The 57,671-nt window shown below is 33.4% G+C and carries 52 protein-coding genes and 1 pseudogene (1 of these 53 running past the window's edge); 10 read left to right on the top strand and 43 right to left on the bottom strand.

Going from position 1 to position 57,671, the window contains the following annotated elements:
- The 12 genes from ACODS7_RS05630 to ACODS7_RS05575 form a co-directional block, all read right to left on the bottom strand.
- A protein-coding gene (locus ACODS7_RS05630) for a non-ribosomal peptide synthetase (RefSeq protein WP_243168153.1) crosses the window boundary here: on the bottom strand, nt 1-207 show its 5' portion. 14,676 nt of this gene lie to the left of the window's left edge; 207 of the gene's 14,883 nt are visible here — the first part of the coding sequence; its start codon is at nt 205-207; its stop codon lies beyond the left edge, outside the window.
- A complete protein-coding gene (locus tag ACODS7_RS05625; RefSeq protein ID WP_243168154.1) occupies nt 204-6,674 on the bottom strand; it encodes a non-ribosomal peptide synthetase in 6,471 nt (2,156 codons plus the stop codon). The genes ACODS7_RS05630 and ACODS7_RS05625 overlap by 4 nt, the downstream gene beginning before the upstream one ends.
- A 2-nt stretch (nt 6,675-6,676) precedes the next feature.
- A complete protein-coding gene (locus ACODS7_RS05620; protein ID WP_088115301.1) occupies nt 6,677-11,233 on the bottom strand; it encodes a non-ribosomal peptide synthetase in 4,557 nt (1,518 codons plus the stop codon).
- A 13-nt stretch (nt 11,234-11,246) separates the two neighbouring features.
- On the bottom strand, nt 11,247-12,500 hold the full coding sequence (locus ACODS7_RS05615) for an MFS transporter (RefSeq protein ID WP_000858613.1): 1,254 nt from the start codon (nt 12,498-12,500) through the stop codon (nt 11,247-11,249).
- A 1,059-nt stretch (nt 12,501-13,559) separates the two neighbouring features.
- The gene (locus tag ACODS7_RS05610) at nt 13,560-14,150 is read right to left on the bottom strand and encodes an SGNH/GDSL hydrolase family protein (protein WP_029442326.1); all 591 of its coding nucleotides are present in this window, start codon (nt 14,148-14,150) and stop codon (nt 13,560-13,562) included.
- A gap of 202 nt (nt 14,151-14,352) precedes the next feature.
- The gene (locus ACODS7_RS05605) at nt 14,353-15,501 is read right to left on the bottom strand and encodes an acyltransferase family protein (protein ID WP_088115302.1); all 1,149 of its coding nucleotides are present in this window, start codon (nt 15,499-15,501) and stop codon (nt 14,353-14,355) included.
- 625 nt (nt 15,502-16,126) lie between these two features.
- The gene (locus ACODS7_RS05600) at nt 16,127-17,440 is read right to left on the bottom strand and encodes a D-alanyl-D-alanine carboxypeptidase family protein (RefSeq protein ID WP_088115303.1); all 1,314 of its coding nucleotides are present in this window, start codon (nt 17,438-17,440) and stop codon (nt 16,127-16,129) included.
- A 472-nt stretch (nt 17,441-17,912) separates the two neighbouring features.
- Complete coding sequence (locus tag ACODS7_RS05595; RefSeq protein ID WP_000876934.1) at nt 17,913-18,572, bottom strand: CatB-related O-acetyltransferase; 660 nt, start codon at nt 18,570-18,572, stop codon at nt 17,913-17,915.
- A gap of 252 nt (nt 18,573-18,824) precedes the next feature.
- The gene (locus ACODS7_RS05590) at nt 18,825-19,583 is read right to left on the bottom strand and encodes a TSUP family transporter (RefSeq protein WP_029442323.1); all 759 of its coding nucleotides are present in this window, start codon (nt 19,581-19,583) and stop codon (nt 18,825-18,827) included.
- A 67-nt stretch (nt 19,584-19,650) separates the two neighbouring features.
- Entirely contained in the window at nt 19,651-20,901 is a 1,251-nt protein-coding gene (locus ACODS7_RS05585) for a hypothetical protein (protein ID WP_029442322.1), read from the bottom strand.
- A gap of 525 nt (nt 20,902-21,426) precedes the next feature.
- Nucleotides 21,427-21,705: an AbrB/MazE/SpoVT family DNA-binding domain-containing protein gene (locus tag ACODS7_RS05580; RefSeq protein WP_243168155.1), complete on the bottom strand. Its 279-nt coding sequence runs from the start codon at nt 21,703-21,705 to the stop codon at nt 21,427-21,429.
- Between the two features lie 175 nt (nt 21,706-21,880).
- Nucleotides 21,881-22,723, bottom strand: coding sequence for a helix-turn-helix domain-containing protein (locus ACODS7_RS05575; RefSeq protein WP_243168156.1), 843 nt, complete (start codon nt 22,721-22,723; stop codon nt 21,881-21,883).
- 379 nt (nt 22,724-23,102) lie between these two features.
- On the opposite strand from ACODS7_RS05575, the gene ACODS7_RS05570 reads away from it, so the two are divergent.
- Nucleotides 23,103-23,354: a response regulator transcription factor gene (locus ACODS7_RS05570; protein ID WP_088115305.1), complete on the top strand. Its 252-nt coding sequence runs from the start codon at nt 23,103-23,105 to the stop codon at nt 23,352-23,354.
- Nucleotides 23,355-23,835: 481 nt separating this feature from the next.
- Here the strand turns inward: ACODS7_RS05570 and ACODS7_RS05565 are convergent, their stop codons facing one another.
- The 4 genes from ACODS7_RS05565 to pepD form a co-directional block, all read right to left on the bottom strand.
- On the bottom strand, nt 23,836-25,017 hold the full coding sequence (locus ACODS7_RS05565) for an agmatine deiminase family protein (RefSeq protein WP_029442319.1): 1,182 nt from the start codon (nt 25,015-25,017) through the stop codon (nt 23,836-23,838).
- Nucleotides 25,018-25,305: 288 nt separating this feature from the next.
- Entirely contained in the window at nt 25,306-25,908 is a 603-nt protein-coding gene (locus ACODS7_RS05560; RefSeq protein WP_029442318.1) for a hypothetical protein, read from the bottom strand.
- Between the two features lie 25 nt (nt 25,909-25,933).
- Nucleotides 25,934-26,743, bottom strand: a complete 810-nt coding sequence (locus ACODS7_RS05555) for a C39 family peptidase (RefSeq protein WP_043938116.1) — start codon at nt 26,741-26,743, stop codon at nt 25,934-25,936.
- 245 nt (nt 26,744-26,988) lie between these two features.
- The gene (gene pepD / locus ACODS7_RS05550) at nt 26,989-28,458 is read right to left on the bottom strand and encodes a beta-Ala-His dipeptidase (RefSeq protein WP_029442316.1); all 1,470 of its coding nucleotides are present in this window, start codon (nt 28,456-28,458) and stop codon (nt 26,989-26,991) included.
- Nucleotides 28,459-28,669: 211 nt separating this feature from the next.
- Here pepD and ACODS7_RS05545 point away from each other — a divergent pair, with 211 nt between their 5' ends.
- Nucleotides 28,670-29,059 carry a YxeA family protein gene (locus ACODS7_RS05545; RefSeq protein WP_016081621.1) on the top strand — a complete coding sequence of 130 codons (390 nt, stop codon included), beginning with the start codon at nt 28,670-28,672 and terminating at the stop codon, nt 29,057-29,059.
- 19 nt (nt 29,060-29,078) lie between these two features.
- Here ACODS7_RS05545 and spoIISB read toward each other — a convergent pair whose 3' ends face one another.
- From spoIISB to ACODS7_RS05520, 5 genes are all read right to left on the bottom strand, one after another.
- Nucleotides 29,079-29,255, bottom strand: a complete 177-nt coding sequence (gene spoIISB / locus ACODS7_RS05540) for a stage II sporulation protein SB (protein ID WP_016081622.1) — start codon at nt 29,253-29,255, stop codon at nt 29,079-29,081.
- 72 nt (nt 29,256-29,327) lie between these two features.
- Nucleotides 29,328-29,456, bottom strand: a complete 129-nt coding sequence (locus ACODS7_RS05535) for a hypothetical protein (protein ID WP_000237818.1) — start codon at nt 29,454-29,456, stop codon at nt 29,328-29,330.
- Between the two features lie 112 nt (nt 29,457-29,568).
- A complete protein-coding gene (locus tag ACODS7_RS05530) occupies nt 29,569-30,306 on the bottom strand; it encodes a type II toxin-antitoxin system SpoIISA family toxin (protein ID WP_029442315.1) in 738 nt (245 codons plus the stop codon).
- A gap of 238 nt (nt 30,307-30,544) precedes the next feature.
- On the bottom strand, nt 30,545-31,282 hold the full coding sequence (gene gpmA / locus ACODS7_RS05525) for a 2,3-diphosphoglycerate-dependent phosphoglycerate mutase (protein WP_016081624.1): 738 nt from the start codon (nt 31,280-31,282) through the stop codon (nt 30,545-30,547).
- Nucleotides 31,283-31,448: 166 nt separating this feature from the next.
- Nucleotides 31,449-31,931 carry a MarR family winged helix-turn-helix transcriptional regulator gene (locus ACODS7_RS05520; RefSeq protein ID WP_029442314.1) on the bottom strand — a complete coding sequence of 161 codons (483 nt, stop codon included), beginning with the start codon at nt 31,929-31,931 and terminating at the stop codon, nt 31,449-31,451.
- A gap of 107 nt (nt 31,932-32,038) precedes the next feature.
- Between ACODS7_RS05520 and ACODS7_RS05515 the strand changes: the two genes are divergently transcribed.
- Nucleotides 32,039-33,724 (top strand): alpha-keto acid decarboxylase family protein, encoded by a 1,686-nt coding sequence (locus ACODS7_RS05515; protein WP_080681770.1) that lies wholly within the window; start codon nt 32,039-32,041, stop codon nt 33,722-33,724.
- A gap of 157 nt (nt 33,725-33,881) precedes the next feature.
- Here the strand turns inward: ACODS7_RS05515 and ACODS7_RS05510 are convergent, their stop codons facing one another.
- The 3 genes from ACODS7_RS05510 to ACODS7_RS05500 form a co-directional block, all read right to left on the bottom strand.
- Nucleotides 33,882-34,664 carry a class I SAM-dependent methyltransferase gene (locus tag ACODS7_RS05510; RefSeq protein WP_029442312.1) on the bottom strand — a complete coding sequence of 261 codons (783 nt, stop codon included), beginning with the start codon at nt 34,662-34,664 and terminating at the stop codon, nt 33,882-33,884.
- Between the two features lie 335 nt (nt 34,665-34,999).
- Nucleotides 35,000-35,407 carry a VOC family protein gene (locus ACODS7_RS05505; RefSeq protein ID WP_000072495.1) on the bottom strand — a complete coding sequence of 136 codons (408 nt, stop codon included), beginning with the start codon at nt 35,405-35,407 and terminating at the stop codon, nt 35,000-35,002.
- Between the two features lie 118 nt (nt 35,408-35,525).
- On the bottom strand, nt 35,526-36,236 hold the full coding sequence (locus ACODS7_RS05500; RefSeq protein ID WP_029442311.1) for a class I SAM-dependent methyltransferase: 711 nt from the start codon (nt 36,234-36,236) through the stop codon (nt 35,526-35,528).
- A gap of 1,936 nt (nt 36,237-38,172) precedes the next feature.
- On the opposite strand from ACODS7_RS05500, the gene ACODS7_RS05495 reads away from it, so the two are divergent.
- Nucleotides 38,173-38,646: a CDI toxin immunity protein gene (locus tag ACODS7_RS05495; RefSeq protein ID WP_029442310.1), complete on the top strand. Its 474-nt coding sequence runs from the start codon at nt 38,173-38,175 to the stop codon at nt 38,644-38,646.
- 18 nt (nt 38,647-38,664) lie between these two features.
- Here the strand turns inward: ACODS7_RS05495 and ACODS7_RS05490 are convergent, their stop codons facing one another.
- The 4 genes from ACODS7_RS05490 to ACODS7_RS05475 all read right to left on the bottom strand — a co-directional run bounded on the left by ACODS7_RS05490 (nt 38,665) and on the right by ACODS7_RS05475 (nt 42,567).
- Nucleotides 38,665-39,909, bottom strand: a complete 1,245-nt coding sequence (locus ACODS7_RS05490; protein WP_142322114.1) for an MFS transporter — start codon at nt 39,907-39,909, stop codon at nt 38,665-38,667.
- Between the two features lie 64 nt (nt 39,910-39,973).
- A complete protein-coding gene (locus ACODS7_RS05485; protein WP_029442308.1) occupies nt 39,974-40,609 on the bottom strand; it encodes a TetR/AcrR family transcriptional regulator in 636 nt (211 codons plus the stop codon).
- A 250-nt stretch (nt 40,610-40,859) separates the two neighbouring features.
- On the bottom strand, nt 40,860-42,224 hold the full coding sequence (locus tag ACODS7_RS05480) for a DEAD/DEAH box helicase (RefSeq protein WP_098139082.1): 1,365 nt from the start codon (nt 42,222-42,224) through the stop codon (nt 40,860-40,862).
- A gap of 73 nt (nt 42,225-42,297) precedes the next feature.
- Complete coding sequence (locus tag ACODS7_RS05475; RefSeq protein ID WP_029442306.1) at nt 42,298-42,567, bottom strand: hypothetical protein; 270 nt, start codon at nt 42,565-42,567, stop codon at nt 42,298-42,300.
- 55 nt (nt 42,568-42,622) lie between these two features.
- On the opposite strand from ACODS7_RS05475, the gene ACODS7_RS05470 reads away from it, so the two are divergent.
- Complete coding sequence (locus ACODS7_RS05470) at nt 42,623-43,384, top strand: hypothetical protein (RefSeq protein WP_080681766.1); 762 nt, start codon at nt 42,623-42,625, stop codon at nt 43,382-43,384.
- Nucleotides 43,385-43,428: 44 nt separating this feature from the next.
- On the opposite strand, the gene ACODS7_RS05465 is transcribed toward ACODS7_RS05470, so the two are convergent.
- Entirely contained in the window at nt 43,429-44,115 is a 687-nt protein-coding gene (locus ACODS7_RS05465; RefSeq protein ID WP_098139080.1) for an MBL fold metallo-hydrolase, read from the bottom strand.
- 247 nt (nt 44,116-44,362) lie between these two features.
- Between ACODS7_RS05465 and ACODS7_RS05460 the strand changes: the two genes are divergently transcribed.
- Nucleotides 44,363-44,656 carry a YkvA family protein gene (locus ACODS7_RS05460; protein ID WP_078993271.1) on the top strand — a complete coding sequence of 98 codons (294 nt, stop codon included), beginning with the start codon at nt 44,363-44,365 and terminating at the stop codon, nt 44,654-44,656.
- Nucleotides 44,657-44,661: 5 nt separating this feature from the next.
- Here ACODS7_RS05460 and ACODS7_RS05455 read toward each other — a convergent pair.
- From ACODS7_RS05455 to ACODS7_RS05430, 6 genes and pseudogenes are all read right to left on the bottom strand, one after another.
- Nucleotides 44,662-46,130 (bottom strand): annotated as a pseudogene (locus ACODS7_RS05455) (recombinase family protein).
- 390 nt (nt 46,131-46,520) lie between these two features.
- Nucleotides 46,521-47,141: a replication-relaxation family protein gene (locus ACODS7_RS05450; protein WP_243168159.1), complete on the bottom strand. Its 621-nt coding sequence runs from the start codon at nt 47,139-47,141 to the stop codon at nt 46,521-46,523.
- Nucleotides 47,083-48,267: an FtsK/SpoIIIE domain-containing protein gene (locus ACODS7_RS05445; protein ID WP_000891522.1), complete on the bottom strand. Its 1,185-nt coding sequence runs from the start codon at nt 48,265-48,267 to the stop codon at nt 47,083-47,085. Before ACODS7_RS05445 ends, ACODS7_RS05450 begins: the two co-directional genes overlap by 59 nt.
- Before the next feature lie 115 nt (nt 48,268-48,382).
- The gene (locus tag ACODS7_RS05440) at nt 48,383-48,565 is read right to left on the bottom strand and encodes a hypothetical protein (RefSeq protein WP_243168160.1); all 183 of its coding nucleotides are present in this window, start codon (nt 48,563-48,565) and stop codon (nt 48,383-48,385) included.
- Nucleotides 48,562-48,864 carry a hypothetical protein gene (locus tag ACODS7_RS05435; protein WP_001267618.1) on the bottom strand — a complete coding sequence of 101 codons (303 nt, stop codon included), beginning with the start codon at nt 48,862-48,864 and terminating at the stop codon, nt 48,562-48,564. Before ACODS7_RS05435 ends, ACODS7_RS05440 begins: the two co-directional genes overlap by 4 nt.
- A complete protein-coding gene (locus ACODS7_RS05430) occupies nt 48,861-49,130 on the bottom strand; it encodes a hypothetical protein (protein ID WP_118043471.1) in 270 nt (89 codons plus the stop codon). Before ACODS7_RS05430 ends, ACODS7_RS05435 begins: the two co-directional genes overlap by 4 nt.
- Before the next feature lie 196 nt (nt 49,131-49,326).
- Here ACODS7_RS05430 and ACODS7_RS05425 point away from each other — a divergent pair, with 196 nt between their 5' ends.
- Nucleotides 49,327-49,527, top strand: coding sequence for a helix-turn-helix transcriptional regulator (locus ACODS7_RS05425; protein WP_000669088.1), 201 nt, complete (start codon nt 49,327-49,329; stop codon nt 49,525-49,527).
- A 642-nt stretch (nt 49,528-50,169) separates the two neighbouring features.
- Here the strand turns inward: ACODS7_RS05425 and ACODS7_RS05420 are convergent.
- Nucleotides 50,170-50,292: a DUF3961 domain-containing protein gene (locus tag ACODS7_RS05420; protein ID WP_243168161.1), complete on the bottom strand. Its 123-nt coding sequence runs from the start codon at nt 50,290-50,292 to the stop codon at nt 50,170-50,172.
- 181 nt (nt 50,293-50,473) lie between these two features.
- Here ACODS7_RS05420 and ACODS7_RS05415 point away from each other — a divergent pair, with 181 nt between their 5' ends.
- The 3 genes from ACODS7_RS05415 (at nt 50,474) to ACODS7_RS05405 (ending at nt 52,307) form a co-directional block, all read left to right on the top strand.
- Nucleotides 50,474-50,713, top strand: a complete 240-nt coding sequence (locus tag ACODS7_RS05415; RefSeq protein WP_228528796.1) for a helix-turn-helix domain-containing protein — start codon at nt 50,474-50,476, stop codon at nt 50,711-50,713.
- Between the two features lie 76 nt (nt 50,714-50,789).
- Nucleotides 50,790-51,128 (top strand): hypothetical protein, encoded by a 339-nt coding sequence (locus ACODS7_RS05410; RefSeq protein ID WP_243168162.1) that lies wholly within the window; start codon nt 50,790-50,792, stop codon nt 51,126-51,128.
- Between the two features lie 45 nt (nt 51,129-51,173).
- A complete protein-coding gene (locus ACODS7_RS05405) occupies nt 51,174-52,307 on the top strand; it encodes a toll/interleukin-1 receptor domain-containing protein (RefSeq protein WP_243168163.1) in 1,134 nt (377 codons plus the stop codon).
- Nucleotides 52,308-52,338: 31 nt separating this feature from the next.
- Here ACODS7_RS05405 and ACODS7_RS05400 read toward each other — a convergent pair whose 3' ends face one another.
- The 7 genes from ACODS7_RS05400 to ACODS7_RS05370 all read right to left on the bottom strand — a co-directional run.
- The gene (locus ACODS7_RS05400; protein WP_243168164.1) at nt 52,339-53,538 is read right to left on the bottom strand and encodes an abortive infection system toxin AbiGii family protein; all 1,200 of its coding nucleotides are present in this window, start codon (nt 53,536-53,538) and stop codon (nt 52,339-52,341) included.
- Nucleotides 53,539-53,544: 6 nt separating this feature from the next.
- A complete protein-coding gene (locus tag ACODS7_RS05395) occupies nt 53,545-54,411 on the bottom strand; it encodes an abortive infection system antitoxin AbiGi family protein (protein WP_243168165.1) in 867 nt (288 codons plus the stop codon).
- A 717-nt stretch (nt 54,412-55,128) separates the two neighbouring features.
- Nucleotides 55,129-56,193 carry an N-acetylmuramoyl-L-alanine amidase gene (locus tag ACODS7_RS05390; RefSeq protein WP_243168166.1) on the bottom strand — a complete coding sequence of 355 codons (1,065 nt, stop codon included), beginning with the start codon at nt 56,191-56,193 and terminating at the stop codon, nt 55,129-55,131.
- Complete coding sequence (locus ACODS7_RS05385; RefSeq protein WP_000461729.1) at nt 56,190-56,429, bottom strand: hypothetical protein; 240 nt, start codon at nt 56,427-56,429, stop codon at nt 56,190-56,192. The genes ACODS7_RS05390 and ACODS7_RS05385 overlap by 4 nt, the downstream gene beginning before the upstream one ends.
- A complete protein-coding gene (locus tag ACODS7_RS05380) occupies nt 56,429-56,665 on the bottom strand; it encodes a hemolysin XhlA family protein (protein ID WP_000398731.1) in 237 nt (78 codons plus the stop codon). Before ACODS7_RS05380 ends, ACODS7_RS05385 begins: the two co-directional genes overlap by 1 nt.
- A gap of 72 nt (nt 56,666-56,737) precedes the next feature.
- The gene (locus tag ACODS7_RS05375; protein ID WP_000390459.1) at nt 56,738-56,962 is read right to left on the bottom strand and encodes a hemolysin XhlA family protein; all 225 of its coding nucleotides are present in this window, start codon (nt 56,960-56,962) and stop codon (nt 56,738-56,740) included.
- Between the two features lie 129 nt (nt 56,963-57,091).
- Nucleotides 57,092-57,671: tail fiber domain-containing protein (locus ACODS7_RS05370; protein ID WP_488826309.1), on the bottom strand; the 580-nt coding region annotated here is incomplete at its 5' end.

The raw sequence follows: 57,671 nt of genomic DNA, 5'->3' as shown, positions 1-57,671 counted from the left end.
AGGTATCCAATTTCCTTTTAGATGCCATACTGTTGGAATATTATATAAAGAACTGTTTGGGTTAAATCTGTCCATAAACCACAAACGTTGTTGCGCATAAGACAACGGGAGTGCTTCTTTATTCTCCTTTTTTTGCATTTGCTTCTGAAGCCATGCTCTCTTCTCAGGAGAAAGTGAACTCAGCTTTGCAAGTAAATCACTTCTCATTTTTTTACCCCTTCCTCAATCAAATTACTCTCGAATATCCCATGTGCTTCTTCCTCTGATAGCTCTTCTAATTGCTTAAGCAGTTCTAGTAATTCTTCATCATTACTGACTGCTGCTTCTTTTTGAATATAGTCTTGAAGACTTACATTCTCCTTAATATCATTCTGCATTTCTTGATTTTTGTTATAGAGCAATTGATCAATCTGTTCTGCCAATTGCTGCACCGTATGAAACATAAATAAATCATGCAATGGTATCTCGATTTCAAAAGCCTCTTTAAGATTGGAAACAGCTTGCGTAGCGAGTAGTGAATGGCCACCAATTTCAAAAAACGAATCTTGAATTCCGATGTTTTCCATACCTAAAACTTCATGCCATATCGAAACGATTGTTTTTTCCGTAGACGTACGAGGAGCAATATAACCACTTGCTATCTCCTGTCTCTCTGGCGCTGGTAAGGCCTTCCTATCAATTTTCCCATTAGGAGTGAGTGGAAATGCATTTAATCCAACAAAATAGGCTGGAATCATATAATTTGGTAGTTGATCCTTGAGATAATCACGCCACTTTTGAGCATCCCCGTCTCCTACAACATAGGCGATCAAACGCGGATCGCCAGGATAATCTTCCCGCACCATCACAATAACTTCGTTAACTAGTGTATGCCTTTGTAATGTCGCTTCAATTTCTCCTAGTTCAATCCGGAACCCACGAATTTTCACTTGATGATCGATTCGTCCAACATACTCCAAATTTCCATCTGGTAAATACCTTACTAGATCTCCAGTCCGGTATACTCGCTCTCCTTCTTTAAACGGATGCGGTATAAAACGATCTTGCGTTAAGTCAGGGCGGTTTAAATATCCACGCGCTAACCCTGATCCACCAATGTATAGCTCACCAACTACACCAATTGGAACCATTTTTTGTTCGGCACTCAGTACATATACTTCTGTATTGAATATTGGTTTACCAATTTGTGGTACCCTATGCATGTCACACTTTTCTAATTCCATATACGTGGAATACGTAGTATCTTCGGACGGTCCATATAGGTTGTACACCTTTTCGATCGTACTTCTCTCGTATAAATCTTGAACAAGCGAATATGGCAATGGTTCTCCAGCCAAATTCATCACCTTTACCGAAGAAGGGATTGTTTTTGCTCGAACCAGTTCCTTCGCTGCCGATGGCACAGTATTAACCAAAGTCACACCTTTGGTAGACAACTTCTCTAGATGTAGAGCATTTTCAGTGACAATCACCTTACCACCCATCGTTAAGGGAACAAACACTTCAAAAACAGATAAATCAAAAGATAGCGAAGTTGAAGCTAACACTCCCGCTAATTCCTTTCGAGAATACGTGTGATGCGCCCAATGAATCATTGTTACTGTATTCCTGTGCTCAATCATTACTCCCTTTGGATTTCCAGTGGAACCTGAAGTATAGATAATATAGGCTAAGTTATCGCCCGTCACTTCACTCGTACATACTGTAGTTACTTCTTGTTCTATTTCTGCTCGATTACGATCAATACAAATCACGTTGACGAATTTAGGTATAACCATTTTTTGTTGTAACTTTTCCTGTGTCACCAGTACCTTTATTTGAGCATCTTCTAAAATGTACTGCAGTCGACTTTCCGGATACGCTGGATCAATTGGGACATATGCTCCTCCCGCCTTCATAATTCCTAAGAGACCGACAATCATCTCAGATGAACGTGTAACGCAAATCCCAACTAATGATTCGCATGTTACACCATTTTTTTGTAAATAATGTGCCAACTGATTCGAGCGTTCGTCCAACTCTCGATATGTTAGTTCTTCATCTTCGCACACTACTGCAATTGCTTCTGGTGTTTTTTTAACCTGTTCTTCAAACATTGTATGAATCGTACTTTCTTCCATATCTATAACACCCGATTTATTCCATTCCTCTAGTAGTTGCTTATATTCTACTTTCGATAACATATTCAGTTCTGATAGTACACATTTTGGATGAGAGACAATTTGATTTAACCAATGTTTAAAATGACTTGCCATACGTTCAATGGTTGTATCATTAAACAAATCAGTATTATATTCAAAGGTTAGTGATAATCCTTCTTCCGTCTCAGAAGCAAATAAACTCAAATCAAATTTGGCAACAGAAGCATGGCTTTCCATGAGTTCCATTTGTCTTTCAGATAGCTGAAGAAATTCTTGTTTCGTATTCTGTAAAGTAAACATAGTTTGGAATATTGGTGAATGACTTGTATTCCTTTCAGGTTTTACGAATTCTACCACTTTCTCAAATGGGATGTCCTGATACTCGTATGCTTTTAGCGCTTTTTTTCTTACCTGCGACAATAGTTCTTGGAACGTCGGATTCCCACTGAAATCAGCTCGATAAACCAACGTGTTTGCAAAGAATCCTATTAATCCCTCAATCTCTTTCACATTTCGATTAGCGATTGGGCTTCCAACTATAATGTCGTCCTGTCCTGTATAACGAGAAAGGAAGCTTTGATACGCTGCCATCAATGTCATAAATAAAGTGCATCCTTCTTGCAAACTTAAATCTTTGAGCTTTTCCTGTAGGGAATTCGCCACTATTAAGGACTGACTTGCACCACGATGGGTTTGAACTGCAGGTCGAGGACGATCCATCGGTAATTGTAAAACCGGTAGTTCCCCAGATAATTCTTCCTTCCAATATTGAAGGTGCTGATTCAAATTCTCCTCTTTTTGCCATTCCTTCTGCCACATGACAAAATCTGCATATTGGATAGATAACTCCTTCAATTCCACTGGTTTTCCGGTTAGTGCTCCTTCATAAAAAGCCATCCATTCTTCAAGTAAGATTCCCATTGACCATCCATCTGAAATAATATGATGCATCGTACAAATGAGAACCCATTCTTCCCTGTCCACTTTCAATATTCGTGTTCGAATCAGAGGATCTTGTCCAAAATGAAATGGTTCCTCCGCCTCGTTTTGAATAAGGCGTTTCCTTTCTCTTTCCCTATCTTCCAAAGAAAGATCTGTTAGATTCGTTTGAGGAATATGTCTGAACACATGAGATTGAACCTGTTGAAAAGGTTCACCCTCTTGTTCTAGAATTGTCGTCCTTAATGATTCATGACGCTCCAACAATTGATTCCATCCGACCTCCAATGCTTCAATTGACCATTTACCTGTTAAGCGACACGCTGCATGAATATTGTACATAGCACTATTTGGCATTAATTGATCAATAAACCATAGACGTTTCTGCGCATAGGAAAGTGGGATAACTTCTTCTCGTTTCATAGGTACAAGAGGAGCAACCTCTCGTTTTTTATCTTCTTTTCGTAACTGATCTACTCGTTTCGCCAATGCTTCCACTGTATCGTGCTTGAAAAGTTCACGTAATGGAATTTTAATTTGGAACAGTTCTTGCAATCTAGAGACGATTTGAGTAGCAAGTAGTGAGTGCCCACCACGTTCAAAGAAGGAATCTTGAATACCAATATTTTCTGTTCCTAACACTTGACTCCAAACCGAGGCAATAAGCTCTTCCGATGGCGTCCGAGGTAGCGCATTTAAATCTTCAATAGCTTGCTCATCAGGTGCTGGCAAGGCCTTTCGGTCAATTTTCCCATTCGGAGTAAGCGGGAAGTGTTCTAACTCTATAAAGTGCGCTGGAATCATATGATTCGGTAATTGGTTTTGTAAATACTCTCTCCACTCTTGGGTATTTCCATCGCTTATTACATATGCAACCAATCGTTGATCACCTGGACGATCTTCTCTAACTAATACAACAGCCTCTTTAATAAACGAACATTTTTCTAAAGTTGCTTCAATTTCTCCTAATTCAATCCTAAAACCACGCATTTTGACTTGATGATCCATTCTACCTATAAATTCTATATTTCCATCAGTTAGATATCTTACTGAATCTCCTGTTCGATATAGTCTTTCCCCCAATCGAAATGGGTGCGAAATGAATTTTTCAGCAGTAAGATTCTGACGATTTAAGTATCCACGCGCTAAACCAGCACCACCAATATATAACTCACCCTCAGTTCCTATTGATTGCAAGCGTTGATTTTGGTCTAATACATATAATTGCGTGTTCTGTATTGGCTGCCCAATAGAAACAAATTCTTGATTAGGCTGAATATCAAATGCATTCACATAAATAGTGGCTTCAGTTGGTCCATAAAAGTTGGTTAATTTCACTTGTTCACTATAATTCCATTTCTGTTGAAATCGTCTAACTAACCCTGAACTTAGTTCTTCTCCACCAGAAAATACATGGCGTACGGACGAACAATTCATGTTCAATTCAATATGATTGAAGTGATCTAAGAAAACAGATAACATCGAAGGTACAAATTGAACTATAGTAACCTGATGTTGTTTAATCACTTCAGCTATAATAGAAGGATCTTTTTCTCCACCTGGAGGTAGGAAAGATACACTTGCACCAACGTGAATGCCCCAAAACAATTCCCAAACAGAGACATCAAATGAGAATGGCGTTTTCTGCAAGACCACATCCTTTTCAGAAAGCGGATATTTATGTTGTATCCATTCTAGATAATTAATTACTGAATGATGCTCAATCATTACTCCCTTTGGATTCCCTGTAGATCCTGAAGTATACATAACATACGCTAAATTTTCTCCTGTTACACCACTTATACATGGGGTTGTTTCTTCTTTTTCAATTGCAGTGTAATCTTTATTCATACAAATCGTTTCTATATTTTCAGATACAAACAAATTTTTAGAATTCTCTTCCGTCACTAGTACTTCGATTCCAGCATCCTCTAATATATATCGAAGTCGACTCTCTGGATAAGTAGGGTCAAGTGGAACATACGCTGCTCCTGATTTTAGAATACCTAATAACGCTATCATCATTTGTAATGAACGTTCCATATATACCCCAACTAGAGACTCTGGGCCTACACCATGCTTTTGTAAATAATGAGCTAACTGATTTGCACGCTTCTCCAACTCTTTATAGGTAATTTGTTCATTTTCGTAACTAGCCGCGATTGCTTCCGGTGTTTTTTTTACTTGCTCCTCAAACATCGTATGAATCATGCCTTCAGCCGAATAATTAACTTGAGTATGATTCCATTCCTCTAGTAACTGTATTTGTTCTTCTTCTGTTAAATGAGTAATTTCAAATAGTTTTGAATCTAGGCTCTTCGTCATCTGAATTAATATTTGCAATAAGTGATTCTGAATCAGATTTATTGTTTCTTCATTAAAATAGCTTCGATCATACATCAACTTTAAAGTAATCTTCTTACCGGGCATTACAATGAGTGTTAAAGGATAATTTGTTTGTTCCGTGCTTTTAACATCTAGTAATCTTAAATCATCATTTCTCTCACCTTGAATTGGATAATTTTCAAACACATACAAGGTATGAAATAAGGAGCAATTTCGCGGAACCTCACTCCAGCCTTGAATATCTATCAACGAATTATACTCATACTGTCTTCGTTCCATTTCTTTCATTTGTATTTTACGAAGCCAATCTACTACTGATGCATTATCCGTTAATCGAATTCTGGTAGGTAATGTGTTAATAAATAGCCCCACCATATTCTCTGCTCCTATTAAATCAGTAGGACGTCCAGCGCTAGTTACGCCAAATACGACGTCACTGTCACCGCTATACCTACTCATCAAATAAGCCCATGCACCTTGTACTAACGTATTCAACGTTAATCGACTATTTCGTACCCACTTTTGTAAACTCTCAGTAAGTTCCTCAGATACTTGATAAGCAAACTCTCCATAACCCTTATCTTGTCCTTGATCCTTTCTTTCCATTGCTAATGGAGTGGGTGCATAGAACCCTTTTAATTCTTCTTTCCAAAATTCCTCTGCTTGACTTTGATCTTGTTTATTTATCCATTGAATATATTTTTTATAAGGAAGAGATTTAGGAAGATTCAACAATTCTCCCTTTATCATCTTGAGATAAACTTCCATCACTTCACTAAAGACCAATGACACACTCCATCCATCTAGCAAAATATGATGATGTGTCCAGATAATTCTCGTTTCCTCTTTTGCTTCTTTAATCGCAGTGACTCTCATCAATGGTGCTTCATCCAATAAAAATCCTTTCCTACGATCTGCAGTCAAAAACTGTTGTAATTTCTTCTCCTTCTCCTCATGCGAATAGGTACTCCAATCCTCTTGATGAATAGTAAAAGGAAGACATTCATAAATTGCTTGTAGAGGTTTTTCTACTTCCTCCCAAACAAATACTGAGCGCAGAACCTCATGTCGTTGAATAACATATTCCCAAGCTTTTTCAAAAGTAGCAATATCCAATTGCCCCCCGAGCAAGAAACCTACTTGTACAATATAGGAAAAAGAATGTTCATCATCTTGATCGTATAAAGTATGAAACAGTATTCCTTTTTGCAAAGGTGATAAACCATATATATCAATAACGTCTCCCATTTTTACACCCTCTTTTTTGTTAATTTAAGTAATACTTTGCTTAAGCTTTCTTCCGTAAGATCCTCTGCATCAGCAAAATCTGATACCGTAAAAGCAGACTCTGTTGTTGGTTTATTTATAAGTTGACGGAGATGCCTTAACATACCATCTGCTATCACTTGAATTTTTAATTTAGAAAACTGTTCCCTACTATACATCCAAATAAAATGTAACTTTTCATCTTTCACCATTCCGATAACATCAATTAGATGAGACGGTTTGGAATCTGGAGCATGATCTAAAAATGTAAATCCTGTCTCTTGCATAAACAAAGAGTCCCTTGAAAACACCTGATCAAATTGGCCCAAATAGTTAAAGCTTATTGAAGGCTTTTGCTGATAAAACGGAAGTAATCCTTTATTCAAGTAACGTAAAATACCATAGTCAACTCCGCGATTTGGAATTCGACGTAATTGTTCTTTGACAGCCTTTAACCCTTCAATAGGTGTCTGAGTTCCTTGAAAATTGAGATGAACGGGATAAATACTCGTGAACCAGCCCACTGTCCTTGATAAATCAATACCTTCAATCATCTCTTCTCTTCCGTGTCCTTCTAGATGAATAGAAACGGTTTGCTGATTTATACAATCAACGATAGCTTGTCCTAATGCCGTTAATAGTACCTCATCAATCCTTGTCTTATGAGTGACTAGAACTTCGTATAACAATGTTTGTGTTTCTTCTATTCCTAGAGTCCTCGTCACTTGATCAATCGATTCTTCTGTTGTTTCTTGTATTGGATAGTCCATTGGAATTTTCATCGTTTCTTTTTCTACTTGTTCATTCCAATAATTTTGTACTTCTTTTGAAATACCCGAATCACTGTATGTCTGGAGTCGTTCAGACCACTCTTTAAAAGATGTACTTTTCGCAGGTAAGCGAACTTCTTGACCTTGTTTCATCTGGTTATATACCACCTGTAAATCTTCCAATAGAATCCTCCATGACACTCCATCTACTACTAAATGATGAATCACCCAGAATATTCGATCATTTCCAGTCAAGTTATCTTCAAAGTACACTACTCTCATTAACGGACCAGTAACTAAATTGAAACTAGCTTGATTAATGTTCATCTCTTCTTGTATTATTTTATTCCACTCTTTTTCATTAACTTGATTACGTTTTACAACATGGAGTACTGACAGCTCATCAGTCCCTTCATTTCTCTGCCTCCACGTTCCGTTTGGTAACTGTTCGTACCGGAAACGTAAAGCATCATGATGTTTCAGTAAATTTAATATCGCTCCCTCTAGTAATTTCACATTCAATCTTTCTTTTACTCTTAAAAGCATTGATTGATTCCAATGCTCTGTATGTGGATGTTCTTGCTCGAAGAACCAGCACTGAATTGGAGTAAGAGGCACATCACCTATCACAATTCCCTGCTCCGCTTGTACTCCCTGCGTTTCTATAGCCACTTGTGCCAGCTCAGCGATAGTTGGGCATTCAAACATTTGCTTTGGAGTAAGTTTTAACCCCACTTGACTTGCTTGAGATATGATTTGAATACTGAGAATCGAGTCGCCACCAATTTCAAAGAAATTATCATAGATTCCCACCTTTTTAACACCTAATACTCGCTTCCAAATGGTAGTCAGTATCTGTTCGTTACTATTCCGAGGGCCAACACATTCACTATTAATCTGCTTTTCCTCTGGCATAGGTAAGGCCTCACGATCAACTTTACCGTTAGCTGTAAGTGGAATAGCTTCCATCGCCACAAATCCCGAAGGAACCATATAACTTGGTAGTTTCGCTTTAAGATACTCTCTCCACGCATCTACATTTCCATCTCCTACAACATATGCTACTAATCTTTTATCGCCCGGCTGATCTTCTCTTACAATTACAACTGCCTCTGTTACAGATGCATATGTATTTAAAGTAGACTCAATTTCCCCAATCTCAATTCTGAAACCACGTATTTTAACCTGATGATCAATTCTTCCACGATAATCTAGATTCCCATCTGGCAAATACCTAGCTAAGTCTCCTGTCCGGTATAATCTTTCTTTCGGATTACTACTAAATGGATGAGATATAAAACGCTCTGCTGTTAATTCAGGTCTATTTAAATATCCACGTGCCAATCCTGCTCCACCAATATAAAGTTCACCATCAACACCTATAGGAACAGGTTGTTGATAAGCGTCTAGTATATACACTTCTAAATCGGGAATCCGCTTTCCAATATTACTTCTTGAAGCATGCTGCACATCATCTAGAGTAATTGGATAATATGTAACATGAACTGTAGTTTCGGTAATTCCATACATATTAATTAACTGTGGTTTTTTCTCCCCATACCTTTGAAACCACGGTAACAAGCCAATAGGTTCTAACGCTTCTCCGCCAAATGTCACGTAACGCAGCTGCAAATTTTTATTCTTATCTTCTTGTTCACACACTCGTATTAATTGGCGGAATGCGGAAGGTGTCTGATTTAGAACTGTGACTTCTTCCTCCACCAATAATTGATAAAAATCCTTAGGTGATCGACTAATCCAGTACGGAACAACAACTAATTTTCCACCATATAATAACGCTCCCCAAATTTCCCATACTGAGAAATCAAATGCATACGAATGAAAAAGCGTCCAAGTATCTTTTTCATTAAACTGATACAAACAATCCGTCGATTTAAATAACCGTATAACATTGCAATGCTCTATCATAACGCCCTTTGGATTTCCCGTTGATCCCGAAGTATAGATTACATATGCCAGATTTTGGGGACCGATATTAGAAACCGGCAAAGTCTTACTTTCTTTCCCAATCTCATCTTGATCACGATCCAGGCAAATCGACTCAACATTTTCTGGTAACCAGTTCAATTCTTTTAAACTTTCTTGCGTTACGAATAACTGAATGCTAGCATCTTCTAAAATATATTGAAGTCGCTGCTCTGGATATGTTGGATCAAGTGGAACATAAGCCCCACCAGCCTTCAAAATTCCTAAAATACCTACAATCATCTCGAGGGAACGTTCAACGCACAGTCCAACTAAAGTATCAGGTCCTACTCCCTTTTTCTGCAGATAATGAGCTAACTGGTTTGCACGTTCATTAAGCTCCTTATAAGTAATTTTTTCTTTTTCATACGTAACTGCAATAGAATTTGGATAAATCATCGCTTGCCGTTCGAACATTTCATGAATAGTTACTTGAGGTGGGACATCCAGTTTAGGATTGTTGAACTCAACTAAACTTTTTCTTTTATCTTCCTCAGAAATGATTTCTATTTCAGCCACCTTCTGCTTTGGGTTTTCAAAAGTATTTTCTAGTATCACTAGCATAACGTTAAAAAATCGTTCTATCTCTTCCTTAGAAAATAGCTCCTCACGATAATCAATATGTACATGTAAAGAGTCTATATCAATTAGATTTTCAATATGCACTGCAAAATCTTGTACTTCTTCACGGTTTGGAATCCATAGTGAGTCACCACTTTCATCACGATCCCTATAATCAATCGTAGTTCCGAAAAGTCTCACATTACTGTTATTCTCTTTATTAATCTGCTTTAATAACAAATCAAATGGATATTTCTGGTGTCTCAATGATTTACTTTGTTTTCTGGACACCCTACTAATAAATGAAAGTACTTCTTCTTCTGGATCAATATCCATCCTTAAAGGAACTGTACTCACCATCATTCCAATCAATTTTCGTTCCATTTTAGTCATACGATTGCCGTAAGCCATTCCTAAACCAATATCAAGCGATGAGGTCCACCGATACATGGACAACGAGAAAGCAGCAACAAAAAGAGTATATAAACTAATTTTGTAATCTTCAGAAAATTTTTCTATCTTTCTCTTCAAATGTTCCGTTAATATAAACGTCTCACGTGATGCTTTTGTACTAACTTGGTACGTATTATAAGGCTTCAATCCAGTCACAGATGGCAGTGTTTTAAATTCCTCTAACCAAAACTTTTGATCTTTTTGAAAGCGACTACTATTCAAGTATGTTTGTTCGTTGGTCAGAAATTGAACATATGAATTTTTAATTTCGCCTTCCTCATTCTCGTTATGCATGTCATAATAATATTTTGCAATCTGCTCAGTAAATATTTGAATTGATAAACCATCCATAATAATATGATGAACATTTCCAAAGACTGCACATTCATTATCGTTTAATTTTATTAAAGCGAAATAGTATAAATTTGAATTAAATAATGTAAACGTTTCTTTTGTTTTCTGCTCAATCCATTCCTCAAGCAAATTTGTATTCTCCACATTACTGAAATCAAAAAACTCAAATTCTTGTTCTTCATGTTTAGTAAAATATTGTTTCGGTTCCTGATGCCCATTTTCTTTTAACCTAATGCACAGACCGTCATTTTCACTGATAACGCGATTCACAACTTGGTTTAATTTTGAATAATTCATTTTTCGATGAAGTTTAAATAAAAATCTTAAATTACATATTCCTTTATCAGAATGAACGACTTCTGTATACCATATTCTTCGCTGCGGATGGCTTAATGGATAGCATTCCTCATTGGTCATAAAAATCTTCCCTTCAAAAATTATTTGCTCTTATAGGTTCGTGTTTATGTTTAGCCCATAAATATTTCTGCAGTGAAACTCCAATTACTCCAATAATAACAAGCCCAATCCCTCCATAAACATAGAGTTGAGTTACTCCAAACAAATGCACTAATGGACCACTCATAGCAGGAGAAATAATTAGAACTGCGTTTGTTAAACTGCTTTGTATACCAAATACTCTTCCTACTTGATCTTGATCGGATTCTATTTGTAAAATGACTTGATTAGATACAAGCATCAGCCCACTTCCGATACCAGCGATAAAACTAATTAAATAAGCTAAAACGAAGACCGTACCGGGCGTTATCAAACCAATCCCCCCAAAACCAATTCCCATTAAAACCATACCTCCACATACTACCCAGCCATATTGAAATTGTTTTAATTTCTGAGTTAGTAATGCACCAAGTATTCCACCAAGACCAATAATAGAAATGATATATCCCATTTTACTTTTATCATGTGGGAATAAGCTCTTAAATAAAGTTGGGAATTGTGAGTCTACTAATTGTAATACTGCCATGGCTATTGTAACGAAAATCATGGTTGATAATATTATCCGATTAGATAACACATAACCCCACCCTTGTACCCAAGCGGTCCAAGTACTTTGTTTTTGCTTTTCAACAAATTCTTTCGATATAGTTTCTTTAAATTTTATTGTGGGTATCAGAACTAAGGTAGCTAATAAACAACTTATAGCTCTTATAATGAGGCAGAACTCTGGTTGAAACCAGCTCAGCAACATGCCCCCTATAAGTGGGCCTACTATCTTTGTACCCTGCTCTACTATTCCGTTGATACTTACTGCTTTAGTAAGCAAGTCCGGGGATACAATCTGTCTTGTTAGTGTTTGCTGTGCAGGATAATAGAAAACAATAAAAATGGAACGAATCATTAATGCCACTAAGAGCCAGTGGATATCTTGTACAAATAAAAGAGCAATTGTTATTAGACCAACCATTAGATTACAGAACATCATAATTGGAATTTTTCTAAAACGATCCGCAATAACACCTGCCCATGAGCCAAAAATAATTCCAGGAAGTGCATATGCAACAGGAATCAATCCAATCATAGTAGGATCTACTTCCCATTCAAACCCAACTATAGTCATAATCGCTAGCATATCAATAAAAACACCAAGCATAAGCAATGAATAGGCAGAGAAAACTTGTAAATAAACCCTATTTCCTAATAGGCCTTTTGAATCAGTAGTTTTCATAAAAGCAAGCTCCTTAGGTTACTAATATAAACGCTTTTGCGTATAAGGTACCTCTTTATTAAACCTAATTAATCATTATTGACATCTCACCTAGAATTTAACTTCGTCAAAACTCAAATCGGTCTTATTTTTCTTATATTTAAAATAGTCAGACAAACGAAAGCGTACCTATTCCTTCATTTTTATATCAACTGTTACAAAATATATCTTTACCTTACACTAATAACAGCTAAACGTTGCCTTAATATAACCCTTTACAGTCGTTTACACATTCAATTCACATCCTTTTTAAAGTTGGCTTTTTTCTATCTCAAATACTATCACACAAATATTTCACCTACTATATTCATAAAGTTGAAATATTTGAATCAGAAAATTCGGATAAAAAACCAAATCCACAAATCATAACAAACTATTATTTAGTTATATTTTCATTTTATAGATAGCTTTAACCATAAGGGTATTAAGAATTAAGTTTTTTAATTTTATTAACATAATAGTTTAAAGAGACCGTAAATCCAACTAAACAAAAAAAATATACAATAAAGTATATTTTTTCTAATCCTACATATTTTCTATGCAAATTAATTCCAATAACTAAAGTTGATAATAAAAATATAATATTACCAATCACTAATGTACTCATAACAAGAATTGAATAATATAGTATTAATACTTCTGCACCTACTACCTATTTTATTTATTGGATATTTATACTTCAAAAAAAATTACACATCATTCACAATTAAGATACATACCCAAAATATGATTTGAACGTTTTATTATATTTTAAGATAATATAAAATCAGTTTTTCTATAAGAGAACTTAATTTTTATGTAGTACGAAACTGTTAGTAATACAGTATATACTAATTTAGTTATAAAAACATTTAAAGACCACCTATTTCCATAAGTGATCTTTCTTTGTGATTCTGTATTTGTGCACTACTGTAGAAATATATCGTAGAAACGCTTTGTTTGCTAAATGTTTAGTTCTTTCTATTTACTAAAAAACATAGCTTCATACAATTAATATCATATTCGTTAAATTGCAAACTATTATTTTGTCTTCTGTACAGGCAAACTACTAAAAATTAATTCAGCAACTTTTACATATCCTTTTGAGTTTGGATGAATTAAATCCTTAGACCAAAGCGTATTGTCATTAACTAAATGATGATTCCAAAAATCAACATGATGAAGCTTATACTCTCTGCTCAGTGAATATATAACTTCATTTGCCTCTAATAATTGTTCTTTTATTACTTGTTTTTTTTCAGAAGCAAAAGGAAGCCTAACTGTAAAATCTGGAAGGTTTGCTATAATAATATCAGCCCCTGCTTTACTTAATGTATTTATCATAAATTCCATATCGTTCTTATATGCATCATGATTCCAACGTCCTTTTAAAACATCGTTTGCCCCTGCAATGAGACTAACCAAATCTGGATTAAAAGTTAACGCCTTTTCCAATTGCTGCGAGCGAATTTCTTTAGTTACTAACCCACGCTTTGCAAAATTGGCATATTCTATATCGTTTTCACACAGTTGAACAAAATGATCTACCCAGCTTTTTAATGCAATTCCCTCAACTTCATCCCCTATCCCCTCTGTAAAACTATCGCCAATTGCTACAAATCGCTTCCACATATGTATTCCCCCTTTATTTTTAACCATATCTATACTATACAATAGCTCACACCGTAATTGTTATTTCTAAGTGGTTTTCGATTTCAATTATATTCCACTTTACTATATTTACATTTAGAATCCAAAATTGACCGATTCCTAAGTATACTTAGGAATCGGTCATATTCATATATTTACTATAGAAATACAATCTATCTAGTAATTATACTTTTTTCAAAAAATTTGTTGTTCTTTGTTTTGCCCAGTTGATACATTTCTTTTCGATTAAATGATATGAAACTATAGAAAAAAGTAGTGTCATTGTAATGCACAAAGTAAGAAGGACAAAGATAGGTATCTTTGTATACAAAAGTTTAAATAATAACATCATGATTGGAAAATGACACAAATAGATACTATATGAAATTTCTCCTAAATATACAAATACACTCTTATTTAAAAATGCTTTTACTTTTAGGTTACTCATAGCCATTATAATAAATATACTAACCCCCATTACGACACCCCAATCTTTTAATAAGAAAGTTGTATCATTACGGGAAAAACCATAAATTAAAATGGAATATAAATAAAGAATAACCCCTAATGTAATAAGAAATCCTTTTTTAAATTTTTTCATATTCCTATATGAGTAGCTAAGTTTTTCCTGATACTTAAAAAGTAACATTCCAACCATAAACATAGATGTAAAATGCAGTGTATCAGCATAACCATTATAAAATCCTTCAGCTTTCCCAATATGCAACAGATTAAGAACAACACTAATTAATGAAAAGCTCAAAGCAAATAGTATCGTTTTCTTCCAATTCAGTTTATAAAAAAGAAGGAATAACAAAGGAAACACAATAGATATACGCATTTCTTGAGCCAATGACCAAATAACTGGATTATAATTTTCCGTAAAAAAGTTATTAAGAAGCACAAAGTGGTTTAGAATATCTAATTTTGTTATAGACCCTTGCCACCTATCATAGAACCAATCCCGTAATCCTACCACTTCATACGACGAAAATAAAATAAATAAAACAAAGGTAACGATTATCCAAAAATAATAAGGAATATAGATTCTTACAAATCTCTTAATTAAATATCCCCAATAATTTGTTTTCGAATGATAAAGTGCCATAGATAACACAAAACCACTTAGTACATAAAAAACGATAACAGCTTCCCCACCCGCCCATAAAAACCTAAGCGGGGAAAATTTAATAGAATTAGGCAACGATGGTAGCATTAAACAAAAATGTCCAAATACCACAGTAAGTGCCGCTAACCCTCGTATGGAATCTAATTCTTTTATTCTCTTACTCATAAAATGTTCTCCTTGTAAATTGTAAATTTTGCTGTTCATAAAGGCCACTATAAGAATGTAGTGGGTGGATTGTACATATTGTTTCTTTAAATTCCTAATATAAGCAGTACAAAGTTAATTTGACCTCCATTTCTTTATATACATAATTTAAAACAAAATATTTAATACAAAGAAAAGATTTTATTAAATTTTTATAAAGTGAAACTTTAATCAGCCCTCGCCAATCGGGCGTTTACGGGCAGCAGGGCCCCCACCTAACTTCCTTGCTTCCGCTGAATTTTGAGATGGGGGTCTTACTGCCCGGCAAATAGCGGGATACAATCTAATTACAGAAATACGTACCAGATATTAATTTTTTATTGTCAATTGATGGAATAGTGGGTGTTTTTTCATCATGTAACTTTATTAAACTAACCTTGCACCCGAACCCTTTAAATCGAAAAATTCATAATAAACGCCATCCTTTCTGTATATTTCTACAAAAAGAATAGCGTTTTAGGGATATTTGGATATAAATTTATTTTAGCTTGATAGAAATACAAAATGTTCCGAAGAACCAAATTTCAAAAGTAATACACTCTTTCATTCCAAACTATGCACATAAGAACCTATAAGACTTTGAAACCTTTTGTTTCAGACTAATATTTAGTTGTATCCTATAAAATTAGCTTTTTACTATATCAATCGCACTATCCCACATACCACTAAAAAAAGATCCTGTTTTACGTATAAAACGTGTAAACCAATTTGCTTGTTCCACATCAGATTTTGTTACAAGATCTATTTGTAACGATTTACCTGATAAGAACCCAGGATCTGTATTATCTTTAGGCGAGATAATCATTTCACTAATTGTTACACCTTTTTTCATAGGCGCTTCTTGTTTTTTATTCAATACTTTAAATTCTTTTTTATAAATGTCTTTATTGCCCTTCGGTATTGGAAGTGAAACAGCTTGCTTCGTTTGAACTACTACATCTTTGTCTTTTGCATTTGCTACTCGCACTGTTTCATGCCCTTTTACTACTGAATCTTTTCTGTAGACATTCTTCACTTCAAAATTCGCAAATCCATAATCGTATAATTTCTTTGTTTCATCAAAACGTGCCGTATGAGATTTTGCTTTTATCACTACAGAAATTAGGCGCATACCATTTCTTTCTACTGTACCAGTGAAACAATCTCCCGCTTCTGGAGTCGTTCCTGTTTTCAAACCATCTACACCTTCATATTGCTTAATTAAACCTTTTAACATCCAGTTAAAGTTCGCCATATCAATTGGATATTTACCACCCTCTTGGAATGTTTTTTTAGGAATTTTTGCTGTATTTAATATTTGGGGGAAATCTTGAATAAGACGTTGCGCTAAAATTGCACAATCCCTTGCAGACATTTTATTTTTCTCGTCTAGAGTTGTCCCTTCTGGATGATATCCTTTTAAATCGTGATTTGTTAAGCCTGTAGAGTTTACAAATTTATAATCTTTCATTCCAAACTCTTTCGACTTATCGTTCATCATTTTTACAAAGTTGACTTCTTTACCAGCAATCTCTTCAACTAAAGCAATTGTTGCACCGTTTGCAGAGTAAATTGCCATTGCCTCATATAACTCTTTTACTGTATAAGAGCCACCATTTTCTAATGGAACGTTTGATAATGAACGATCTTGCGAAATCTTATGTGCATATTCAGAGATTTTAACTTTTTGATCCCATTTAAGTTTTCCTTTATCCACCGCTTCATGAACTAAGTATTCGCTCATCATTTTTGTCATACTAGCAATTGCCAATGATTCATCTGCATTTTTTTCATATAAAATTTTCCCGGAATTTGCTTCTATTAAAATTGCTGATCCTGCTTCAACCTCTATAGCAGAAACTGTTTCCGCCGCTGCTCTTCCAAATGTAACGAACATGCTACAAAATAGTGTAAGCACTGTTACTATTGCAATAAATCTCTTGCAAAGCATACCTTTCACTTCTGTTACCTCCAATATCTTTGTACTCAAAAAAGCGTTATTCTAACATAATCTCAAAAAAACAGACAGTGTTCTCAAATTGTATATACATATAAGACATTAGAATCGCTTTCATATAGACCATCTCATCCGACACTTTTAGATGCCCTGATACTTTGTATTCCCACACATATCCCTATTTTTAATCCCCTTATATTTTTCAAAATGATTCGCACTTTCATATTTTTTAGGATTACAATTAATAGACAATCTAGATACTACATTTGTTCCATATTTACAAAAAATAAAGTGAAACTTTAATCAGTTGGGGTCTTACTGCCCGTTAATGCTTTATTAGCTATCAAGGATTTTAATTACTCAATTCAGCTATTTGCTAGACTTATATTAGAGATGAATTTTCTTTAGTCTAAACTATTAGTTTTTTGTAATAAAAAAACTACACCCTATACTGGATGTAGTTTTTCTAACTGATTTATTTATTTTTCACTTCATTTTTATAAAAAGCAAATAATGGTTCGATGGATGGACTAGATAACAGCGGAATTGCCTTCTCAATCAATTTCCTATCCCAATCAAACCAACGCATTTCCATTAACATGTTTATTTCTGTATCAGTGAATCGTTTCTTTATTTCCTTAGCAGGATTTCCACCAACTATTGTATACGGCGGAACATCTTTACTTACGACAGATCCTGCAGCAACAATTGCCCCTTCACCAATAGTAACGCCAGGCATTATTATAGCATTCATTCCAATCCAAGCATCACTTTTTATGACTGTATCACCCTTAGGTTCATATGATTGTTCAATTTGCTCAGCGAATGGATATACTGTAATCCATTCTGAGTGATGATTATGGTTACCACCCATTAAAATGACTACTCCACTTGCAATGCAAACATAATTCCCAATAATGAGTTTATCAAGATGCCATCCCATCTGTTCAATTGGATTGAAAAGTGCTTGAGACTTAGCATCCCCCCACAAATACCTTACACAGCCATCTTCAAAATTTTGATGACTATAATAGCCTGAATAATAGGAGTACTCTCCCACTTCAATGAGTGGATTTGTTACTATATCTTTTATATACTTTGTTTCTGACCAATGATTAAATAATGGATACTTCATAACTTTATTCCTCGCTTCTAAGTATTATATATTTTGCTATTTACTTAGAAGCTTACTACGACAGCTACATTTTTTAGCTTTCTCAAACGACGAATCATTATCTTCAAGCCTTTCTTTTATACTAAAAAAAGCATAACGCAATACATTACACTAGTCAAATTGTGTAATTTTGAACACATCTTAAACAACTTAATACTGCAATAAGAACATGAAAACACTCTAACTTTGATCCAAATAATATATTGATTACATTTAGTTTATATTTTGTAAAAAAATTTTAATTGCCATGACAAAGCAAACAATAACCACTATTGGTCGTATTAATGCCGTCCCTTTTGTAAGCACCATCTTCGCCCCAATGTATGATCCTATAATTTGACCAAGCATCATAATCAATCCAATTGTCCAATCGATTTGGCCAAAAATAATAAAATACAACAAAGCAGCGAAATTACTTGTAAAATTCAAAATCTTAGCATTTGCAGTTGCCCGTGTAGCACTATATCCACATAAGAGAATGAACGCTAAAGCAATCAAGCTACCTGTTCCAGGGCCGAAGAAACCATCATAAAATCCAAGTAACGGAGCCACTGTTAACGCAAACAACAACATACTTATTTTTCTCGGTCGATCTTCATTTGCTATATTTGGAGATAATAGAAAATAAAGACCAATAATAATAAGTAAAAAAGGTAATATCATGATTAGATATTCTGCCCGTATCTGTAAAACAAGCCATCCACCGAAAACGGATCCCAAAAAGGTCATTAAGATGGACAAACGCATATCTTTGAGATTAATTTCTTTCTTCTTAATAAAAATCATTGTTGCCATGAGGGTTCCGCTACTCCCTTGTAGTTTATTAGTTGCTATCGCTACAGAAGGAGACATACCTACTAATAACATTATCGGGATAGTTATCATACCACCGCCCCCAGCAATTGTATCTATCCATCCTGCTAATACAGCTACTAAAAATAGTAGTATAAGTAATTCAATAGTAAAATCCATACAAAGAATAGGGGCAGGCTTGAGCTATTATAACTCAAACCTCCCCATCGCCCCTCCTCTCTTTAAACTAGTTAATGATATCTGTAAAGTAACTTTCTTTCTGATCACGTAATCGGCTGGAAACGTACTGCCTGCAAACAATTCTTCTTCCGTACTTATTATCTCCAATCGGGATTTTATATTCTTTCTCAGATAACCTTTCCCTACCATGAGTTACATTTGTTTGTTTACCATAGTATGAATTTGGGATAATTAATAAATCTTCAGATGTAAGTGGAACCTTATAAGTAGGCGTTGTTCGTAAGAGTTCTAAAAACATGTCAAATTTCAATTTTTCTTCTTCACTTTCTCCCACATAAATCAATCTATTTTCTGCTCCATTCAAACAAGTTGCAATAATATCGCCATTATCATCCAAAAATATGATTTGGTTTATTTCCCCTACAAATCCAGATATTTCACCATCCGCCATTCCTGCGATATGAGCAATAGGCATTTTACTTATCGCCAATATGTCATCTTTACTGAAGTGATTTTCTTCAAGATGCTTTTGAAGTAATTTTGGCGTTCCAATATGAGTTTGAGTTTTTAAATTTAACACTCCTTTTAATAAAAGAGCATCAACTCTAGTAAATTTTCCACAAGTAATTTCAGACACTATTCGTTCCACGGATTTATTAAGTCTATTTGATACAATTTCTAAATTCGTATTGAATGTTTTCAATCTTGCTTCAATATCTGATTGGTCTTTCATATCTGTATACACTGTGGCATCGTTATGTTGATAAAAGTTCCCGCCACCGGTGCTTGCACCAACATTTCGCAAAACTTCATCGTTGTTTAAAGGTGAAATAAGATGAAATCTATTTTTCCCTGCATGTTCGGATGGGTGAATTAAAGCATCATAATTAAAAAGTGTGGCAAAAAGCCATGTGACCCATTCTGCATAAAAATATTTTTTCATTCTATCGTGTTCGTCTTCACCATAATTAAAACCTTTGCGATTTTCCCCAGGTAATAGGGTTTCCATAGGATCACATGGAATATTTTTAATAAGAGTAGGTGGTACGTTCCCACCACAATTCGCTACTTTTATCATATGTAGTAGTTTTTTCATGTCTGAATTCGAAGTTTTCTTTGAATAATCAATCAAACAATTAAGCCACTCTCTTGAAAAGCTTGCAGCTATTTCTTGTTCACAAGTATAAGGATTATGAGTTTTTAATTCATGGTCTATTAGATTCTTCATTTTATCCTTCAATACATTAGGAATGCTAATTTCTTCGATTTCTGTAATCTGCAGTGTTCCTTTATTCATTATAAAACCTCCGTTGTTTTATTTTTTCACACCATATCTTCTATTAAATGAACTACCTACTTCTTTTTTGCTCCTTTGCTTTTCTTCAAAGCTATTAGAACTACCAATTTACAGATAAAAAACGTGGAGTATAAGAGATTTCTTCTTAGTCACATTTCCCCCACGAATCTCCGTTAAATTGGCAAATTTAATTTGAAAATCTGATTCATTTTCATACTTTACTTTCAAACTATGTTTATATGATTTTCAATTCAAGTAAGAGTATTTCATTTTCTAAAGTTTTCCTGGGTTTAAAATCAGAATTTTCAATATAAATATGTTAACACTAAAAATATAACACGAAACCAAAAAATGTAAATCAATAGTTTTTTTATAAAAAATAGTCAGACTATTTATAAGGTAATTCGTATTTCATTGAACCAACTACGGCCTCTCAATTTTATTGATAACAATAAAAAGGTCCCCTAAATGGTGATAGAGGACCTTTTTCCAAGTATATTCTATTTTAAATTTCTTACTTACCTTTTATTTTAAAAGATATTGCTGTAACTTCTTTATTAACAGTTCCATCCCGTTTGGACTTACAATAATCTTCCCATTCGCTAACGAAATATTGCTGTCTGAAATACCCCCTGTAAGTGCACAAGCTCTTGGTGATTGATATTTTCGTAAAATAATCTGGTCCTCTTCTATAAACATTTCAAGAGAATCTTTTTCTACAATTCCTAAACTCCGTCTTATTTCCATTGGAATAACAATACGCCCCATGCTATCTGCTCTACGAGTACTCCCTCTTGTTTTCATAAAATGCCACCCTTTATTTTTATCTAATATTACGGTACTTATTTTAGCAATAAACAACAATTAGGAATAGTTCGTATTACAGCACTTTTTTTAGGAATAAATACCAATTAGGAATAACTTATGTTAGAATTATTTCTTGTTTATTCTTGTTTTTAATATATTTATCCTTGATCATTTATATATATTGTTTTCTTTCTGTTAATTCAAATATAAATAATGCCTTTTTTATGTATGTTAAACCAACTTCATTAGAGTGCTGAACTTTTAATAAAATTGCACCTTTTTCAAAGAATAATTCACCTAATAAGTATAAAGTATTCATATTTATGGCTAATTTTATACCTATTTCACTATACTTTATTGCTTCTTCATATTGATTTGCAAGGTGTAAACATTTTGTTAACGTATGAATGAGTCTTAATTTGATTTCTTTTTCTCTAGGGAATTCTATCTTATTAAAATTAATTAAACTTTGTTTTAATATATTTATGCTTTTCTCATAGTCTTCATTTTCTGCATGTATTATAGCAATTGAATTCATTATGCTTATTTCTTTTTCTGATAAAAAGTTACTACTACTTAAGGTTTGTTTTAGTGCTCTATTTAAAATGTCAAAAGCATTAATTGTTGCTCCATTTACATAATATATAGCAATCGCTTCATGCCATAATAGAAATTGTTTATCTTCTTTTGATTGGAAATTATTTTCGTTTTTCTCTTTTTTCACTATTTCGTAAAGCTCATTATATTGTTTTTGTTTCACACAATCTCTCATTACATATTTTACATTTTCAATATATTTTATTTTTTTGTTTTTGGTTAGTGCAAATATATAATTTGGATCAATACCAAGTCTTTCAGATAATTGATACAACAATATGCTAGATGGATAAATAATACCTTTTTCTATCTTACTAATTTGGCTTTTTGAACATATTCCATGACATAATTCAGATTGTGACATATTTTTTTTCTTTCTAAGTTCTTTAATAATAATACCAAGATTGTAGAATTCCATCTTTCCTCCCTCAAATGTAACACTTTATGAGTATAAGAATATTTTCCAACTTTTAATGTAATGTAAAATTAGTATAGTTATAATTACTATTTATATGGATTTATAGTTTTTTACAAACTTGTATCACAATACGAGAAATTATTACAATAAGATTCACTAATAATCAATGGGCGTTTTATTCATCATCACTGATTATTAGTCCACTCCAAGCAGGCTTTTACAGGCAGTCCGATTTCTTTGCCACAGCTACATTTTTGAGGTGGGAATCTTACTGCCCGCAAATAGCGAAATTAAAAGAACTAAATATGATTTTTCACCTTTATTTCTTTTAATAGTTTCTTTTGATTTTTATATAAATAATTTCGAAGGAGCGTATTTTATGAAAAGAATGTTGACCGAAAGAGAGTTAGAAGTGGCTATTTATGTAGCAAAAGGATTTACAGATGCAGAAATTTCAAAAAAAATATATGTTACCCCTAGAAGGATTTCAACGATAATTAATCATATTAAAGCAAAATGGCATATTAATTCTAGAGTGGAATTAGGTATTTTAGTTTACCATTATGGTTTTATAGATGCACCCTTATTTTCAAATAAAGAAAATCATTTATTCGAAAAGGTTGCACAATAATTGGCCAAGTATAATGTGTTTCAGTTACAAATAAAAACAGAAAAGCCGCTGAACTTTTATTATTTAAGGTAATTCTGTATTTTGAAGGTGATGGACATGTACGGATTGCTAAAAGAAAAAATATAGATTGTATTTAGATATTTTAGTAAGAATGATTGTACCAGAAACTTTTAAAATCCCAATAATAGAGGACTCTTTGGATGTTTTATTGAAGGGCTTCGAACGACTTTTAAAAGGTAAAAACATACCTTTAGACAATGTTTCTTCTGCAACAGCAAGTATAGCTTTTAATGTAGAAAGTCCATCCATTTTGATTAAGCTCTTTTCAAAAAGGGTGGGTTTCTTCAGTTTATAGGAAAGGTATACTTAACTCATAAAAATTACAATAAAATAGGTAAAAATGCCATCGCATCTTTACCTATCCTATAGATAAACAGGTTTTCATAAAAAATAGAAAACTCCACTGAACACTATAAATATATTATTTTAAATTAATTGGTTGTTGTTGAGTAATACAATGGATCATACCACCATTTTTATAAAGCTCTCTTACATCAACCCCCACAACTTTACGATCAGGATAAAGTTTTTGAATCATCTCATTTGCTATTTTATCATTAGGATCATTATAGTTAGGAACTAAGATAACTTGATTCGCTATATAATAATTAATATATGAACCTTTATAATCAAGTTGCTTTCCGTTTTCTAATGTAACATTATTCTTGCTTAGCGGCAGATATACATACTTGTACTTATTACCCTCAGCATCTTTTGCCTGCAACAACTTGTTAATATCTTTATCAGACGTTCCCCATTCAGCTAAATCTTTTTTGTTTAATGTTATAATAGTAGATTTATCGTGGAATTTTGCAAATCCATCAATATGAAAATCAGTAATATCTAAGTTAGGTACTCCATCTAACCAAATAAAATTTGTTACCCCAAGGTCACTAATATATTTTTCAATATCTTTTTCTGACAATTTAGCGTTTCTATTTTTATTCGTCACAGCACTTCTAGTTAGTAAAGCAGTTCCATTACCATCTAATTCAAATGCGCCACCTTCAAGAACAAATTTATTCCAATCAATTCTTTCAATACCTAACTGTTTGCTAAGATTATCACGAAGACGAGCATCTTTCTTATATGGTGTTTTCTTTCCCCATCCGTTAAATCCCGGGTCTAATATCTTTAGATTTTTGTCATTATCATAAACAAAAATTGGTCCAGTATCTCTTGTCCATACATCGTCAGTAGGTGCGATAAAGAAATCAATTTTCCCCATATTCACCCCGTGATCTATTAAAACTTCAGTAATTCTTTCTTTTTCTTCTTGATCATATGCAACAATATGAACTTTTTCACCTTTGCTTAAAGCATTTGTCATTTGAATCCAAATTGGCTCTACTTCTTGCTGATATTTTTGCCCATATGTAAATTCATGAGGCCATTGTAGCCATGTTCCTTCATGTTTGCTTTTTTCATCTGGCATTGTATACTTTCCTACTTGTTTTCGCACCTCTACTTTCTTCATATCTTTTCTTTGCGTTTTTTCAATTTCCTTCGCCTGAACTTTCTCAATCCCCTTACCTAGAGCATAACCACTGAAAATAGATGTGGTTAGTATCGCACTCATACACAAATTCGTTATTTTTTTCATTTCTCAACCTCCTTTTCTGTCTTACTGTAAACCTTTACATAGTGTGAAGGTCAAGCTTTTCTGTTTGAATTATTTAAATATTTTAAATGTGAAGTGCAATTTGACTCGAACCCAATACAAGACAAGTAAGAATCAACTCTTCCTACTATAATAATCATTTTTTCATAATATCTTACACTCGTTTCTCTTGTTATCCTTTTTATACCATGTACTGTATTATTTTTGAAAATAATACAGTACATGAAATTTCATACTAAATACATATATATTTATTCAGTTTATAATTAACTATTCAAAAGCAGTTACAATTCTCTCTTTCATTTTCTGTATTACTTCACTGCTCAATACTTTTTGACCAGCAGGAAGTTTTAATATGGCAGCGGCACCTTTACTAAGGTATATTTCTTGATCATTATTTTGATTTACTACCAATATTCCTTGCCCTTCAAATTCGAAATAACTAATATCTTTTGTTTCATTTGTATTATTCTTTATTGCTGTATATAATCCATATAAATCTTTACTTCTATTTTCTCCGCCCGTTCGAATCGGTTCAATATCATTCGCAACAATCATTCCTTCTGGCTGCTCACCCTTCATAATAAACCACAACTTTTCATTTGTTGATAATAGTAAATGCTTAAATTCAGAGCTATTTAAAATTTGCTGTGCTGGAATTGTTTCATAGATTGGTAACGAAAATGGAGATGTTGTTATTTTTTCAAAGCTTAAATTTTCAGAAGAACTTCCCTTACTATATTGATAATCTTTTAATGCGATCGATTGTACCGATTCACTTTTATTTTTTGATGCATAACTAATTTTACTAGCGAAAATAATAACGGTCATTAAACACATGCACGGTATCACAAGCTTAAGTAGTTTTCCCATTTATGAACCCCCGCTTTTAATATTATTAGTTTGCATGGATATTATAAACAGTTTCACTCCACCAAAAATTATTATTGTTATGGAACGTACTGAAATTATGATTATAATGATCACCATACCAAGGGTCCATGTACGTTATATAATCTGTTCCATTTGTCCCTTTATAAAATCCATCAAGTACTAGAAAGTGTCCGATGTTAGCTCCATTTTGCCACATAATGAGTGCAATCATCGGCTGATTACTATTAATTTGACTTTTGAACCACTCATACGATTTTGCTCCAGAACTTATAGCTGAGCTAACACCATATCCCGATAATCCATATTGTATTTCACGTGAAGTTGCAGGATTATTATATGATCCACCCTTAACATACCTAACGTACTGATCTTGTGAAGGAGTTTTCCCAAAATAATTTAAAACTGAGACCGAAGTGCCTGCCCAACACCAATTTGATCTTTCTTGTAATATGTTAGGTACAGATAATTTACGGTCTATTGGTGTACTTGGAGGATTTCCATTAATATACGCTGACGTTACATATACTTTTTTTCCATCTTTAAAATAGTAAAACCAACGATTGTCTAAATTTCCTGTCCAGTAATCTTTAACCGCTTCACCATACTCCCATCCTTTAAAAGATACTTTTGTATTTCCGGGAATCACATCTACAATATTTGCATTCAAACTTTTCGCCTCTCTAACATTTACATTCAATGGAGCTGTTGTCCCTGAAAATTCAACTTCTTCTGCTATTATTTTCTGAACACCAATAAAACTAAATGTGAAGAACAATAAAAACATACAAACAATAAAATGATTTCTTCCCTTCATTTCTCCACCCCTTCATCAGTACTAAAAAACATCAACAATTCATCCTTATTAATTGTTCAAGCTTAATATTACATACTAACGAAAAATGACTTCTCATAAAATGAAACTTTAATCAGTAGTGGTTTTATGCATCACCCACTGTTTATTAGTTAAACCAATCGGGCTGCTCGGCAAATAGCGGGATAAATTCCAATACAAAAAAGGAGCCTATAAATTTTTATAGGCTCCTTTTTATTTCGTCGTTATTACTTAGCTAATTCTTTCGTACCATTCATTACATCAATGAAGAATCCCCAGTTATTCACTACAGAAGAGATACTGATATGTTCATCTGGAGTGTGGACGTTGAAAATGTCTGGTCCGAATGAAATTGCATCTAATTCAGGCATCTTTTGAACGAATGCGCTACACTCAATCCCCGCATGTACAGCGAATATTTCAATTTCTTTATTGTATTTTTCTTGATGTACTTTTTCAAATAAATTACGAATTTGTGAGTTTGGATTGTATGGCCATTCTGGATACTCTGACTCTATTTCAAATGTAGCACCAACTAATTCAGCAATATATTTGATTTCTTCTGCAACATGTTGTTTTAAACTACTTACAGAACTTCGCACTTCGTTACGTAATTTAATTTCATCTTGCAACGTTTCAATAACGCCTAAATTTGTTGAGCTTTCTACAAGACCTTTAATATCCATGCTCATACTTTGAATGCCATTCGGAATTAAGAATAATGATGAAATAAGCTGCTTTTGTGTCTCTTTAGCAAATACTTTTTCAACTTTTTCATCCAATTTTGTCAGTGTAACATGAACATCTGGATCAACAGCACGCATTTCTTCTTGTAATACACGTGTCCATGATTCTAGTTTTTCTTCTACTTGTCCTACATCTTCTGTACGAATTAAAATTGTAGCTACACTTTCACGCGGAATTGCATTCGTTTTTAATCCGCCGTGAACTTCACTTATGTTAAACTCCGTATGTGCTGATAAGTCACGTAATACTCGTCCTAATACTTTGTTCGCATTACCGCGTTGTTTATCAATTTCCATACCAGAATGTCCGCCTTTTAGACCGCCAACATATAGACGGTATGCATCCATATTCGCTGGCGTTTCATCCCAAATTACGGGGATTGTTTCAACAGCTTTCGCACCACCTGCACTACTTACAAGTAATTTATGATCTTCTTCAGAATCAATATTTATAAATATCTTTCCTTCAAAATGATTTGGATCAATAGCAAAAGCCCCGCCCATTGTCGTTTCTTCTTCAGTAGTGATAACGACTTCAAGTGCTGGATGCGTAATTTCTTTTGAATCTAATAAAGCTAATGCATACGCAACTGCAATACCATTATCAGCACCTAAAGTTGTTTGATTTGCATATAACATATCCCCAATGATTCGTAATTCAATTGGATCTTTTTCAAAATCATGTACTGTTGCTTGATTTTTTTCGCAAACCATATCCATATGACCTTGAATAATAATAGCTGGTACATTTTCATAACCAGCTGTTGCTTCTTTTTTAATAATGACATTTAATGCTTCATCTTGAATGACTTCTAAGTTACGCTCTTTTGCAAAGCCCACTAAATAATCACTAATTTCCTTTTCATTACCTGATCCTCTAGGAATCTTTGAAATTTCTGCAAAATGATAAAATACAGGGTGCTTTGTTAATTGTTCTAAAGTAGAATACATTTTTCAAGCTCCTCTCAAAATGAAAAAATAGTATGTAAGTCTTTTATCATTATACCATGATTCATTATTTTACCTTTCTTTTAACTTTTATTGTTCATTTTATGTACAACACTCTTACAACATTGTAAGGGTATTGTAATCTATATCGATTTTTCTCATTTAATAATAGCCGTATACTTTTTAAAGAAACACATTAAAGGAGATAAAGAAAATGAAAAAGTTTTTAGCAATTATTACACTATGTTTATTATTTTCTAGTTTTACTATTGGCTGTGAGAGAGCGTCACTAAATAGAATTGGTAAAGATGTATATTACATGCAGATAAAAGGAGAAGGAACTATCGAAAAAGTAGATGGTAGAAACTTACGAAACTATACGCTGCCCGCATATGATAAAGATGGCGTCAAAAAACAAATTACATTTAGAAGTACAAAAAAAGAAAACAATCATAAATTAAATGAAGACGCGTTTTTACGCCTTTATGTAGATCAAGATGATAATAATAAAAATGAAATATCATCAATTGAAGTAAAGTCCTATGAAGAGATTCAGAAAGCAGATTTGCCTGAAAAAATAAGAGAAAAGTTTACTATTAAATAAAAAAACAAAAGAAAATGCTCTATGCATTTTCTTTTGTTTTTTTCACATGTATATATTTTGAACTGCTATTATTCATCAGTTTCTCCAACCGATTTATATTCTCCGTTAATGCACCTTTCACAAGAGAGAAATCTGTATTTGATTCTTCTTTTTTTTCTTTAAAAAACGAAGACTTTTGTACATTGACTTCAGCCATCTCTTCTCCCCCTTTTCAAAAAGATACAACCTTTTATTTATATTATATAGCAAATATAGAAAGAGTGTACACTTATGATTTTCTTTTTAATTCTTCTTCTAATTCTTCTACTTGCTGCAACGTATCACCTTTTATTAAAGAGAAATCGGTTGTATCTTCGTTATCTTCTTTAAAAAAATCATTGTCATAATCTTTTACCACTACAATCACCTCTACATGCTAGTGTAGGAATGATTGTCCAATTTTATTCAACTTTGTCGGATTTTGTTTTTAATTTATGTATAGAAGAAAAGGACAGAATAAGATTCTGTCCTTATTTACTAAAATAACTATGATGTATTGTTAAATTATATACATTTTCAAAATCTCGATCTTGCAGGTTATTTTTCTTTCCATCAATAATAATGAAAACGTCACTTACTATTTTTGCTGGTATAATCCCGACATTTTCTACTTGCACCGCTTTCTGCTCATTCAATTGCTCGATATGTTCTAACGGAACGATAATACTAAATTGCGAGCGAATACCCCGAAAGTTTGTATTTAATTCTTTCGCGGCTTCAAAAACAACAATTTTCGCACCAATCTTTTCCCCATATGAATCTAAAAATGCATTTAAGCTCTTTGTATATTCCTCTTCTGTATGCCATTCCATCGTACCGAATACTGATGGGTTAACATTTTGAATAATTGTCGTGTATATTTCTCCTCTCGCTTTAGATGCAATTAATGATCGTTTTATTGATTGAACTGTCTTGCCAATATCGGTAAATTTCGCACCCCATATTTCTGAAATATTAGGTGTTAAAATGAACGCAATATCAACAAAAATAACCATTGCAGTAAACATCAAAAGATTTTTCCAGAGGGTTAAATCGATTCCTTTTATCATGAAATACACAGTGACAGATATGATAAACAAACCATACCAAGTCTTTCTAATACGTTGCTTCTTCTCCTCGTACAACTCTTCATTTTTCCAATAAAAGAAAACAAGGACTACAAAGACAATCACTAAAACAAATAAGCCAATTCGAATGTTAGAGATCATTAATCACATCACCCTCCATTCAAAAACTACTCACGATATCATTACATGCGCAAGCTGCTCTCTTTATGACAAAAGACGTGGACAAGCTTCTAAATTTAGCTACATCGCATATATATTAGAAGGTGCCACGTCTTTTATCCTGCTATTTGTGGGCAATAAGACCCCCACTGATTAAAGTTTTACTTTACCATGAGTCTACATTGTATATGTAGACAAGCATCCATTTCAAATTTTCGTATTAAAAAGAAATATGTTTCGGAATTTCCCCTTCAGGTACTTCTCCATCCATACTTAAATAATAATGACGAATCGGACGTAAATCTTCATCTAATTCATAAACAAGCGGAATGCTAGTTGGAATATTTAATGAAACTACACCATCACTTGAAAGGTTATCTAAGTATTTTACTAGCGAGCGAATTGTGTTACCGTGTGATGAAATAATTACTTTATTACCACTTTTTAATGTCGGCGCAATTTCTGAATGCCAATAAGCAAGTACTCTCTTCTCCGTATCCTCTAAACATTCAGTTAATGGGAATTCACCTTTTTTGAGTGTTTTATATCTTGGATCATTCGCTTCATATCGAGAATCGTCTTCAGTAAGAGCCGGTGGTCTTACATCAACACTTCTTCTCCAAATATGAACTTGCTCCTCACCATATTTTTGAGCAGTTTCATCTTTATTCAACCCCTGCAATGCACCATAATGCCTTTCATTTAGCTTCCAAGATTTATGTATTGGGACCCAAGTAAGATCCATCTCATGAAGTACAATCCATAACGTCCGAATTGCGCGTTTTAATACAGATGTATAAGCCACATCAAAAGTATATCCGTTTTTCTTTAATATTGCTCCTGCTTCTCTCGCTTCACTTAATCCGTTCTCTGATAAATCAACATCTGTCCATCCAGTAAAGCGATTTTCAAGATTCCATAAACTTTGTCCGTGACGAATAAGTACAAGTTTTATCATTATAATTCCCCTTTCGGAAATGTGAATTTTATTGTTCCATTGCGTACACGTATAAAGTATCTAGTAATGTATCTTTTTATCCATTCACTCTATGACCAAACGATAGTTGCCAAATGTATGGATAAAATTTGTTCTTTTTCAAACGATAAAAACAGAAGTTTTTTCATTATTTTTGATCGACTGGTATTTCCCGTTTTGATACCCAAGCATCAAAACCTGATCGGCTATTTGCCATTTCATTCATAACTTGGTGCCAATTGTCCTCACATGATTCACCAAATTTTGAAAAAATAGCACCCATTTGTTGTCTTTGTACATCACTCAGTTTTTGCTCTAAATCTGCACCTTTTTCTGTTAAAGACAACTGTTTTACACGTCGATCATGCATAGCCTCATTACTCTCAATTAAGCCCTTTTCCACAAGTTGACGTAACGGTCCGTGAAGAGCTTGTTTACTTATTTCTAATAGTGATAATAACTCATTTACACTTATCCCTGGAAAACGTGCGATAAAAAATAAAATTCGATGATGTACTCGTTGAATGCCATATTCTTTTATAATTTCATCTGGCTTTTCAGTAAATGTTTTATATGCAAAATAAAATAATGCTAATGCCTCATTCATCTGTTCTTCTTTATGTTGTGTCATCTACTTTCCCCCTGTATGTAAATTATACCACAATCTAGTAATGAATATTTTAATCAACGCATTAGAACTTGTTCAGTCTATTGAAACATTCATTGCATAATTAGGAGCTGATTCATTTGAAAAAACAATACACTGTAAGTACATATTTATTGGATAGACTACACGAATTAGGAATTGAACATATATTTGGGGTTCCTGGTGATTATAATCTTGCCTTTTTAGATGATGTGGTAGCACATGAAAATTTAAAGTGGATTGGCAATTGTAATGAATTAAATGCTGCATATGCAGCAGATGGGTACGCTCGCATAAAAGGAATCGCTGCTCTTATTACTACTTTCGGTGTTGGAGAATTAAGCGCTATTAACGGTATTGCTGGCTCATATGCGGAAAACGTGCCAGTTATAAAAATCACGGGTACGCCACCAACAAAAGTAATGGAAAATGGAGCAATCGTCCATCATACGTTAGGAGATGGAAAGTTCGATCACTTTTCCAATATGTATCGAGAAATCACTGTGGCACAAACAAATGTAACACCTGAGCATGCTGCTGAGGAAATTGACCGTGTTTTACGCGCATGTTGGAATGAAAAACGCCCGGTTCATATTAATTTGCCGATTGATGTATATAATAAACCAATTAATAAACCTACAGAACCAATTTTATATAAACCGATTTTAAGTAATAAAGAAGCGTTGGATAAAATGCTTCTACATGCCACTTCAATAATAAATAACGCCAAAAAACCTGTAATTTTAGCTGATTTTGAAGTAGATCGATTTCACGCTAAAGAAAATTTACATCAATTCGTAGAAAAAACTGGGTTTCCCATCGCGACGTTAAGTATGGGAAAAGGAATATTCCCAGAAAAACACCCTCAATTTATAGGGATTTATACTGGTGATGTAAGTTCTCCGTACTTGAGAAAAAGAATTGATGAATCTGATTGTATTATTAGTATTGGTGTGAAGTTAACTGATACTATTACAGGCGGCTTCACACAAGGTTTTACAAAAGAACAAGTTATAGAAATCCATCCCTACACTGTGAAAATTATAGATAAAAAATACGGTCCAGTTGTAATGCAGGATGTTTTACAACATTTAAGTGATTCAATTGAGCATGGTAATAAAGATACCCTTGACGTTAAGCCATTTATTTTAGAATCATCACCTTTTACTGAAGAGTTCATTCCAAAAGCACAAATGGTCACACAAAAACGTTTTTGGCAGCAAATGTACCATTTCTTACAAGAAAACGACGTCTTAATTGTAGAGCAAGGAACACCTTTCTTTGGTAGTGCTGCTATCCCTCTACCTAATAACACTGCATATGTAGGACAACCGTTATGGGGATCTATCGGATATACACTGCCCGCTCTACTTGGTACACAGCTCGCCAATTTATCACGGCGCAACATTTTAATTATTGGTGATGGTTCTTTCCAAGTAACTGCCCAAGAGTTATCAACTATACTACGTCAAAATTTAAAACCGATTATATTTTTAATCAATAACAACGGATACACTGTTGAACGTGCCATTCACGGCCAAAACCAACCTTATAATGATATACAAATGTGGGATTACAATAAACTATCAATGGTATTTGGGTCAGAAGAAAAAAGCCTAACATTTAAAGTAGAAAATGAAGCAGAATTAGCAGAAGTCTTAACAAATATAACTTTTAATAAGAATCAACTTATCTTTATTGAAGTTATAATGAGCCAAAGCGATCAACCTGAATTGTTAGCTAAACTCGGGAAAAGATTCGGTCAGCAAAATTCTTAATATAGAAGCATAACCTAATTATACAATTAGTAGTGTAAAACTTGTTTTGAGAATAGTTTCGACACTCAAAATACATAAGGAAAAGGATGGAAAGCGCCATCCTTTTCTATTTTAAGAGCATTCTTCGACTAACGCCCCGTATGACAAGCAAAAATTCTTAATTCATCTTTAACTTTATAGCTTTTGTCGCAATAAATGTTTTAATATGCTTATCTAATATCCTTGTCCCACCAAAATCATCCTCATAAAAACCTGTTATAGCAAAACCAGCTTCAATTTGGCCTTGGATTTGGTCTTCTAAAGTATGCGCATATTCTATTGTTTGATTTGAATCGATGTAATCTTGAACTTCATCCTCTGGTAAATAATCCAATGTTGATGAAGGAATTGAATGTTTAACATCAAGAATACCTTTTTGTTCTTGGTTATCATCAAAGATCCATAGTAACGGATTTGTAAATCCAGCAATAAGAATACCTTTATTCTTTAAAACCCTAGAAACTTCATTCCATACAAGATGAACATCTTTTACAAACAAATTAGAGACAGGATTTACAACAATATCAAAATAATCATCCTCAAAATCACCAAGGTCTGACATATCTCCTTGTACGGTTTTTAAAGACAAACCATCCCTTTTTGCTACCTTTTCATCTTGTTCCAATTGCTTCTTAGATATATCAGTTACTGTTACATCTGCTCCAGCAGCAGCTAGAACAGGTGCTTGTTGTCCACCACCTGATGCTAAGCAAAGTATCTTTAATCCATCTAATGACTTTGGAAACCACTCTCTAGGAACTGATTTTTCCGTAGTGACTGTAATCTCCCATTCACCTGATTTGCTTTTCTCAACAATCTCGCTACTTACAGGCTGCGTGTATCTAGAACCTTCTTCAACCTTCTTATCCCATGCATTGCTGTTTTGTTGTGTAGTATCCATCGCGATTAGTCCTCCTAACGATCTAGTTGCATTCAATGTGTAAGCTTAATGCTTTCCTTTTTCTATTAACCTGCCTGATAGTTCATACATAGTTGTCTATATTTATATTAACAGATAAATGCAAAAAAATTACCAAAGAATTCTAAAAAGACAAAGAATTACACATCTATTCCATTCATTTAAACTAATCGTAGAATTGGTAAGTTTTAAACAACTCACTTCCACATAAAAAAAGCATTCCAAATCTGTTAACAGTTGGAACGCTTTTTTATGTTATTTCATTTTTCAAGCTTTTAACTAAATCCTTTAAACAAATAAGCTATGATTTTTCTTTTTTATTCAGCAAGAGTTAACTGCCAAGATACACCATACTTATCATTTAACCAGCCAAACTTTTTACTAAACGGATAAGAACCTAAAGGCATGAGAATTGCTCCATCCTGCGCTAGTTTATGAAAGACCGTTTCAATTTCTTCTTCTGTCTCACAAGTTACATAAAGAGACATAGCTGGAGTGAATGTAAAATTATGATTTACATAACTATCAATACACATAAACTCTTGGCCATTTAGCGTAAAAGTTGCATGAATTACAGTTCCCTCTTTACCAGGTCCATTTTCATCGTAGCGAGAAATACTTACAATTTCCGATTGATCAAATAGCGACGTATAAAAATTCATTGCTTCTTCAGCTTTGCCTTCAAACATTAAAAACGTAGTAATTTTTTGATTTGTGTTACTCATATGGAGACAGCCCCTTGTTATATATTTATGTAAAACATAAGTCGGCCAAAAAACCGAACGTACATTCCTATAAGTGTATTGTCTATAAAAACGATGAGTTTGTCAATTATCTACTTTCTTATTTCTTCTTAAATAATGCTGTCCAAAGAAATGATTCTCCAAACATTTCTTTCGGTTGTTTTATTTGTTTCATCCTTCTAATCTCAATTACCTCAAATTCTTTAAATATCTCTCTTAACTTTTCTTCCGAGTATGCAAGACCACCTTGTAGACTCCATTCTCTATATACGTCCCAATCTGTTATTTCTGATCCATTTCGCTCATCTAAATCGCCTGCCGCAAAACATGTTAATCCGAAATAACCACCCGATTTTAATGAGTTTTTAATTAAATCCACATAATTTATTCTTCTATGCGGTGGAATGTGATGCAAACAACCCGAATCGTATACAAAATCAAATTCGTTTTGAACCTCTAAATTAAAAATCGAATCACAAATAAAATGAATTTCTACCTCTTTTGCCAATGCCCTTTCTTTAGCCCAATTAATGCCTTCTACAGATAAATCCACTGCTGTTACATCAAATCCTTGAGTCGCTAAATAAATGGCATTTCTACCTGGACCACATCCAAGTTCTAATACCTCCCCTTTTAAAACTCTCTCTTTTTGTATATACGAAACTAGATTCTCATCTGGAACATTTTCAAAAAACGGAACATCCTTTTCTCTATTCTCATAAAACTCATTCCAAAAGGGTTCAGCAGGTCTTAATAATGAATCAAGCATTTTTAAAATGTCTTCTTGTGTGTGTAACGTTTCAGTTTTCATTTTTACCCTCCATATTTTAATAGTCAGAAAATTATTATATATCTTTTTGAACTTTCAAACAAAGAAAAAACTCCTACTATTTGTATTGGCTTACTTATCCTATACTTTGAAAATGAATCTATTAATACAGCGATGAATTGGAGTTCTACCGACCCAATATTTTTTTTACTGATATTAACAGCTTGGACCTGTATTGGTGGCCTTATAGGAATGAATACGCCAACTACTGCGAAAACAACGCTTAGAAGTATAATTACAATCACACTTACATTGTTCTTACTTTTGTACTTAATATTAATAATGTGTTTTTAGTATCTTTAATCGCATCATAATTATTAAATTCATTTTTTTGATTTAAATAGAATAAAACTCAATATTCCGTTAATACTGTATATGACATTAGATTTTCTCCTTGTTCCCCCTTGGAGAACCGAGCAGTTAGCGTTTGCTAGCTGCTCTTTTATTTTCTGCAATTGGTTACACTTACCTGATGTTTTTAGCGTAATATTAAGTTAAGATATATAAGAATAAAATATATTTGGCTGTTATACTATTACCCTAGGAAACTAGGGTTTTAATTTCCATAAAATCAAATTTTTGTTAAAAACAATATACTTACCAAATATTGTTTTTGTTTAAAATAACTGCTCTAAATAAATTAGATGCATTTACCAGTATGTTTACCACAACATTCATGTTAAAATCCCTTGTGAGTACGACACAACTCGACCTTATGAAGCCTTACAGCCATTATAGTGGGGCTCTTTTTTTAATTGAATTAACACTTTTGTTTAATTTTCTAACTTTTCCCCACTTCACACCCTTAAATTCATATATAATAATTAATATAGTTGTAGCATTTTGTTATTAGGAGGTGTAATTATGTCATTTGCAGCATGGAGTGCAATTTTTATGACTTTGATTGGAGCAATGTCCGGAGCAATATTTGGTACAATCTCTTCTAAAAATAAGAGCAAAAGTAGGAACTAAAAAACCTAATATTAAAAGTTAATATCTATTTCAGTACCAGCTGATACGCCCTTGACATTTCAGCTGGCATTTTCTATTTAAATAAGAATTTTATTAAAAACTTATATGGATATATTCTCCAATACATAATTAATATATTCGAAGTGTTAGTAATACTAAAAATAATAATGATTTTGTTATACATTTGTTTCGGAATAAGTGCAGTTTTTAGATTAATAAAGGAATTTCAAAAGCCACAGAAAAAACAGTTCTTGATTTTAGTTGATTCTCTAATTTTGATAGGAGCAATATTTTTAATGGCTAGTTTCTTTATCTAAATTACATAAAAAAACTCCCAGTGAGTGAAACAGCTAGCAAAAGCTAACTGCTTTTTAATTACAATTACTAGTTTGTTTAAATTCACCTTAATTCATATCAAGTTTTCTTAACATTCTCATTAATAACCTTATAATATAATTAAGCTATTTGTATGAGAGGTGATTATTATGAACTGGAAACAAAAATACAATCCAAAATATTTCTTTTACCGAATGTATAGTTATATTTATAAAGCCCTTGATAATATATCATGGTCCTTAAAATAAAGCTTTTGTTCACTTTTGTTGATACATTTACGAAACATTCATGTGTTATCTTCATTAAGTTCTTTTCTTTTATAATGTCGTGTGAGATATACCAACAGAGTAAGCCCTAGCCCCCCTAATACTAGGGCTTTTTTTATAAGAATTTTATACATTTTATTATTTCCAGTAAACTTTTCAAATTGTATATACATAATATAAAATTTTTATGTTGTTATATTTTTTGATGGCCTCTTATCTTTCCGTAAAAGGCCCTTTTTTCAAATAACACTTTTGTTTAATTTATATTTAAAAAGTTCCTTTTCATAAAAACTTCCCTTATATGCTATACTCATTCTTAAATAATTGTATAAGGAATGTTAAAAATGGATGATAGATCGTCAAGACAATGGAAAATGCGACAAAAGTTAAAAGCACTGAAAACAAAAAACAGAAATGATACAAACCCTTTGTTTAATGAATGCCTTGAATCCCTAGGAAACGAAACTCTCATTTTCTCCCAAGAAAAAAGCCAACAGATTGCTACTATTTTAATGAATTCGTTTCCTATAACTGTCTCGGGAAGAATAGATTGGGAACAGATAGATAATCAATTCATAGCTTCGAACAAAGAACAACTAATTTCCCTTATTAGAGCAAACCAACTAGATTTTGACGAACAGATTTTTATAATATGGGATAACTATGAAATCCCTGTAGTAAGTACAAATCTTGATAAAGTATTCCAATCACTAGTTGACGTTGATGCAGTCAGTTTTTATTACTGGCTATTAGACAAAGAATATAGATTCGTAATTGAAATAAATGATGAAGAATTGATTAGGGTTGGGTTTCGCTAATACTCTAAGCATATGAAGCTAGTTCCCTTCATTTCTTAATATTTTCTTCGTCACTATAGCTATTAATATCATTATGAAACTAATAGCAAATATAGGTAAATAAATTTTCGTACTGAATCGTTCAAACATAAAACCATATACGACTTGCCCAATTGGTGCCATACATTGAGATACCGCTGTTATAAATGCCATCACTTTTCCTAGATTTTCATTTGGTGTTTTCTTTTGGACTACAGTAATCACATAGATGGATACAATTGTCATAATTATTGCGATTAGAAGAGAAGAAAGTATAAAGAGGATAAATGGTGGATAGTATCCTAAATTAAGAGTAAACGGTGTAACTGATAGTGCCACTGGTATTACTAATAAAGCTATGATAAGCATCCAATTATATAATGTTTTCATCTGTAACTTTTTAGCAAAGAAACCGATTGACAATGCACCTAATATAGTTGCAAAATCAATTAATCCCATTCCAATTCCATACATCGTATCGCTACTCTGCATAGTTACTCGTAATATAATAGGTCCTCCAACAACAAATAACGGTGTCAAAATTAAGTTTAGTAAAGCTGCAAGTAACATAGCCTTCAAAATAAAAGATTGTTTTAAAACATAAAGAAAACCTTCTTTCATATCTTTTACAATTATCGGTACGATATGGCCTTCCTGTATTCTTTTTATAAATGGTATTGTAATAAACATTTCTAAAATTGCAGATAAAAAGAAAGCGAGACAACTTATTATTACGAGCATTTTCAAACCAATTATGCCGTATAATATTCCTCCTAGTACAGGTGCAACTATATTAGATAATGCTTGCACACCATTTACGATACCGTTTGCTTGTTCTAACTTTTTCTCTGGAACTAATTGAGGAATACTCGCCATTACAACTGGTGCGTACATTGCACTAACGACTGCTAGTAAAAACATAATTGTTCCAATCATTAAAATAGATACCGATTCAGTTAATAACAAAACTATAAAACTTAATACAATAGCAGCGTTTATAAAATCAAAAATGACCATTACATTACGGCGGTTGAAACGATCTGCTATTGCTCCGCCAAGAGGTGCTAGCAGAAACGGAATACTCGTTACCGCATATAACCCTGCGAATATATCTGCACGCCCTGTTATATCTAGCACATATAGTGAGAGAGCAAAACGTAATAGTGTTGAACCTAAAATAGTAATAATTTGACCACTTACCATTAAGTGAAAATCTTTCAAGGAAGATTGAATACTTGCTGGCATCCTCGTCACATCCTTCATTTAACCTAGACCGACTGTCGGTCGATAATACTCAAACAGAAAATCACTATTTCTGTTTAATTAAAACTTCCATCATATAATTAAAAGACCCCTCTTTCGCTCCGACAGATGCTTCCATCATTTTGATATAAGCTTTAGCTCTGTTTATCATTTCTTCAGGTTTCCACTGGAATAAACCATCATCAAATATGACTTGCGCTGAGGAAATTAACAGTTCAATCGTTTCTTGTGGGTATGAGGTACAAAATATGCCTTCTTCTATTCCTTGCTCTAAAACTTCCGTTAATACAGGAGATAAATGTATAATGGACTGCACTAAACTTTTCTGATGCATTTCTGCATTATTTGGTTGATGGAATTGTTCAATCATTTTATCTTTTACATCTCCCGATTTTGGTGATTGTTCCATTAAAATTTTAAATAACTTATCTAAAACTGGAATATCGGGATTGGAGACAATCCTTTTCGCCTTAGTGACATCCTCTTTAATAATCCTCATAATGATTTCATCCATTACTTCCTCCTTCGACTTAAAATAATGATAAAACGTCCCCTTTGCTATACCAATTTCTTTTAAAATGTCATTCACGGTTGTTTTCGTATAGCCTTTCGTAAGAAACAAACGCTCAGCTATTTCTAAAATTTCCTTTCTACGCTCCTCATACTCCTTTACAATTCGCATTCAAGTTCTCCTTCTCACTAGACCGACTGTCGGTCTATTAAAATTATATGTTTAGTTTGCAAAAAGTTTCCTATTATCGTACATATACAACACCATACTTTCTATTTCCTTTATGGATTTTTTAAAATATTTTAATACGGTGAATGAAATTTCAAGAATTACTCTTTAACACCTCCCTTGTACTTGTATCGACTTCTTTGTATAAAAAAAGAGCCGCAACGCTTTGCGACTCTTTGACAATAATACCTATTTAACGGCCACGTCGTTGCTGACCTTGCTTTGTACTACCTTTTTTATTACTTGGCTTATTAAATGATCGGTTATTTTCATTTCTAGAACTATTTCTTGAATCATTTCTTGAGCTATTTCTCGAATCACGTCTTGAATCACTTCTTGAACCTTCACGGCTATCTCTTTGACGATATTGACTTGATTTCTTTGGAGCCGGCTTTGGTACCGGTTTTCCATTTTCATCTACACGTTTTATCTTCGGTTGTTCGATTATTTCTCTTTGTATTGGTGCACCAAGTGTTTTTTCAATTTCTTCTAAATGTTTTTCATCTTTCGCTGCAACGAACGTAATTGCAAGACCTGATCCACCTGCACGTCCTGTTCGGCCAATGCGGTGAATATAACTTTCTACATCTTCAGGGATATCAAAGTTAAATACGTGCGTTACACCATCTACATCAAGTCCACGAGCTGCTACATCCGTTGCGATTAAGTACTGAATTTTAGCTTCGCGGAAACTCTTCATAACTCTTTCACGTTTCGCTTGAGGTATATCACCATGAAGTTCAGCACAATTATAACCTAGTCCTTTTAAATTATCATAAAGCTTACTTGCTCTAACCTTTGTACGACAGAAAATAACTGCTAAAAATGGCTGATCACGATCCATAACAAAACGAAGTGCATCTGGCTTTGCACGATCTGTCGTCTCAATGACACGCTGCTCAATTGTATCTACCGTTACTTCTTCACTTTGTACTTGAATCATTTGTGGCTCATCCATATAACGCTTCGCCAATTTTTTAATATCTTTTGGCATCGTTGCTGAGAATAACATCGTTTGTTTACTACCAGGTGTCTCATCTAAAATATCTTCAATATCATATAAGAAACCAAAATAAAGCATTTGATCCGCTTCATCTAATACAATCGTTGAAAGATTACTTAAATCAATTGTTTCACGTCGTATATGATCTAATAATCGTCCTGGTGTCGCTACAACAATATGTGTATTACCTTTTAATTTTCTCAATTGTTGTGCTACATCTTGTCCGCCATATATCGCTAGTACATTAATATCTTCTCTTTGAACAAGCATTTTTTTAATTTCAGTTGTAATTTGCAGGGCTAGTTCCCTTGTTGGTGCAACAATTAAAGCCTGAACATCACTAGACTCTGGATCGATTTTTTCTAAAATCGGTAACACGAATGCTAACGTTTTACCCGTTCCTGTTTTCGCCTGCCCAATAATATCTTTACCTGACATAATAACAGGAATTGCCTTCTCTTGAATTGGTGTTGCTTCTGTAATTCCATTTTCACGTAATGTATGATTAAAAGTTTCACTAATTCCTAATTCTAAAAAGTTTTTCAAATAGACCACTTCTTTTCCTTATTTTTCACATTAGCTTTCATTGTACCATTTGTTTCGCTAAATATGAAAAATAAAAAAATTCTTATCTTCTTTTTTTATATTCATCCTGTACTAGATGAACAAATTCTTTTTGTTTTTTCTCGGATTTTATTAATGCTTGCATATTAGTAGAAGACAAAATGAACTTCTTAATTTTTCTATTACTCCAAATTAAACTTGTATACTTTGTATCTTCGTGTAGCCTTCGAAACCACTCAAATTCACTTAATTTGGAAATATGATGTTTTAATTTCATGTCATTTCGAGGATAAAATAAAATTATATCCATTATTACATCAAGCAATAAACTCATCTTCTCCCCCCTATACATATATATTTCAAATTTACGGAAATATAGCTATAGGGTGATGGAATTGAACACTACATTCATAAAGATATTTTGCATATTTTTCTTACTATATTTTCAATCGACCTCAATTATTATGGCAAAATCTCGAACAAATGTGATAAGTGAATTTAAACAAGCTTTACTCAAAAATGATAAAAAATTAATGCAGTCATATGTAACAGAAGGAGTTGAACTACCTACTTTCCAAAAGGAAAAACCTATTCATGAAATTAAAATAGTACCATCTCCAAAAGAAGATACTACAATTCTTATTTCTTATTTCAAAGGCACTAATAATGAATTTACTGTCGGTTTCATTTTAAAAATAGTAACAAAAAATAATAAAATATCTCAAATCAATCAAATTTATGATGACAATCCACTTATGAAAGAAGCTACTATCGTAAAAGAATATGAAATGAAGTGTAAGGAACATATACTTACTCCTACAAAATTCCCGTTCGAAATTCACGAATTTCAAGGGTACATCTATAACGATTACTTAAACCTCCAATACTACAATGAAGATATTAATGGGATTTTTAAAATCACTGTTTCACCAGTTCAAAATAAATTAGGCTTCTATGTACATAGGAGAGCTAAGTTCTACAGCTTAAAAAATAATATAAAAGCATTATATAATCCTCATTTCGATTCAGCATATGAGCTTATCTTTCAGCAGAATGGTTTTCAATATACAATTGCAATTGGTAACAAACGCTATATACAAGGAAAATATAACGTAAAGGATTTAATTCAAATTGCAGAATCTATGAATTAAAAAACCAATCTTTTCTATATCGAAAAGATTGGTTTTTTATTATTTTATACAGTAAGCTTTCCTCCATGATAGCAATAATACTGTGCTGCTTTAAGACTTTTAATCCTATTTAAAGACTGTTTCGCTTTTTCTATATCCAAACAAAAATTCGGATTAGCTATTACTAACTCACGATTCTCTTGAACAGCCGCATCTCCCGTAATTACACAATCTAAATTCGGAAAATATAATGAAATATGCCCCGAAGTATGTCCTGGCGTCGCTACTATTTGACATTCATTATTCAAAATCATTTGACCATCATGCACTTTTTCATCGACGGAAATATGTTTTATATTTTTTAACTGTTGTATAAACCATTTACCAAATTCTTTTTCTTCATTTGGCATACGTTCTAACATTTCTTCAGCTTGAACTAACCTCTCTGATTTTATATCACCGTTAATATAGTTAGATTCAATTTCACTAGCAATAACATTAATATTTGGATATTTCACTTTGAAATCATATAAAGATCCTATATGATCGTCATCATAATGGGTAATAATTATATTCTTTAAGTTTTTCATCTCATATCCATGTTTTAATATTGCATTTTCAATTAAAGGTAAAAAACTTGGATATCCTGTATCGACTAACGTTAATTCATTATGTAATATAATTAAACTTGGATAAATACATTGTTTTTGCCCGTTAAATTCGAATTCAATTGGTAGTTCTATTATTTTCATTTTTCTTCCCCCATACCGCTTATAAAATGCATAATAATAACTAAATCGCCCACATACATTTTACAATATATATACTATGTAACGGAACACTGTGAATCGTTGCATAATCCACATTATAATATTTTGAACAGGTATTCCCCTATTTTTATGGAAATATATAATTAAGAAAAACAATAAAATTGATTAATCTCTCACTTCTTTGTCCATCCTTTTAAAAAATCTATGTTTTTGTAAAAGGAGTGTTTATATGGAGAAACAGACACTTTGGAAAAAGTTCAAAAAAAGCTCTGTAAACCTCGGTAAATCCAGCGTATATGAAAGTATTATCTTATTCTACACAATGAAAAAGAAAGAATTACCTACTAAAGCGAAATTCATAATATTAGCCGCTTTATCTTATTACGTATTAGCAATTGATTTCATTCCAGATATAGCTGCTATTATTGGGATTGGCTTATTAGATGATGTTTTAGCAATCGCTGTAGCGCATAAATACGTTATGAGACACGCAGATGCCGACAGCCAATATAGACAAAAATAAAACTACTATTCTTCAAATCTATATCGGATATCTACCGCCCCATTTTGGCTTATGTCTATTCGTGCAATTAATTTCTTAAAAACCGGATATAGATTTTCAGAATCCTCTAGCAACTTAAATGCATCTTTTACCTTCTGCTGCTCGACTATCAACGCTTTAACGTCATCCAATTTTAAAATTTCTAACTCTTTTTCTTTTATATTTTTCGCAAAGTTAGCATCTCGTTTGGTAAAAGTTTCTTTATCGATAGATTCACCATCTAAATACAAATCTAATAAACGCTCTCTTTTTATCTCTAATTCTTTCTTTTCTTTTCTTTTCTTAATTTCTTCTGCTTTTCTTGATGTTTATCTTTATCATTCAATTTAAATACTTTTTCCAAATCTCTCTCTTTTTCCTTTAATTTTCGCAACACAAGAGAACGCAATCTTTCATACCTTAGTCCGGAGTGTTTGACACAACCACGCCCACCAGTCAACTTATACGTGCCGCACGTTAAATAACCATAATTAAGCTCTTCACCTTCTTTGTTTTTGTATTTGTAAGTGTGTAGAACAAACGGTGAACCACAATGAATACAACGTGCTATTCCTCTTAATTCATTCGTTACTGCTACACGCCGCTTTATTTTTTTATTTATTTTGGGGTTGTTTATTTTATCCCATAACGGACGTTCAATTATAGCCGGATGATGATTTTCAAATACTACCCACTTTTCTCTAGGCTCTTGAATCCGCTTTTTTCTTCCGTCTACTTTTACCTCTGTAGACCTCCCCATTACATAATCACCTTTATACATAGGATTCGTAATTATTAGCTTCACAGCCGAATAAGTCCACAATTTCCCAGATCTCTTATACTTACCAACATCATTTAGTGCATTAGAAATTCTCAAATAGCCTAATCCATTGTCATATAATTCATACATTTCCCGAACAATTTCAGCTTCTTCCTGATTAATCACATATTTCTTATCTACAATTTTATAACCATACGGAACTGTTCCACCAGTGTACTCTCCCCTTCTTACCTTAGCCGCTAGCGCTGCTGATATAGAAACGGATAATGTCTTAGGTAATTGGGATGCAAACATTGCATACATCTCAAACTTCAAATCATTTTTCCCTTCATAATAACTGTCATAACCTTCTTCAATCGTCACCAATCGGACACCATGCCCTAACAGTATCTCCTTGATTTCTAATGCGTCCCTCAAATCTCTTCCCAGTCGATGAATAGATTTAAAAACAACAGTATCTAATTCTTTTTTACGAGCTTTCCCCAAGATCAACTGCATCGCACGTCTTTCTAGCCATGCTGTTCCAGAAACAGCTTCATCTTTATAAATTGAATTTTCATCCCACTCGAATCCGTTTTTTTCAATCCAGTATCTACAGATTTCAATCTGATTTTGAATCGATGAAACTTGCTCATCTTTATCAGTGGATACACGTACATATACAGCATATTTCAACTAATATCCCCCTCCCACATCCATCATGATTATGACACCATTATATAACTCCTGGAGTCACATGGCAATCTATTACCAAAACAAAAAGACGACTTTCTACAGTCGTCAAAATAAAAATATATAAATCTCAAAAATTTAGGAGGGGGTAAACAAAACACAACAACATCTAATAAAAACAAAAAAGAAAAAGAACCCCCTCTATAAAAAATATACCTTATATATATAATATAAATATAAAACTAATAATTATATATTATATTATTAGTAATAGTATATAAGTATTATTACTGTTAGGGTTCTAAGTTTTTTAGCTGTAGATTCATTTAATTAGGTGCCAGCATTCAATTCTTTTGTCGATTCATTCATGACAAATCACCTCAATTTTAAGAATTAAACACATGGAACCACATAAACTTTTGCATAGATATCATATTTAGCTGCAAGCTGCTCCAGCTTTTTTTGTCTGTATTCTGTCATAGTAAAGAAATGAATGAGTGGTACTTTTCCGTTATATTTATTTTTGTAGTATAGTGAAAACTCCCTATACCTGCTCATTTTTTCAGCGTTCACATTCATCATTTGCGTACGATCTATTTCTACAGCATTTAGTGTACCTTCTTCATCTCGAAACTTCACATCAGGAATAATTGTCTTCTTTTTATCATCTACTTTATAACGTATAGGTGTTTCTATCTGCCAGTCGTCGGGACAAAACAGATAGAGCCATGCTTCATTTCTCATTAAGCTGTGAGCTAGTCGACTATTTGGTACAATCTTCTCTGTATCGTCGAACAGTTCACGGCCTTTTTTATTTAAATAATACACGTACTCTTTTTGGTACACTGTATTATTTACATAAGGGCTCAGGTCTTTTAAAATACGATTTGCGTTACGAATCCCTCCCATATCGTGCACCGCCATTAGATGCCTACGTGTTGCGAATTTCAGCTTTCTAATCGAGGTCAGAATCGTCATCTGACGGTTTATTTTGATATGTGTCTGGATGTTCATCTTTCTTCACCTCGTATTGTTTTAGATGTTTCCACATCAATTTATCGCTGATAAAGGGTACCTGCAGTTCAATTAGTCGATCTGTTTTATAAATAGCCCTACCAGGTAAGGACGGCAATGTTTCTAGCCCCGATTCATCAAGGACAACCTCAGATGCCTTATATGTCGGTAGCCGAAATCCTAACTTCGCATCGGACATCTGTTTTACTACTGATGGGATTGACGTAACGGTCGGATATTGTGTAGCCAGAATCAAACGAAATCCTAAGCCGCCCGATACAGTCGCTATATAACTAAGCATGTACTGACACTCTTCTCGAATTTTATTAATGGGACGTGGTAATCCTTTGGCCGGAGCAAGTACGGCACCCTCATCAACAATAACGAAATACCGATCTTTTTCTTTTGTTTCAACAATATTTTTGTAACCATTTTCCTTCATGAATTTTCCACGCTCTTCGATTTTTTTCATTATTTGTTTTAGTACATGATGTGCTTTTTCTACAGAATCAGCCACTTCTTCCACCTGTTTTAAGCCGCTGAACTCGCTAAATTCCAATCCCTTTTCCTTTAAATCAATTAAATATACGTGAGCATTTTCAGGATTCGCCTCAATCAAAGTAGTAAGTAGTACTTTCATAAATACTGTTTTCCCCATTCGTGTAAGACCACCTAGTACCATATGAGGAGTTTTATCAAAGTCATGATAAATTAACTTCTCGAGGCTTTGCCCCATCGGTACTTGCCATTCACCTTTTTTTACTAGCCCTTCATTCCAACACCACTTTTGTGGGATACGTTTACTGAATACCCGAATCATTATCTTGTAGTTATCGTATTTGATACGTACAGGCTTATTTAATCCTTCACTTACAACATCCTCAACCTTTTGTATTAATTTAGATGGCATCCCTAACGGAAGTTTATATACATAAGTCGTACTACGATCATCTTCTTTTCTTTCGAGAAAAACCGGATAATGTAATTTTTCATCCTTCCTAATTGCAATCCCACTTACTTCAAAGAATACTTGTATTTTCTTTCTATCATCCTCTTTACCTTTTAAACTATCATTTAGTAAAGCGTACCCGAGCGAAACTGCAGGTATTAATAACAATTCAAGCATAGGGGTTCACTCCTTATATATCCTTAAAGGATATAGTTGCTCTTTACTGGAAGATTTACATACAAGTTGTTTTTCTTATATAACAAAGTGCCCCATGATTCCAGGTTCTATGCCTTCAAAGAAACACCATTAGCACATAACGTAGAAGATACAAAAACGAGCCGGTAAGAGTTGTATACATCGTCATACGTGGAAGCCAATGTGGAACACTCATCCCCATTTTCTCAGCTGCCTTCATCGCCACTACAGACCATCCTGTCGCTGTCCAAATTACTACAGCTTCCCCAGCAAGTGTCATATCGAATCCCTCTTTCTTTTTAGTTGTAATCCTTTTGACGTGAGAATCGGTTGATACTGATTAACCATTTCATCCCATTCAAGAATTTCTTCCTCTTCCCCGTATAGATCTTCCATAATATCGTTAGATAAACTGTAGTAACCGCGGTACTCTTTGTTGTTAGATACCTCGTGTCTTTCCATATGTTTTAGAATAGAGTTTACTTCACCTTTACCCCTGGACTCTTTATACATGCTTCTCAGCTCTTTAGAAGGATACAGATACGGCGTGTCATTCAAGTAATCATATTGCCACCTCATCGCTCATCCCTCCACTGTTTACATTTCTCTAAGTATGCATCAATCCTATTTTGAATCCCTATTTCGTTATACGGACCGTAAGGCTCTTCTCCCCCTAATAAGTCAACAATATCGATGTAGTTAGGATGTTGTAGCATATCGTGTTTTGCAATGTGATCGTACACACAACGTACTTCATTTTTGTCGTCCGCTTCTGTGTACATGTTGTAAAGAGTTTGGGATGGATACAGCTGCATACGGTTTAAATACTTATACCCAGGTCTCATCGTTCCTCACCTTTCCCCTCTTGATGTCCTTAGTTCCACTTAGTATTCCTCGTGGTATTGATGTGGTATTGGTATAGGTATATGACCTGGAGAATTATTTTTGCACGTCCACACCAATTTTTTTCTTTCTAGCTTGTACTATTTATAAAGGAGTTTATTTTTGTATATAGAAAGTAAATCCTTGAGGTGAACGTATATGAAGTTTAAATGTAAACTCAAAGTAATCTTTGCAGAGCTTGATATTAAGCAGAGTGATTTTGCAAAACGTATTGGAGTTGACGACTCTACTCTTAGTGCAATTGTTCGTAATCGTACAAAACCTCGTTTTGATACAGCTTATTTAATTTGCAAAGAACTCGGTAAACCCATTGAGGAGATCTGGACCATCGAGGAGTAATCCCTCCCCCTCCAGCCTTAATAAGTTTTTATCTTTATTTTTCTTTTTACACTTGACTTTTGCTTTCGGTTGACAATCATGGGATGAGGGTACAGGACAACGGCTAGGGCAGAGAACGTCTACCTTACAACGCTTCAAAAATAAAAAGCGTCGTAAAGTAGACGTTCTGTCAATCATGGTCTATCGGGTTAAGGAATCCGTATAGTAACACCCTGTTTAAACGCTGTAATCTCTTACACAGCTGACTTTTTACAGATAAAGCTTGTCCTATCTGCAGAAAGAATCAGGAAAGGAAATGCACTACTGGCGTATCCTTCATTACTCGTAACCTATAATTCTTTCATTATCAGCTGCTACCCGTGCCGTAACACGCCAAGCAACCGCCGTACCGTTAATGGCCGTACTCGCCTAGACTCCTAACAACGCAAACAAGGAAACGTTATTCGTTAGGACGCTTAACTTTCTGACGTTGGCTTAGCTAACCTGTTCAAGTTTAACGAGTGTTAGGTCATTCCTCGTGTGGATCCTCCTCTTAGTTACCTAAAAAAGACAATAGAAAACTAGACCTCGTGTATATCTGTTTTTTCGAATGAGGATATTCACGAGGCTGGAGGTTGTCCGATATTTAGTTAACGAAAGAGTTTATAGCACATGAGCTATAAGCATATTGATAAGGAATAAAACCGAAGCTACAGTATAAAAACCATAAAACCAAATACAATCAGATTTTGTTTCTAAACCGAAGTAATCGCGTATTTTTTGCATCTATACTGTTCCACCCTTCACATTTACACAAAAGTATGACTCTAGGAGTAAAACTTTATTAGTAATAATATATAACTCTAGAAGTCATACGTCAATAGTCTTTCGAAAAAAGTTTTACTTTGATATGTAAATTGTGTAAAATGAAAAGTAATAAATGATCGGAATGAACGGAGGTATTACCATGAGTTCTATGGTATTCACTTTAGGAGAAACGATGGAGGAAATCGGGATTACCAAAAACAAGTTAGCAGTGGAATCAAAAGTTCGTCCAGCCACTATTAGTAATCTAGTTAATGGTGAGGTTGGTCTTGTACGTTTTGACACATTAAAGTCAATCCTGGACGCTTTAAACCAATTAGCTGAGGAAAACGGTGTCAATAAAACCTACCGTATTGAGGACGTTGTACAGTACATAAAATAAATGTACTGTTTTTATTTGTAAATACATTTCCGAATACTCTGATACACTTATTTGAAAGTAATAAAGGAGGAGACATATGGAGACAAAAACAACAGCAGACGGTAATACGTTTATCATTGAAGTGGATCAAAAAAAGAGTTCCGGAAAAGAAAAATTCGGCCGTAAAACTTCATTGGTTTTCGGCATTTTTGGTATCATTTTTTCTGTTATTTTAGGTATCACAATAGTCGGGTTATTTTTCGCTGTTCCACTGTTTCTTTTTTCATTAGGCTTTATTTATGCAGCATTTGAAAAGCAAGAAATTCAGTGCCCTAACTGTAATCACAAACCAAGAATTACAAAAGGAAATGGTTATTTTGATTGTGGAAGTTGTAAGAAACGTACTTTAGTAGAGTGGAAAAAAAGTGGTTTATAATTTTGAATAGCAGCTAATTCATTTCACATAAAGGGGTATTAAATCATGACAAATCAAGAACAACTACAAATAGAATTAAACGAACTAATTAGTAACGGGCATCAAGTTAAAGCTTCGAACTATGTAAATGGTAGTGGTTTTGAATACATTAGCGGACCTGATTATGTTACTTGGATTCACAAATGCAAAAGATTTTTACAAGCAAATGTTCATGAAGAAAAGTTTATTGAAGAATTTGAAAGCATTGCAAATAAAGCGGACGGAAATGGTGTCAAATATTTTGATAAGATGATAGGGATGCTCCAGTCTTGGATTGGCTATGATTTCCCTGATTCTTCTGCCCTCTTAGATCAAAATGCCTCGAGTAAAATCGATAAGATTTTTATCAGTCATGCTTCAAGGGATGTAAAATACGTAAAAGAATTAGTGAACCTACTTAATGATATTGGGATTAAGAAAAATTCAAAAAGTATTTTTTGCAGTTCATTGCCAGGATACGATATTCCACATGGTGAGAGCATCTATGAATTTCTTAAAAAGGAATTAAATAACAATAATATTATGGTGTTATTTGTACTTTCGGATAATTATTATCAAAGTGCTCCTTGTCTAAATGAAATGGGAGCTGCATGGATTACCTCAAAGAAATACACTACAGTTCTTACGCCCAACTTTGATTTCAAAAAAATAGTTGGTGCAATTGACCCTACTCAGATTTCATTCAAAATGAATGATCCAGTTGGATTAGATAAATTTAGAGACAACATAATTCAAAATTTAGAGTTAGAAAATATAGATTATAAAATTTGGCAAGATGACAAAACTAAATATCTATCTGCAGTTTCTGTACTTGCAGACCAGGAAGCATCAACCCGAAATGTAAGTATTGAACTAGAAAGAGCTAAAAGTCATGGTACAGATGCGATAGAATTATCCTTACGATTTATCAATGTTACAACACAACCTATTGAGTTCCAGTATATCGAAATCGAGTTAACTGATGAAGACGGAGAAAAACTAGATATAGTAATTGAAGAAGACGCACTACTTAATGAAATGCAATTAATGAATAAAGAAAATAAGGTTATTACGAAAATATTCAACTTTGATATGTCCTCCAAGTTCCGGGTTAGACGTGTTGTAAATAAAAATACAAAAATTAAGTTTGCTATTGTATAAAAATAAGCCTTCTAACTTGAAGGCTTATTTTTTATAGATTTTCAGCTTTTGATAATGCTTCTAAAGCACTACTTGGGGGAGTGAAGAACTTGTCTAATTCTTCCTTGGTAATAAAATGTTTTGAAGCTTGAATTATAGAATCTCCGTATGAAGGTTCTATATTAAATTTGTATTTATTAGTTTCAACAGTTTCAATACTATTAATTTTACAATTAAGCAGAGCTACTGCACTAAATATATTAAACTTGGCCCCATACAATGTAAAAGATTCAGTATTCGTATACTGGAATGCCATACCGTTACCATTTAAAAATTCACTTTTATTTAGCGCTTCACTTGTTGTTGTGGTAAAGTTATTAACTGTTACTGGCATTTTATAAGGTAAATTCTCAATCAAAGATTTATACAGTCGATCAATAAGAAGTAATCCTTCTTCATCAATCTCCTCTTGTGGATTAAATTTCACATGTAATTTTTCACTAATTGCTGATACTTTTTCCCAATAACGTAATGCATCCTCAATAGATCCTTTTGCATCCGTTTCGTTCATTATAGGCGTTTGAATTCCGCCAGCTAATTTTATTTTCCCGTTTAAGAAGCCTATATATAGCTTTATTGCTGCTATAATTCCTTCGATATCGATGGCTTTTGATAACATTAAATTAACATTAATTGCTATAGTATTAACTTCTTCATCCAATGTTAAAATCAGTTCAAGCGGACCATTGTCTACAGTTTTAAATAGACTTTTTTTCATATCAGCTAAAGGTTCCCTCTTTATATGGAAAACTTCAGTTATACCTTTTTCCTCATAAACTACTTCTAATGGCTTTGGTTCAGGAAACGGCTCAGGAATAATATCATATTTCCCTATTATATTTTTTTGAGGCTGAAATGGTTTTTTAACTAATTCTGTTATTGGTTTTGTTTCTCCATTTATTTTTATATTTTCCCCATCTGTTTGCACTGTTTGTTGTGTGCGATATAAAAATTCTTGCAACTCATCTGGTGAATTAAGTTTTAGCCCCTTAGGTAATTTTATTTTCAAATTAGAAATTGTTATTTTGAGTTCTTCACCTTCTTTTGGAACAGCTTGTATATGATGATTATCTAGAGGAACGTATTTTAATCCTTTAGGTAATTCTTCACTTAATGCATCCAAAACAGCCTGTGGTATGTTAGAAGTAGTACTTTCGTCTTTCTTAAATGCCTGTTTAAAATTAGAAAACATATAGTATCACCAATCCTTATTAATATCATCCCAAACAATTATCTTTGAAACTAGTAACATCTTTTCATAATTATTAATATCTAATTTGTCTGATATAAAATGAATTAACTGCTCCCTATAATTTTCATTTTTAACTATTAAATGTTTAATATCTTCATATTTATAATCCAACCAAAATTCATACTTATGTTCTAAGGCACTTGAATAACTTAAGTATGCTTGTGGCGACATATGATCCTTAGGTAGTAACAATGGTAAATCTCCTTGGCCATTTATGTTAGGAATATACCGCCATTCACGTTCATCATGAAAATTACGTGTAGCATAATCATCTTCCGTACTAGATACCCTCATCATTCCTTCTAAAGGCTTAATATAAAGTAACTTGGTTAAAAGAAAATTTTGATGTTCTATCAATAAATCATTATCTTCTTCCTCGCTTCTCAATGTTTTTGTGAATAATTCCGCAAACTCTCTATGTAACGGCGAATGAACATTTATATATTGAATAGGCTGTACACCAGCATTAATCCCCCATTCTTTTTTTAATCCTATACCAAAAACCCCGTATTTTTTCATATGAGATGTAAGACGTTTTAAATGTATATCACAAAAGCAAGTCATAGGGAAGCAGATTTTTTTTTCATCCCCTAAGCCAAATACCTCAATGCTCTCCTCATTATATCTCGGCGAAAAAGCTTTCCTTTTTAAGGTTTTTGTTAACCACTCAAACCTCCCGGTAAAATTAAACAATGTATTCGCGCTTTGCTGAGAAGATAAATCATTTTCCGATGTTTCCTCGTCTACTTTTTTAGGAGGATCAATTTTCATCATTTTATTTACAGCACCTATTTCCGTTATTTGATCACCCATTAGTACGTTCCACTCCTCTACCCCAAAAATTTTGTACACACAAAATCATATCATAAAAAATCTCCAAAATAAAAAAAGCATGCTCCCTATATAGGAGCATGCTTTTAGATTATTTTTGTTAATCAAACTATTTTTTATAAAAAGTATTTAACATATACATTTATCGGTCAATAATAAGTTCTACCCTTCACTAATATTGGGTATACTATTTATACATCTAGAGAATCATCACATGAGGCACCTTCAGCTGGGGAAGGTGTCTTTATTATTTTTGAGTGATATTGTATGCAGTGAATTCATATAATTAAAATGCCAATACTGTAATACAGAGAAAGAGTATTCCTCCCATCCAACCAGGAATACTCTTTTTTATCTTATTGCATATCATCTATTTTAATAGCATATAAATAAACTGCTCCTGGCATGATGCCATTTTATATACAGAAAAAAGCATTCCATTTCATCACCATCATGGAATGCTTTTTTTCTGACTTTTTAATCATGCAAACCAATTTTCTGCATATAAATAAATTGGTTCAAGAGAAACCACTAAAACAGAGCACTCTCCGGTCAAGAGTACTCTGTTTTTTTTGCCATCATATCCTTGATGATCATTACATACATATGATATAGAATACCATTTTACGGGGACAATATATCTTATAATGTTCTACAAACTAGGTTCTTCTCTCAAGAAGAACCCCTTTTATTTTTCTTTCACTTCACATACACATAGGCTTCATTTGTTGTTATATAGTATGTGCTCCCTTTTGAATTGTGCATCTTGTATTGTGGTGAACCATTTACACTTACTTTCGCATCAATTATGAATCCTTCACCCGAATTTACAGTCCCCGCAACATCTTTATCTTGCCAGGATGGAGTATCATAAAAACGTAGGTTATTAACTTTAGAAACAACCCGCTTCCCTACAATAGAAGAATCAACTGTGCTTTTCTTTTCAAACTTCACATAAGATGGATCGTTCTTAATCCACTGATTTCCACCAAGATTTAGCCAACCATCCTTTTCAGCCCACACAATATAAGATTCTGGTTTGTTTAGTTGACGAATTTTAGAATAACTTGTACCTGGTCCTTTACGTAAGTTAACGTTGTAACCTTCAATATAGGCGATACCGTCTGTTACTGCTGTTGATACTTCCGCTGATTTAGATGGCTTCTCAGGAACAGAAACATCTACACTAGAATTATTGTATGCTCGTTGTACATCTGCTCTAAATTGAGCTTCTGAAACGCCATGAGACTTTAAGTAATCAATTGGATCTTCATGATCTGTACCACCGAGGTAATGAGTTACATCACTATGTGTCCATAATCCTTTTTCTACAGATAACCCACGGTCACGTAAGATTTTAGCTAGTAACTTAACATATTTGTCATAGCTGCGTTTGAATTTTGTATAATCCGCTGTTTCGCATAACTCTACATGTACAAATCGTTTATTAGCAGCTGGACCGCCACCATAAGCAATGTATTTTGTATCAGCAATTTGGATTGTTTCGTCCCAATCGACTGCATAGTGAACAAATGCATTTCTCCATGTACGAGACTCATATTTTTGAATGTTAATAGCTGGAGCTTCTGGAGTTGCTGTAGAATGTGCTACAACGCCCTCATAAGCACCTACACCATAACGGTATGGTTGTTTCGGTAAATCAGGAATAATAAGCGTTCTATCAGCAAAAGCACTTGTAGCAAAAGAACCAGCAAGTACTAGAATCATAAGGAACGAAGTAATATGTTTCATTGTCTTTTTCATTTTGCATCAACATCCTTTTTCATAATTTTTGTGTGGTCAAATAATCCACTTGCTGACAGTCCGATAATGATTCCTTGAAATACATTTGTTTTGATATCTCCGCCCAAAAATAATACGCCTAGCACAAGGCCAAGCGTTAAATTTAATAACGGAACATATTTTGTTTGTAATCCAATTGTTTTTCCAATCTGTGAAAGACCAACTACAATTCCAATCATTACAGTAATTTCAAACATTACATACCACCTCCTTTCATTAAGAAAGTGAGTGCCGCACCTATAATTCCACCTACAATAAGTCGCAAGATCCAAGTTGTATTAGCGCTAATCTTATCTAATTGCTTATTGATATTGATTATGTCCTTTTCGTTACCAGTTGTTCGGATTTCTAACCCTTTAATCTCTAAACGAATATCCTTGATCTCTTGCTTAATTTCTTGAACATCGTTTCTTACATCTTGTAACCCTTCCATTGTGACCACCTCATTTCAAAATAAAAAGAGAGACTCTTGTCCCTCTTTCATAAGTGCATTTAAACAAACAGTCTAAATACCGCCTTTTAATATTAACCCTAGAACTGCCATCACTATTGCACTAATCACAATTCTTAAGATCCAAGTTGTATTTGTGCTAATTTTTTCTAATTGTTTATTAATTGTTGAAATGTCTTTTTCATTAATGGTTGTACGAGTTTCTATATTACGAATATCACGCATAATTTCTTTCTGTTCTGATTTAAGTCTATCAATCTTTGCATAAACATCTTCCATATATTCACATCCCTCTAGAATCTATATAAAGCAATCTCTATATACTATGAGACAACCCTTCTCACGGTGAATATATGAAAGTCATTTTTTATCAAGGCCGTACTTTGTGCAAAATAAAAAAAGACCAGCTTATGGCTGCTCTGGCTTTTCATTTATTAATTTTTGTACTAATGCTGTTAATGTGGCCACATCGTTTGCTAGGGTCGTAACTTGAGTTTCTAGTTGTTTATTCCCACTTTTAACAGTAGTTAACTCTTCATTAAACTCATGATAATGCTGTTGGAAAGCTGCGATAAAAAGGGAAACAGTATTATATAGATTAATGGCTCGCTTCTCTTTATCTGTAAATATATCTTCAGTATCGTCTGCAATCATGCCGAAATAGGTTTCGATATCTCTCGTTGTATATGGTTCTGTTTGTTCTTCCGGCTTGTTCACACGCATTTGATACAGATCATACATATCGTCCTTGAAGTTATACTGTTTGATAGCTAAACTCATGATTTTATCAAGAGCTGAAAAAGGAATATCTTTTATATTTTCTTTCATATTTCTAGCTGATGTAGGATTAAATGCTTTCGCCCACATTTGGCCATTAGCATTTATATTTTCTTGCGCTCGTAGTGTTCTTAATTCTATATCTTTCCATCCTTGACCCATCATATCTTTAATCTGCAAGCCATTGTTATAACCTTGTACAAAACTTGAC

The organism is Bacillus sp. FG16 (assembly GCF_057809515.1).
This window is presented reverse-complemented; position numbering and strand designations above follow the sequence as displayed.

Bases quoted from the DNA above. Each gene is read 5' to 3' on its own strand.
- ACODS7_RS05625 (WP_243168154.1), bottom strand. From the start codon at position 6,674: ATGGGAGACGTTATTGATATATATGGTTTATCACCTTTGCAAAAAGGA.
- ACODS7_RS05620 (WP_088115301.1), bottom strand. From the start codon at position 11,233: ATGACCAATGAGGAATGCTATCCATTAAGCCATCCGCAGCGAAGAATA.
- ACODS7_RS05615 (WP_000858613.1), bottom strand. From the start codon at position 12,500: ATGAAAACTACTGATTCAAAAGGCCTATTAGGAAATAGGGTTTATTTA.
- ACODS7_RS05610 (WP_029442326.1), bottom strand. From the start codon at position 14,150: ATGTGGAAGCGATTTGTAGCAATTGGCGATAGTTTTACAGAGGGGATA.
- ACODS7_RS05605 (WP_088115302.1), bottom strand. From the start codon at position 15,501: ATGAACAGCAAAATTTACAATTTACAAGGAGAACATTTTATGAGTAAG.
- ACODS7_RS05595 (WP_000876934.1), bottom strand. From the start codon at position 18,572: ATGAAGTATCCATTATTTAATCATTGGTCAGAAACAAAGTATATAAAA.
- ACODS7_RS05590 (WP_029442323.1), bottom strand. From the start codon at position 19,583: ATGGATTTTACTATTGAATTACTTATACTACTATTTTTAGTAGCTGTA.
- ACODS7_RS05585 (WP_029442322.1), bottom strand. From the start codon at position 20,901: ATGAATAAAGGAACACTGCAGATTACAGAAATCGAAGAAATTAGCATT.
- ACODS7_RS05580 (WP_243168155.1), bottom strand. From the start codon at position 21,705: ATGAAAACAAGAGGGAGTACTCGTAGAGCAGATAGCATGGGGCGTATT.
- ACODS7_RS05575 (WP_243168156.1), bottom strand. From the start codon at position 22,723: ATGGAATTCTACAATCTTGGTATTATTATTAAAGAACTTAGAAAGAAA.
- ACODS7_RS05570 (WP_088115305.1), top strand. From the start codon at position 23,103: ATGAAAAGAATGTTGACCGAAAGAGAGTTAGAAGTGGCTATTTATGTA.
- ACODS7_RS05565 (WP_029442319.1), bottom strand. From the start codon at position 25,017: ATGAAAAAAATAACGAATTTGTGTATGAGTGCGATACTAACCACATCT.
- ACODS7_RS05560 (WP_029442318.1), bottom strand. From the start codon at position 25,908: ATGGGAAAACTACTTAAGCTTGTGATACCGTGCATGTGTTTAATGACC.
- ACODS7_RS05555 (WP_043938116.1), bottom strand. From the start codon at position 26,743: ATGAAGGGAAGAAATCATTTTATTGTTTGTATGTTTTTATTGTTCTTC.
- pepD (WP_029442316.1), bottom strand. From the start codon at position 28,458: ATGTATTCTACTTTAGAACAATTAACAAAGCACCCTGTATTTTATCAT.
- ACODS7_RS05545 (WP_016081621.1), top strand. From the start codon at position 28,670: ATGAAAAAGTTTTTAGCAATTATTACACTATGTTTATTATTTTCTAGT.
- spoIISB (WP_016081622.1), bottom strand. From the start codon at position 29,255: ATGGCTGAAGTCAATGTACAAAAGTCTTCGTTTTTTAAAGAAAAAAAA.
- ACODS7_RS05530 (WP_029442315.1), bottom strand. From the start codon at position 30,306: ATGATCTCTAACATTCGAATTGGCTTATTTGTTTTAGTGATTGTCTTT.
- gpmA (WP_016081624.1), bottom strand. From the start codon at position 31,282: ATGATAAAACTTGTACTTATTCGTCACGGACAAAGTTTATGGAATCTT.
- ACODS7_RS05520 (WP_029442314.1), bottom strand. From the start codon at position 31,931: ATGACACAACATAAAGAAGAACAGATGAATGAGGCATTAGCATTATTT.
- ACODS7_RS05510 (WP_029442312.1), bottom strand. From the start codon at position 34,664: ATGGATACTACACAACAAAACAGCAATGCATGGGATAAGAAGGTTGAA.
- ACODS7_RS05505 (WP_000072495.1), bottom strand. From the start codon at position 35,407: ATGAGTAACACAAATCAAAAAATTACTACGTTTTTAATGTTTGAAGGC.
- ACODS7_RS05500 (WP_029442311.1), bottom strand. From the start codon at position 36,236: ATGAAAACTGAAACGTTACACACACAAGAAGACATTTTAAAAATGCTT.
- ACODS7_RS05495 (WP_029442310.1), top strand. From the start codon at position 38,173: ATGGATGATAGATCGTCAAGACAATGGAAAATGCGACAAAAGTTAAAA.
- ACODS7_RS05490 (WP_142322114.1), bottom strand. From the start codon at position 39,909: ATGCCAGCAAGTATTCAATCTTCCTTGAAAGATTTTCACTTAATGGTA.
- ACODS7_RS05485 (WP_029442308.1), bottom strand. From the start codon at position 40,609: ATGCGAATTGTAAAGGAGTATGAGGAGCGTAGAAAGGAAATTTTAGAA.
- ACODS7_RS05475 (WP_029442306.1), bottom strand. From the start codon at position 42,567: ATGAGTTTATTGCTTGATGTAATAATGGATATAATTTTATTTTATCCT.
- ACODS7_RS05470 (WP_080681766.1), top strand. From the start codon at position 42,623: ATGGAATTGAACACTACATTCATAAAGATATTTTGCATATTTTTCTTA.
- ACODS7_RS05465 (WP_098139080.1), bottom strand. From the start codon at position 44,115: ATGAAAATAATAGAACTACCAATTGAATTCGAATTTAACGGGCAAAAA.
- ACODS7_RS05460 (WP_078993271.1), top strand. From the start codon at position 44,363: ATGGAGAAACAGACACTTTGGAAAAAGTTCAAAAAAAGCTCTGTAAAC.
- ACODS7_RS05450 (WP_243168159.1), bottom strand. From the start codon at position 47,141: ATGAACATCCAGACACATATCAAAATAAACCGTCAGATGACGATTCTG.
- ACODS7_RS05445 (WP_000891522.1), bottom strand. From the start codon at position 48,267: ATGCTTGAATTGTTATTAATACCTGCAGTTTCGCTCGGGTACGCTTTA.
- ACODS7_RS05440 (WP_243168160.1), bottom strand. From the start codon at position 48,565: ATGACACTTGCTGGGGAAGCTGTAGTAATTTGGACAGCGACAGGATGG.
- ACODS7_RS05435 (WP_001267618.1), bottom strand. From the start codon at position 48,864: ATGAGGTGGCAATATGATTACTTGAATGACACGCCGTATCTGTATCCT.
- ACODS7_RS05430 (WP_118043471.1), bottom strand. From the start codon at position 49,130: ATGAGACCTGGGTATAAGTATTTAAACCGTATGCAGCTGTATCCATCC.
- ACODS7_RS05425 (WP_000669088.1), top strand. From the start codon at position 49,327: ATGAAGTTTAAATGTAAACTCAAAGTAATCTTTGCAGAGCTTGATATT.
- ACODS7_RS05420 (WP_243168161.1), bottom strand. From the start codon at position 50,292: ATGCAAAAAATACGCGATTACTTCGGTTTAGAAACAAAATCTGATTGT.
- ACODS7_RS05415 (WP_228528796.1), top strand. From the start codon at position 50,474: ATGAGTTCTATGGTATTCACTTTAGGAGAAACGATGGAGGAAATCGGG.
- ACODS7_RS05410 (WP_243168162.1), top strand. From the start codon at position 50,790: ATGGAGACAAAAACAACAGCAGACGGTAATACGTTTATCATTGAAGTG.
- ACODS7_RS05405 (WP_243168163.1), top strand. From the start codon at position 51,174: ATGACAAATCAAGAACAACTACAAATAGAATTAAACGAACTAATTAGT.
- ACODS7_RS05400 (WP_243168164.1), bottom strand. From the start codon at position 53,538: ATGTTTTCTAATTTTAAACAGGCATTTAAGAAAGACGAAAGTACTACT.
- ACODS7_RS05395 (WP_243168165.1), bottom strand. From the start codon at position 54,411: ATGGGTGATCAAATAACGGAAATAGGTGCTGTAAATAAAATGATGAAA.
- ACODS7_RS05390 (WP_243168166.1), bottom strand. From the start codon at position 56,193: ATGAAAAAGACAATGAAACATATTACTTCGTTCCTTATGATTCTAGTA.
- ACODS7_RS05385 (WP_000461729.1), bottom strand. From the start codon at position 56,429: ATGTTTGAAATTACTGTAATGATTGGAATTGTAGTTGGTCTTTCACAG.
- ACODS7_RS05380 (WP_000398731.1), bottom strand. From the start codon at position 56,665: ATGGAAGGGTTACAAGATGTAAGAAACGATGTTCAAGAAATTAAGCAA.
- ACODS7_RS05375 (WP_000390459.1), bottom strand. From the start codon at position 56,962: ATGGAAGATGTTTATGCAAAGATTGATAGACTTAAATCAGAACAGAAA.